This is a genomic window from Desertivibrio insolitus, from assembly GCF_017355965.1.
Taxonomy (GTDB): domain Bacteria; phylum Actinomycetota; class Actinomycetes; order Actinomycetales; family Microbacteriaceae; genus JAFIQW01.
Genome location: NZ_JAFIQW010000001.1, coordinates 113,891 through 169,550 on the forward strand (window position 1 = coordinate 113,891; position 55,660 = coordinate 169,550).

A 55,660-nucleotide genomic window follows, 5' to 3' on the forward strand; every position below is an offset into this window, starting at 1 on the left:
GCAGGGCTCCTACATCACGGCATCCGGCAACATGCTCGCCGACTTCACGGCCAACGCGAACGCCGAGATGCAGGGCCGACTGCAGGCCGCCCGGCTCTACCACATGACCGACGACCACGGCGTGCGGGACCTCCTGGGCTTCCTCATCGCCCGAGACACGATGCACCAGAACCAGTGGATCGCCGCCGCCGCCGAGTTGCAGCAGGAGAAGCTCGAGGAGATCCCGGTGCCCAGCAACTTCCCGCAGCGCAAGGAGGACCAGGACGTGAACCACGTCTACATCAACTTCTCCGACGGCAAGAACGCGGCGGACGGCAGCTGGGCGAGCGGTCCCACCCCCGACGGCAAGGGTCAGTTCTCCTACCAGGAGGCGGAGCAGGGCACCTACGTTCCCATGCCCCCGCCCACGCACCCCGACTCGCGCTTCTACGGCACGACCGAGCTCCCCAACACGATGGAGAAGATCGCCGGCACCGTGCAGGACAAGCTCAAGAAGGAGTAGCCGAGCGGACGCCGCGGGCGGGCCGCACTCGAGCCGCCCGCTCGCACTCGTCGACCGACGGATGCCGCGGGGCTCGCGCCTCGCGGCATCCGCACGTCCGCCGATTGCGCGGTAACTGCTGACTCGCATCACGGCGGTCAGCAGTCACTCCGCACTCGGCGGCGCGAGTCCGGCCCTCCTCGAGAGACGTCCGGCAGACACGCCGCACTCCCGGCGGCTTCGCAGCCTGCGGCGCGATCATCCGGAGAAGAGGACTCACGTGCCCGCGGAGTCCGGGCCCCAGGGCGAGCCGTCGTCGTCCGAGCGCCGCCGGCGGAGCATTCGCGTGGGAGCTGTCCGCGGGCACGTGCACCCCTCGCAGAGCCCGTGAACCCCTAGCGGGCGTCAGTCCTCGTCGTCGCGCTTGCGCCAGCGGATGCCGGCGTTGATGAAGCCGTCGAGGTCGCCGTCGAACACGGCGCCCGGGTTGTTTACTTCGTGCTCGCTCCGCAGGTCCTTGACCATCTGGTACGGCGCGAGGACGTAGGAGCGGATCTGGTCGCCCCAGCTCGCCGTGATGTTGCCGGCGAGCTCCTTCTTCTTCGCGTTCTCCTCCTCGCGCTTCAGCAGGAGCAGGCGCGACTGGAGCACGCGCATCGCGGCGGCGCGGTTCTGGATCTGGCTCTTCTCGTTCTGCATCGAGACGACGGTGCCGGTCGGGATGTGCGTGATGCGCACGGCCGAGTCCGTCGTGTTGACGGACTGACCGCCGGGACCGGACGAGCGGAACACGTCGACGCGGATGTCGTTCTCCGGGATGTCGATGGACTCCGTCTCCTCCATGAGCGGGATCACCTCGACGGCGGCGAAGGACGTCTGACGCTTGCCCGCGGCGCCGAACGGCGACATCCGCACGAGGCGGTGGGTGCCGGCCTCGACCGAGAGGGTGCCGAACGCGTAGGGCGCGTCGACCTCGAAGGTCGCGGACTTGATGCCCGCCTCCTCCGCGTAGCTCGTGTCCATGACGGTGACGGGGTACTTGTGCTTCTCCGCCCAGCGCAGGTACATGCGCAGCAGCATCTCGGCGAAGTCGGCGGCGTCGACGCCGCCCGCACCGGCGCGGATCGTGATGACCGCGGGCCGGTCGTCGTACTCGCCGTCGAGCAGGGTCTGCACCTCGAGCTCGCCGACGATCTTCTGGATGTCCGAGAGCTCGCGCCGCGCCTCCTCGGCGCTCTCCTCGTCCTCGGCCTCGTTGGCGAGCTGCACGAGCACCTCGAGGTCGTCGAGGCGGGCGTCGATCGTGCTGATCCGCTCGAGGTCGCTCTGGGCGTGGCTGAGGGCGCTCGTGACCTTCTGCGCCTCCTCGGGGTCGTCCCAGAGGTCGGGGGCGCCCGCCTTCTCGCTGAGGTCGGCGATCTGCGCCACGAGCCGCTCGACTCCGACGACCGCCTTGATGTCGGAGAAGGTCGAGCGGAGGGCGGAGATTTCGGCGGAGAGGTCGAGCTCGTTCATGGCGCAGCAAGCCTACTTGCCGCGCCCGTGCATGCCCGCCGGATGCCGCAGGGCGGGCCGGCCCGGTAAGGACCGGCCCGCCTCCGGCGGCTCCGCCGCGCGTCATCCGAAGCGAGCGGCCGAACTCTCCCGGCTCAGCCGCGTGTCATTCAGAGCGAGCGGCCGAACTTCGCCCGCTCAGCCGCGCGTCATCCGGAGTCGCCCCTTGTCGCGACGTCACACCGCCTGGGCGAACTCCGCCTTCTCGGCGAGGTGCGCGAGGTGCGGCGGGATCTCCCGGCCCTTCGCGACCATCGACCGCGCCCACAGCCGCCCCGCACGATAGCTCGAGCGCACGAGCGGACCGGCGAGCACGCCCAGGAAGCCGAGTTCCTCGGCCTCCTCCTTAATCTCGACGAACTCCGCCGGGTTGACCCAGCGCGCCACCGGCAGGTGCCGCGGCGAGGGCCGCAGGTACTGCGTCACCGTGATGATGTCGCAGCCCGCCTCCCGCAGCGCGACGAGCGCCTCGCTGATCTCCGCGCGCTCCTCCCCCATGCCGAGGATGAGGTTCGACTTCGTGATGAGCCCGGCACTCTGCGCCTGCGTCAGCACGTCGAGGCTCCGCTCGAACCGGAACGCGGGCCGGATGCGCTTGAAGATGCGCGGCACCGTCTCGACGTTGTGCGCGAACACCTCGGGCCGCGACGAGAACACCTCGGCGAGGAGATCCGGGATTCCCGAGAAGTCCGTGGCGAGGATCTCGACCCCGGTGCCGGGGTTCGCCGCGTGGATCGCCCGCACGGTCTCGGCGTGCAGCCACGCCCCCTCGTCGGGCAGGTCGTCGCGGGCGACGCCGGTGACGGTCGCGTAGCGCAAGCCCATCGCCGTCACCGACTCCGCGACGCGCCGCGGCTCGTCTCGGTCGTAGTCCGCGGGCTTGCCCGTGTCGATCTGGCAGAAGTCGCAGCGCCGGGTGCACTGGCTGCCGCCGATGAGGAAGGTCGCCTCGCGGTCCTCCCAGCACTCGAAGATGTTGGGGCAGCCCGCCTCCTGGCAGACGGTGTGCAGGTTCTCGGCCTTCACGAGGCCCTGCAGCGCCTGGTACTCGGGCCCCATCCGGGCCCGCGTCTTGATCCACTCGGGCTTCTTCTCGATCGGCGTCGCGGCGTTGCGCGCTTCGATGCGCAGCATCCGGCGGCCGTCGGGGTGCGCGGTCATGCCGCCACCTCCCGCCGGGCGGCGACGCGCGACCAGTGCTCGTCGAACGTCGCCGACACCAGATCGACCACGTCCTCCGGGGTCACGGTGCGGCCGAGCTCGCGGCTGATCGAGGTGACCCCCGCGTCGTCGAGCCCGCACGCCACGATGTGCCTGTAGGCCTCGAAGCCGTTCGAGCAGTTGAGCGAGAAGCCGTGCATCGTGACGCCGTCGGCGACGCGCACGCCGATCGCGGCGATCTTGTCGCGGCCGCGGAGCCACACCCCGCTGCGGCCGTCGACGCGCTCGCCCGGCACCCCGAGCGCCGCGAGAACGTCGATCAGCACCGCCTCGAGCGTGCGGACGTACGCGACCACGTCGCGCGGCTCCGGCAGCCGGAGGATCGGGTATCCGACGAGTTGACCCGGCCCGTGCCAGGTGATCTTGCCGCCGCGATCGACGTCGACGACGGGCGAACCGTCGTCGGGCCTCTCGTGGGGCTCGGTCCTCTTGCCCGCGGTGTAGACCGACGGGTGCTCGAGGAGAAGGACGGTGTCTGGCGCCCGACCGCTCGCGACATCCGCGTGCAGGGCACGCTGGATCTCCAGAGCGGTCGAATACGGCACGGAGTTGGCGCTTAGCCCCGTGACGACGTAGTCGACCACGGGGCGACTCTACGCCTCGCGGCATCCGGTCGCCTGTCCATCCGAGTGGCGCCTCTTCGGGGTCGGCGGCGTCGGACGCGAGGCGCCGGCGGTCCGAGTGGGCAACGCGTCGGTGAGTGAGCAACCCATCGACGCGCCACTCAGCGATGACCTGACCACTCGCGTCACTGGGCGCGGCGCTCGACCGGCGGCGGCGCGGCGTAACGTGGAGGACCTATGTCGAACGCCGCTTCCAACTTCGGATGGCGTCAGCTCATCCTCGCGGCGTTCGCGCCGACCGCGCTGTTCTCGATCGGCGAGGGCGCGATCATCCCGATCATCCCCGTGGTGGCCGACGACCTCGGCGCGAGCCTCGCACTCGCCGGTGCGATCGCCGGGCTCATCATGGTCGGCGAGCTCGTGGGCGACATCCCGAGCGGCTGGCTCGTGGCGAGAGTCGGCGAGCGCCAGGCGATGATCGGCGCCGCGATGCTCTCGCTCGTCGGCCTGTTCCTCGCGATGTACTCCGTCAACGAGGCGATGCTCGCGGCGGGCATCTTCCTCGTCGGCCTCGCGACCGCGGTCTTCGCGCTCGCCCGGCACGCGTTCATGACGAGCTTCGTGCCGATCCAGTACCGGGCGCGGGCCCTGTCGACGCTCGGCGGCGTGTTCCGGCTCGGCGTCTTCGTCGGGCCGCTGCTCAGCGCGGGGCTGCTCCACCTGACCGGCGACACCCGCTCGGTGTTCTGGATCATGGTCGTCGGATGCCTCGGCGCGGCGCTCCTGCTGCTGTTCCTTCCCGACCCCACCGCGACCTTCGGGCGCAAGCCGCGCGAGGGCGACGAGTTCGTGGCGCGCGAGGCGCAGGGGCTGTTCCCGACGCTCTGGCGGTACCGCGGCGTGCTCGTGAAGCTCGGCTCGGGGGCCGCGCTCATCGGCGCGATGCGCTCGAGCCGGTCGGTCATCCTGCCGCTCTGGGCCGTGAGCCTCGGGCTCGGCGAGAGCACGACCGCGCTCATCATCGGCATCGCGGGCGCGATCGACTTCGGCCTCTTCTACACGAGCGGCGCGATCATGGATCGCTTCGGCCGGTTGTGGAGCGCGCTGCCTTCGATGATCGGCCTCGGGCTCGGCCACCTCGTGCTCTCGGTCACGCACGACATCCCGGCCGCCGTCGTCTGGTTCATCACCGTCGCGATGTTCCTCTCGGTCGCGAACGGCATCGGCAGCGGCATCCTCATGACCCTCGGCGCCGACCTCGCCGACCCGGCCGACCCGGCGCCGTTCCTCGGCGCGTGGCGCTTCGTCGGCGACGCGGGCAACGCCGCCGCGCCGCTGCTCGTCTCGCTCATCACGGGGCTCGCGTCGATCTCGATCGCCGCCGGCGTCATGGGCGTGCTCGGGTTCCTCGGCGCGGGGATCATCGCCCGGTACCTGCCGCGGTACTCGTCGCGGCCCTGACCCACGTCCAGCCTCCTCGGCGGTTCGTCGGTCACACTGGCGCCGGTGAGCGGAACCTTCATCTCACGAGTGATCCCCGTGCTCCGTCCGGCCGTGAGGCCGCCCCGTCTCCTGCTCGTGGGCAAGGCTGCGGTCGCCGCCGCCATCGCCTGGGCCGTCGGCGCCCTGCTGCCCTGGGGCGCCGCCGAGTACGCGTACTACGCCCCGCTGGGCGCGGTGATCGCGATGGCACCCACCGTCGTCTCGTCCGTGCGCTCGAGCGCGCAGCTCGTCGTCGGCCTCGCGAGCGGGATCGCGATCGCGTGGTTGCTGGTGCCCCTGGCCCTGCCGGAACCGCTCAAGATCGCGCTCGCGGTGGGCGCCGGCACACTCGTCGCCGGCATCCCGGTGCTCGGTTCGGGCCGTGACTACGTGCCGGTCGCAGCCCTGTTCACCCTGCTCCTCGGCGGTAGCGAACTCGGCGACTACTCCTTCGGCTACGTCGCACAGATGGCGACGGGGCTCGTCGTCGGGGTCGCCGTGAACCTGCTCGTCGCCCCTCCTCTGCAGCTTCAGGACGCCCGAGAATCGGTTTCGCGTCTCAAGCGCCGAGCCGCCGACCACCTCGACGGCGCGGCCTCGGTTCTCACCGAACCGAAGCCCGGCGATGACGAGCTCTCGCGATCGATCGACGACTATCCGGCGCTGCTCGAGGACGCCTTCGCCGCGCTCGACACGGCGCGCGAGTCGCGGCGGATCAACCCGCGGGCGCGCCGCTGGTCCTTCGACGTCGACGGCACCCGCGACGATCTGGACGCGCTCCGGAGGGTCGGCCGGCACCTGCAGGATCTCGACGCGGCGCTGCTCGACGGCCCGCACGAAGCCGTGCCCGCCGACCTGCGCGAGGCGATGGGCGACGCGGTGCGGGCGACCGCGGAACTCCTCCGCGCCTGGGACCGCGGCGACGACCTCGCGCGGCACTGCGGCGACTCCCTCGAAGCGCACCGCGCGCTGCGGCGCCGCGCCGGTGGGTGGGATGCGCCGACGCCCGAGAGCCGCGAGCAGGTGGCCGTCACGGCGTTCAGCCTGCGGACGGTCCACGACGAGGTGGAGCACCGGGTGCGGAGTTCTGACCGACCCGCCCCGTGACCGTCACTCCGGCAGCGGCTCCGTGCCGCGCGGGTAGGCGAGCAGCAGCACCGCGGAGACGACCCACACGATCCCGACGAGGGCGATGAGCAGGCCCGCGTCGAGCCCCGCGAGCTGACCCGCGATCGCGGCGCCGGCCGCGGCCGCGCCGATGCGCAGCCCCGCGCCGACGGTGAACACCTGCGAGCGCACGGGCGGCGGGCTCTGCTGCTTGCGCAGCAGGAGCATCGCCGCGCTCGACGAGGCGGTGAAGAGCCCCGACAGCGCGACCGCGAACACCGTCCAGGGCAGGCCGAGGTCGGGCACCGCGGCGAGCGTCGCCACGCCCGTGCCGAGGAAGCCGGCGGCCATGACCCACTCCGGCGGGCGGGCGGTCCAGCGGCGCACGGTCATGAGCACCGAACCGATGAGGGCGCCGACGGCGAAGGCGGTGACGATGACCGCGGCCTGACCCTCGGAGCCCGCGCGCTCGATCGACAGCGCGACCGCCGCGATCGCGAGGCCGCCCTGACCGAGCTGAGTGAGGGTGCTCGACAGCGTCACGATCGCGAGGGGCCGGTGCGTCACGAGGTGCCGCGTGCCCTCCACGATCGCGCCCCGCACGGACTGCGGCTGCACGCTGCGGGGGCGCATCCGCATCGCGAGGCTGGCGACCCCCCCGACGAGCGCGACCGCGGCGAGCACGAGCATCGCCGTGCGGGCGGAGGCGAGCGAGACGGCGATCGCGACGATGGCGGGCCCGCCGATCGAGGAGAAGTTGTACGACATGGCATCCGTCGCGTACGCCCGGCGCTCGTCGTCGATTTCCTCGGTCACGAAGCTCGACAGCCCGCCCGTGAGGAACGGGGTCATGCAGCCGGCGGCCACGAGGGCGACCGCGATGATCGCGACCGGGAGCACCCCGAGGAACGCGGCGGCCGCGTAGGCGATCGCGGTGACGGCCGCCGCGAGCAGCACGAGCCGGCGCGGGGCGCGCGAGCGGTCGAGCGCGACGCCCGCGAGCGGTGCCGCGAGCGCGGCGGGCGCGAGGGCCGCGGCGGTGAGGGCGCCGCCGAGTGCCACGCTGCCGGTCTGCTCGATCGCGACGAGCGGGATCGCCACCATGACACCGCCGCTCGCGGTGCGGAGCGGAACGGAGCTGATGAGGTAGCCGGCGGCGCTCATCGGGGGTGGTTCTCGGGCATCGCTTCGAGACTAACTGTGTCGTCCTCGGTTTCTCCGGGAGCGCCCGTCACGGGGAAGATGAGCGGGTGAGCACCGAGCAGCACAGCACCGAACTGCAGAGCACCGAACCTCAGGGCACCGAGTCCACGAGCGCCGCCCCGCGGAGCAGCGAGCAGGAGCGCTACCAGGTGCGGTTCGAGTGGGGCCTCGAGGGCGCCGCGGCGGTCGCCTCCGACGCCGACGTCCTCGTCTGGGTCGACGGCATCCCCACGGCCGACGTCCCCGTCGACGCGCTGCCCGCGGCGCCCGCGATCGTGCGGACCGGCATGCCGGAGGCGGCTGCCGTCGCGCGTTGGCTCGTCGACCTCCAGCAGCGCCTCGGTTCGCGCACCTCGATCGCGATCGTTGCGGCCGGGGAGCAGCGCGACGGGGGCATCCGCTTCGCCGTCGAGGACCTGCTAGTCGCCGGCGCCGTGATCGACGCGCTCGCCGCCCTCGGTCTCGATGCGACCTCGCCCGAGGCCGCCGCCGCCGAGGGCGCCTACCGGCACCTGCAGCGCGCGGTGGCCCACCTGTTCACGGCGAGCACGACCGCGGTGCAGGGCGGCTCGGCCCCCGCGAAGATCGACCCCTCCCTCGGCGCCGGCGACGTCGAGGTGCTGCGGCCGCACACCCGCGACGTCAGCGCGTGACGGGCGCGGGCCGGAGCGCTCCGAGCACGAGCTCCTCGACGAGCTCGGCGTAGGAGAGCCTCGCGGCCGCGAACATCCGCGGCACCTGCGACAGCGGCGTGAACCCGGGCATCGTGTTGACCTCGTTGAGCACGAGCCCGTCCGCGGTCAGGAAGAAGTCGAACCGGCCGATGCCCCGGCAGCCGAGCGCGCGGAACAGGGCGAGGGCCGCCTGCTCGAGCGCGACGAGCCCGGCGGGATTGATCTCGGCTGGCACCGTGAACGGCGGCTGCCCGCCGTACTTGAGGTCGCTGCCGAAGACGCCGCCCGCCGGGGTCGAGATCTCGAGCGGGGGCGACACGAGCAGCGATCCGTCGGCACGCTCGAGCACCGCGATGTCGAGCTCGCGCCCGCTCTGGAACTCCTCGAGCAGCGCCCCTCCCCCGTCGGCGAGCGCGAGCTCGAGCGCGGGGCGGAGCTCCGCGGCGGTGCGCACGACCGAGACGCCGTTCGACGAGCCGCCCGTGTTCGGCTTCACGACGAGGGGCAGCGGATGCCGCGGCGCGGCGTCCGAGGCGTGCACGAGCTCCCCCGCGGCGACCCGGAGCCCGAGTTCGCGCGCGACGAGCTTCGTCGTCCACTTGTCCATGCCGATGGCCCCGGCACGCACGGGCGAGCCGACCGCGGCGAGACCGAGCAGCTGCGCGAAACCGGCGAAGGCGCCGTCCTCGCCGCCCGTGCCGTGCAGGGCGGGGAACAGGACGTCGGCGGCGAGCAGCACCGCGACGGCGTCCGCGGTCGTGAGCGGCGTGCCCGCGGCATCCGACCACGACCCGTCGCGCTCGATCGTGAGCCGCGTGACCGTGAAGCGCGCGGGATCGAGCGCGGAGGCGATGCCCGCGGCGGAGGCGAGCGAGACGTCGTGCTCGTCGCTCGTGCCCCCGCCCACAACGACGACGGACGGCGATGGGGTCATGCGGAGGCCTCCTCGAGGGACGCGACGCGGCGCAGCACGCGCTGCCCGATGCCGGTCACGATGTCATGGGCGATGGTGCCCGACCAAGCCGCCCAGTCGTGGACGGTCGGCTCGCCGCCGTCACCCGGCCCGAACAGGGTCGCGCTGTCGCCGGGCCGCACCGTCGCGTCGCCGACGTCGACGACGATCTGGTCCATCGACACGGCGCCGACGACCCGGTGCCGTCGCCCGCCGATCTGTACGAGCGCCCGCTCGGTGGCCGAGCGCGGGACGCCGTCGGCGTAGCCAACCGGCAGCAGGGCGAGCGTCGTCGCGCGGTCGGTGACGTGCGAGTGCCCGTAGCCGACGCCCGTGCCGGGCCGCACGCGGCGCACGCTGACGACGGGCGCGGTGAGCGTCATGGCGCCGCGGAGAGCGGTGCGGCCGCTCGGGTCGATGCCGTAGAGGCCGGCCCCGATCCGGCTGAGGTCGAAGTGCGTCGCGGGTGCCGTGAGCGTCGCGGCCGTCGCGGCGAGGTGCCGCACGCGAGGGGTCAGCCCCCGCCGCCACGCGGTGCGCACCGCGTTGCCGAAGACGAGCGTCTCGACGCGGTTCTCGCGGTCGCCCGGGCGGTCGGCGCTCGACAGGTGTCCCATGACGCCGACCACGTCGAGAAGTCCGCGACGCTCGGCGGTCGCGGCGATCGTGCAGAGCGGCGACCACTCGTCGCGGGAGGCGCCGTCGCGCGCGAGGCCGACGTCGATGTGCAGGTGCACCCGGGCCCGGCGCCGCTCGGCCTGGGCCGCCTGCGCGATGGCCTCGAGGTGCGCGAGCGAGGGCACCGCGAGCTGCACGTCGGCGAGGATCGCGGCGCGGTAGTCGGCGTCGACGGGGTTCAGCCAGCTGAGCAGCGGCGCGCGCACGCCCTGGGCGCGGAGCGCGAGCGCCTCGTCGATGCTCGTGACGCCGAGCGAGCTCGCGCCGTTCGCGAGCACGAGTTCGGGCCGGATGCCGTGACCGAACGCGTTCGCCTTGAGCACGGCCATGACGGCGCCGCTCGTCGCCGAGGCGAGCGTGCGCGTGTTCTGCGCGATCGCCGCCTCGTGCACCGTGAGGGTGGGGGTGGACATGATGCCGACGCTAGGTCCGCGCCCGGGCGCCCCTCATCGGCCGGACGGATGACTCGCGTCATCCGCTCGGATGGTCGCCCCGAGCGCGGCCGGCGGGCTACTCGGCCTTGAAGTCGAGCGCGAGGGAGTTCATGCAGTAGCGGTCGCCCGTCGGCGTGCCGAAGCCGTCGGGGAAGACGTGACCGAGGTGCGAGCCGCAGCGGGCGCAGCGGACCTCGGTGCGCTCGATACCGAGGCTGTGGTCGGGCAGCAGCTCGACCGCGTCGGGCCGGACGGACTCGTAGAAGCTCGGCCAGCCGCATCCGGAGTCGAACTTCGTGCCGCTGACGAAGAGCTCGTTGCCGCACGCCTTGCAGGTGTAGAGCCCCGCGCGGTCCTCGTCGAGCAGCTCGCCAGACCAGGCACGCTCGGTGGCGGACTCCCGCAGCACCGCGTACTCGTCAGCGCTGAGCTTCTCGCGCCAGTCGTCTTCGCTCTTCGAGACCTCGTAATCGCCGTTCACCCTGACATTCTCTCAGGCTGCAGCGACACGATGACGTCATGAGGCTTCCCGAGCACATCGCCCGAGGTGTCGCCGAGGGGTCGGTCACGCTCGCGTTCCACCGCTGGGACGAGGTTCCCGTGAGCCCGGGCGACGTGTTCGAGACCGAGGCGGGACCCGTGCGGATCGACTCCGTCGAGCCCGCGCACTCGATCGCGGACGCCGACGCGCAGTCCGCCGGCTATGACTCCCCGCCCGCCCTCGCGCTCGCGCTCACGGGCGAGGGCGCGCTGTACCGGGTGGAGCTGTCGCCCGCGTCGTCCGACGAACGCGAACCCGCCGAGACCCACTGACCGGCGGCACTGACCGGCGTCCGGCTCGGCTCAGCGCAGCGGCGTCCGCTCGTCGCGGCCGGTCAGCGCGAGCAGCCGCGTCTGCAGCGGCGCGTCGTCGGGCACGGGGACGGGGCTCGCGAACAGGCCGCTGGCCTGCAGCGTCTCCTTCTGCGGCTCGAAGATCGACCACGCCGCCTCGACGAGGGCGGGGTCGAGCTGCTCGTCGCGCCCGTTGGCGCGCGCGAGGTCCCAGGTGTGGATCGTGACGTCGCTGACCTGCTCGCGCAGGTAGTCCGCGACGGTCACGGTGTCGTAGGAGAGGTGCACCTCCTGGTGGAGGGGCGTCGAGTGCCAGGCCTCGGTCGCCGAGCGGGAGTAGCGGTGCCACTCCGCCTCGAGGTCGAGCCCGAGGGGCACGAGCCGTCCGCGGGCGGCGACGACGGTCATCCCGCTCAGCAGGTGCGGCACCCAGCGCTGCTCGTCGACGACGTGCGACACGAGGTCGCGCACCGACCACTCGTCGTCGGGGGTCGGAGCCTCCCAGTCGCTGATCGCCGCGATCCGTGCCGCGAACTCCTCGTGTGCGCGCTTCTGCAGCGCGAGCCAGTCGAACTCCACGCGCTAACGCTAGCGCCGACGGATGATCGGGGGCCGCGCGGTCACGCGGTGCGACGGAACAGCCCGGCCCGCGCCAGGAGCAGGTAGATCTGGCAGCCGAGGCAGTAGCCGAACACGGCGTTGAGGAACGCCGCGACGAACGCGAGCCCCGCGAAGACGGCGGCGAGGGTCGTCGCCCCGAGGAGCGCGGCGACGAGGCCGACGCCGGTCACGACGAGCCCGACCCCCTGCGCGAACGTGGGCGGAGCGGCGTCCTCGAGCTCGGCGGGAGGAGCGAGCAGCGGCCGCACGAACCGGCGGAACACCCAGCCGAGCGGGTGCCGCCGCACGCCGGCGACAGCGCCCCACGCGAACGACGCGACGAGCACCGCGAGCAGCACGACGCCCGCCGCGGTGGGCCCGGCGAGGAGCAGGTAGATCGCGACGAGGAGCACCACGGCGGTGACGCCGGCCGTCAGTCGCGGGGCACGGGGGTCGATGCGGGAGTCGCTCATGATGCTCCTTCGGTGAGGGTGGCGAGGCGTGCCTCGAGGTCGCGGCGGCGAGGCACCCCGGCGATCCGGGCGGCGACGCGCCCGCCGGGGTCGAGCACCAGGGTCGTCGGCGTCTGCAGGATGCGGTACTCGCTCGCGAGCTCGGGGCGGTCGGTCAGGTCGATCTCGCGATGCGCGACGCCGGGGTGCGCTCCGGCCACCTCCAGCAGCATCCGCCGGACGCCGGGGCACCGCGAGCAGTACTGCGTGGAGAACTGCACCAGCGTCACCGACGCGTCCGCCGCGGGCTCGAGCGTCGTGTCCCCGGATGCCGTGCGCAGCCGCCCGTCGCGCGCCCGTAGCACCACGCCCGCGAGCGTCGCGGCGGCGACGACGCCGAGCACGACGGTGAGAGCGATGAGCGGATCCACGGGGCGAGCGTAGGCAGGCGCCCCAGTCATCCGCCCTGTTGTTACGGGAGCGGACGATTTGTTACGCCGGAGCTCGGGTTGTTGCCGCGGGCTCGGGTCAGGATGCCGAGCGGATGCTGCTGCGCCGGCGCTCGGGCAGCCGCGCGCGCACCCAGGGGCGCACCGGCCGCGAGCCGATCACGGCGAACGCGACACCGAAGACCACGGGCCCGAGGAAGGGCATCGCGGCGAGGAGGTTGCCCGAGACGAGCAGCGCGAGCGCGAGCATGACGACGGCGACCGAGATCTCGAGGCGCAGCGCGCTGAGGATCGCGCGCGCTCCCCCGCCGTGCGCGCGCTTGGGGGTGATCTTGAAGACTGCGCGACCGCCGCCCGAGACGCGGACCATCGCGGCGAGCGTGACGACCAGCGTCGAGGCGTAGAGCGCGACCGCGGCCGCGAGGAACGACGCCGCGACGACAGGGCCGCGGTGGCGCAGCCGGCGCACGGTCTCGGGAAGCAGTGCGGCGACACCGAAGAGACCGGTCGCGACGACGGCCCAGATCGGCTGCCGCACCGAGGAGTCGACCGCGGCGAAGATCAGCCCGCTGCCGAAGAGCATGAGGCTCGACGCGCCGACGGCGGGCACCGCCATCTGCTCGACCAGGAGGTCGAGCTTCTCGGCCGCGCCCATCTTCGAGCCAAGGATGCGCCGCCACGCGCCGCGGAGGAACTCCATCGTTCCCTCGGCGGTCTTCGCGTGCTGCGTGCGGAACGCCTGGTAGTCGACCGGGTAGTCCTCGACGCTCACGAGGTCGTCGTCGTAGTGCACGAGGTAGCCGGCCCGGCGCACCTCGAGACTGTAGGCCACGTCCTCCGTCACGACCTCCGGGAACGGCCCGGTCGCACGCAGGCAGCGGGCGCTGATCATCCCGCCCCGCCCCATGAACGCCGAGAAGCCCATCCGGCTGCGGGCGCGTTGCACGACCGACACGTGCGACTCGAGCAGCCCGGCGAAGGCCTCCGTGAACAGGGTGCCGTCGGGCTCCGCGCGGTGACGACCCTGCACGACGCCGATCCGGGGGTCGCCCGCGAAGTCGGCGAGAGCGCGCGTGACGAAGTGCGGCGGGATCACCTCGTCGCTGTCGAGCACGACGAAGTAGTCGAAGCGGTCGATCAACTGGGCGATCGCGTGGTTGAGGTTGCCGGCCTTGAACCCGGTGCGGTGCCGCCGGCGGATGACCTGTAGCCCCTCCTCCTCGGCGAGCCGGTCGACGGCGGCGCGCGCGAGGGCGGTCGAGGAGTCGTCGAGGATGATGCCGGTCACGTCGCGGTCCTGCTGCAGGCTGCGCAGCAGGGCTTCCGGGTTGAGGTCGTCGGCGGTGCAGTAGAGCAGGGCGACGCGGGCGCTCGACGACACGATCGCGCGCGGCATCCGCTGCGGCCGCGCCGCTCGGGCCACGAGCCACATCGCGAGGTGACGGATGCCGATGAGCCAGATCACTGCGGACCCGATGCCGAAACCGAGCATGCCCGCGAGCTCGACGGGCTCGACGCCCGCCTGCTGCGACTCGAGCACGACCGCGGTCACGTAGAGACCGAGCAGCAGCGCCCAGCCTCCAAGGATTCCGCCCCAATAGACGAGCTGCACGATTCTGCTCGCCCTCGGGATCTGCATGAGCATCATTCGAGCAGTCCTCCCTTGACGTCCGGTGCGAATACAACGCGCGTACAGCCGACACCGAGCAGTTCCCCCTCGTTCGGGGGTGTTACGCATTTGTTGGTGTGCGGGCCGGTGCTCACAGGAGAAGTCCCCTAATGTCGAGACCATGGACCGGGGAGAACGTTCACCGGGTGGGGTGCTCTCGGCGGTCGCCGGCCTGCTCGGTTTCAGCGCGATCGGTGGCGTGCTCGTCGCCGCACTCGTGGCACCGATGATCGCGGTGACGGGCGTCAGCACGTCGAGCGCCGTACAGCTAATCGACGACCTGCCCGAGGCGCTCGAGATCGGTCAGCTGCCGGGCCGCAACACGATCTACGGCAAGTCGAACGGGCAGGACGTGCCCGTCGCGACGGTCTTCAGCGAGAACCGCGAGGCGCTCCCCTGGGACCAGATCAGCGACAACCTCAAGAACGCCGCGATCGCGGGCGAGGACCGCCGGTTCTACGAGCACGGCGGCGTCGACATCCAGTCCGTCATCCGCACGGCGATCGGCAACCTCGGCTCCGGGGACATCGAGGGCGGCGCGTCGACCATCACGATGCAGACGGTGCGCAACCTCAAGATCGTCGCGGCGGGCAACGACGAGGAGGCGTACCGCGAGGCCACCAAGCAGACGCTCGGCCGCAAGGTCGAGGAGATGAAGCTCGCCATCGGGCTCGAGAAGACGTACTCGAAGGACGACATCCTCCTCGCCTACCTCAACGTGGCGAACTTCGGCTCCGCCACCTACGGGGTGCAGGCCGCGGCGCAGAAGTACTTCTCCGTCAACGCGTCCGATGTCACCCCCGCGCAGGCCGCGAGCCTCATCGCGATGGTTCAGGAGCCCTCCGCCCTGAACCTCACGAGCGAGGAGAACTACGAGGCCAACAAGCAGCGTCGCGACGTCATCCTCGGCTTCATGAAGGTCGAGGGGTACCTCGACCAGGCGCAGTACGACGAGGCGATCGCCACCCCGATCGCGCCGGTGCTCTCCCGGCCGCAGAACAGCTGCATGGGCGCGCAGTTCGACGCCGGCTTCTTCTGCGACTACGTGACGAAGGCCGTCAAGGACATGCCGATGTTCGGCGAGACGCCCGAGGAGCGCGTCGCGAACTTCAACGCCGGCGGCTACGACATCTACACGAGCCTCGACGCCGACATGAACGTCGTCGCGCAGCAGGCCGTCGACGCCAACGTTCCCAACGACGAGACCCGCCTCCAGCTCGGCGGCGCGACCGTGTCGATCGAGGTCGGCACCGGCCGCGTGCTGACGATGGTGCAGAACAAGGACTACGACAACACCGCGAACGCCCCGTTCACCGGGACGAGCGTCAACTACAGCGCGGACTTCGCCTACGGCAACTCCGGCGGCTTCCAGACGGGCTCCACCTACAAGGTCTTCACGCTCCTCAACTGGCTGCAGACCGGTCACGGCCTCAACGAGACGATCGACGCCCGCAACAAGAAGTGGGACTCCGCCGACTTCACCGACTCGTGCATGGGTCCCTGGTACGGCCCGTGGGAGCCGAAGAACTCCGGTGAGGACGGCGGCTCGCGCTACAGCAACGTCTCGGTCATGCAGGCCACGACGCAGTCGATCAACACCGCGTACGCGTCGATGACGTACGAGCTCGACCTCTGCGGCATCCGCAAGGCCGCCGAGTCGCTCGGGGTGCACCGCGCCGATGGCGGGCAGCTCGAGTCGAACCCGGCGGCGACGCTCGGTACGAACAACATCTCGCCGATGACGATGGCGAACGCGTTCGCCACGCTCGCCAACCAGGGCACCTACTGCGACCCGATCGTGGTCGACCGCGTCGTCGACTCGACCGGTCAGGAGCTCGGCGGACAGCAGCCGACGTGCCGTCAGACCGTCGACCCCGCCGTCGCCAACACCGTCGTGTACGCCCTCGAGCGCGTGATGTCGGGCGGCACGGGTGTCGCGTCGAACCCCTCCGGCTCGACCCCGATCATGGGCAAGACCGGAACCGCCGACAGCTACGCGCAGACCTGGATCGTCACCTCGACCACCCGCGTCGCGACCGCCGTCTGGGTCGGCAACATCGTCGGCGACACCTCGCTCAAGCGGGTCTCGGCGCAGAACGATCGGCACCGCATCATGCGCGCGGTGATGACCGAGTTCATCAACCGGTACGGTGGCGACGCGTTCGCCGACCCCTCCGACGCCGTGATCGACGGCGACGGCGTGGCGGTCCCGAACATCGCGGGCCTCACCGCCCGTGAGGCGCGCAGCCGGCTGTCGGGCGACAACCTGCGCTTCGTCGACGGCGGCACGGTGCCGAGCGAGCAGCCCGAGGGCGCCGTGCACTCCACCGACCCCGCCCCCGGCACACTCGTCGACGAGCGCTCGCAGGTGACCGTGTACTTCAGCGACGGCAGCGGCCGCATCGAGGTCCCGGATGTCGAGGGCGCGACCCTCAGCGAGGCGAGGACCGCGATCTCGGGTGCGGGCTTCACCGCGGCTCCGGAGATCGAGTGGGTCGAAGGCGAAGCGGACATCGCGTGCGTCGTCGACACTGTCGACCCCGACGAGGGTGACGACGCCGGACGCAGCGAGCCCCTGCGGCTCGAGGTCTACGGCACGGCGGAAGGCACCGACCCCGGCACCTGCGGTTAGCGGGGTGCGGGCCCTCGTCCTGCTGGACGTCGACGGTGTGCTGAATCCCCGCCTCGCGGCTGGGCGCCTGCACGTCTCCCCCGAGCGTGCCGCCCTCGTGCGCGAGCTCGCGGAGCTCGGCCGCCTGGTCTGGGCGACGACCTACCCGTCCGTGCTCGCGCACGATCTCGGCGAGGGCATCGGGCTCGCCGAGCGCGCGGACGCCATCGCGTTCCCCGCCGAGCTCGACGCCGACCCGGATCGCCCCGCCCCGACGCCGAAGCTGCACTGGGTGCGGCGGTGGCTCGGCCGGCAGCACTACGACCGCGCCGTGTGGATCGACGACCGGCTCGGCGCGGATGCCGCGGAGTGGGCGCGCGCGGAAGCATCCGTGCACCTCGTCTCCCCCGATCCGCGGGAGGGACTGCTCCCCTCGCACGTGGCGGAGGCTCGGGCGTTCCTCGCCGGCGAACGGGCGTAGACGACCCGGCGCCTACGCGCCGGTCACCATCCAGGCGGTGCCCCGCGCCCGGAGGCCGAGCGTCACCGCGCGGGCGCCGAGGTAGCCGAACGAGAACGCCGCCTGCAGCAGCACGAGGGCGAGCACCCCGGAGAGTCCGCTCGCCCCGACGAGCAGCAGCAGCGGCACGTAGACCGCAAGATTGAGGAGCCCGGTGAGGGCGAGGTAGCGCGCGTCGCCGGCGCCGATCAGCACGCCGTCGAGCACGAAGACGTAGCCGCCGAGCGGGATCCCCGCGGCGAGCACCGCGAGGGTCGGGGCGAGGGCGGCGTGGATTCGCGGGTCGCTCGAGAACAGCGGCCCCAGGAGCGGGGCGGCCGCGCCGATCAGCACCCCGAGCACCACCCCGCCGCCGACGGCGAGCCGGATGAGGCGCGCGGTCACGGCGCGGACGCGCTCGACGTCGGCGGCCCCGAGGCCGTGCCCGATGAGAGCCTGTCCCGCGATCGCGAAGGCGTCGAGCACGAACGCGATCGTGAAGAACACGGTCAGCGCGATCTGCAGGGTGCCGAGCTCGGTCGTGCCGAGCGACGTGCCGACGGCGACCGTGCCGAGCAGCGCGACGCGCAGGCTCGCCGTGCGCAGCAGCAGCCAGCCGCCGGATGCCGCCGCGCCCGTGACCCCCGCGACGCCCGGCCGCAGCGTCGCGCCCGTCCTACGCGCGGCTCGCACCGCCATCACGAGGTAGACCGCGGCCATGCCCCACTGGGCCACGACGGTGCCGAGGGCCGACCCGGCGATGCCGAGCCCCAGCCCGTAGATGAAGAGCGCGTTGAGGGCGGCGTTGACGGCGAACCCGGCGACTGCGACGACGAGGGGCGTGCGGGTGTCCTGCAGCCCGCGCAGCAGGCCGGTCGCCGCGATCACGATGAGCATGCCGGGCAGCCCCCACAGCGAGACGGTGAGATAGACCGTCGCCTGCTGCGTGACGTCCTCGCTCGCCCCGAACGCGCCGACGACCGGTGCCGCGAGCGGGAACCCGGCCGCGGCGAGCGCGATCCCCAGGGCGATGGCGAGCCAGATGCCGTCGATGCCCGCGCGGATGGCGCCCTGCTCGTCGCCCGCGCCGAGCCGGCGCGCGACCGTCGGGGTGGTGGCGTAGGCCAGGAAGATCAGCAGCCCGACGACCGTCTGCAGCACCGTGCTCGCGATGCCCAGCCCGGCCAGCGGCGCAGCGCCGAGGTGCCCGACGAGAGCGGTGTCGGTGAGCAGGAACAGCGGTTCGGCGACGAGCGCGCCCAGGGCGGGCACGGCGAGGCGCAGGATGTCGCGGTCGAGCGGGGCGAGTCGGGGGCTGATGCAGTCGAGCCTAGTTCGGGGTCGAGGACCGGCCCGGGATGCTCTGCGCCCCACTCCCGGGTCGCGTGGATTCGGCGTCGGGACTACTCGGTGCCGAACACGCTCCTCGCGGTCGCCGTCACCTCGAGCCGCAGGCCGTCGGGCACGAAGACCGTCAGCACCGGCGGCGCCCAGGCCGACGACAGCGTCACGGTCGCGCTGAGGCCGTCGGCGGTGCCGCCGCTCTCGAGGCGGACTCCGTCGAGCGCGGTGGGCGCCGAGCCGAGGTACTCCCCCGCCGCCTCGGTGACGGAGGCGTCGGTGAGGGTGGGCCGCGGTCCATGGGCCGTGACGGCGACCTCGCCGAGCGTGAACGCCTCGGCCGCGGCGAGCGCGGCGCCGTCGGCGAGGGTGAACAGCCGCTTGCGCTCGAGGTACAGCGACGTCGCCGCCGTGACGAGCAGCACGAGTGCGAGGCACAGGAAGGCGTAGAACGACGTCAGGATGAGGGTCGACCCCTCGTCGTCCGCGCCCTTGGGAGACCAGCCCAGACTCCGTCGCGTCCCTTCATCACCCATCACGCGGCATTCCTCCCGTCGGATCCCGCCGCAGCTTCAGCCACTGTCCACCCTCACTCGCCGCTCCAGAACCGCGAGACCTGCTGCGTGGCCTGCGCCTCCAGCGGGACCCCGAGCGGCGTCTCGACGTCGAGCACCGGAGGCACCAGCGGAAGGGGCACCGTCGTCGACACGGTGACCGTCACGGTGGCGGCGCGGCGGAGGCATCCGTCGCCCCGCGCCTCGCACGCGATGCCCAGCCGAGCCGCCGACGCGTCGAGTCCGTGATCGTCGAGGGCGAAGGCGAGGGCGCGCTGCGCGGCGACCGAGCCCTCCGCCGGTGACGACGACTGCACGTAGACGCGCACCGCCTGTCGGGCCGCGCCCTCGACCGCGAGCGCGCCCGCCTGCACCTGCGCGAGCACCAGCACCAGGTAGACCACGGGGACGAGCAGGAGCACGCCGACCGAGACGAACTCGAGGGACGCGGTGCCGGAGTCATCCGACCACCTCCACCGCCGCATGCCCGCTCACCTCCAAGGCGTCGTCGACGCCGAGCAGCCCGAGCAGCGGCAGCGGCGCCCGCACCGTCACGACCGTCGCGGGGTGTCCGAGGTGATCGGTGTAATCGGCGGACACGTCCGTCGCATAGCCGGGCCCGAGCGCGGTGGCGAGCAGGTCGCGCGTGCGCTCGGCTCCGTCCTCGAGCGAGGCACCGGCGAGCGCGGCGTAGCGGGCTCCCTCCGCCGCGGCATCGACGGCGGTGTTGCGAATGTGGAGGGCGAGGCCGAGTTGCATGACCGAGAGCGCGACGACCGTGAGCAGCGCGGCGACCAGCACGAACTCGGGCACCGCCGCCCCGCGCTCGCCGCATAGCGCCCGCAGCACGGCTAGAAACCGGTGACGCGATCGATCGCCTGCTGGAACACGCCGCTCAGCGCCGGACCGGCGAGAGCCCAGATCACGACGACGAGCCCGGCCGTCATCAGGGTGATCAGCACCCAGCCCGGCACGTCGCCGCGGTCGTCGCCCAGCAGGAGGCGTGCCCTGGCCGCCCATCCGCGCAGTGTGGTCATGTCGACTCCCTTCCGCGGGTCATCCTGCGCCGGGCGCGGGAGAAGCATCGGAGGTTGTCCACAGGCTCACGAACGGGCGGCGATCTCGGCAACCGATCCGGTTACGGAGCTGAGGTGTTCTTCACGGCGTTCGCCGGTGGCCACTTCTAGCGCTGCCGCTCCCACGCCTGCCCGAGTAAGCTCCGCCCATGGCGAAGAAGCCGCGACTTCCCCTGGCGAAGGATGCTGAGCTCTTCGCGCCTCCCGCGCTCGTCACCCGCTACTCGGAACTCGGTACACCCGGTGAGCGCCGCCCGTGGTGGTCACCGGTCGGATGGCTGCTGGTCGCGGTATCGACGATCGTCCTGTACGCCGTCTTCCTCGTCCTGTCTCCGGTGATCCTCGCCCACATCGCGCTCCGGCGGCTCTGGGCCCGACGCCTTCGCTATCGCCGCGACCCCGAGCGCCTCCGCATCGCCATCGTCGGAGCGGGCTGGAGCGGGCTCCAATGCCTGCAGCGGCTCAAGCGGATCGGGGTGACGGATGTCGACGTGTTCGAGCGCTACGGCGAGATCGGCGGCACCTGGTCGCCGAGTCTGCGCTACCACGGTTTGCAGATTCACGGCAGCATGACCGTCACGTCGTTCGACGGCTTCCCGTACAGCGACGACCCCGATGTCCAGGGCGGCAAGGTGATGGCCGAGGAAGTGGAGCGCTACATCGCGCGCTTCGCCAAGGCGCACGACCTGCTCGGTCACTGCCGGCTGAACTCGAACGTCGACACCGTGGACTACCGCTCGGCCGACCGCACGGGCGTTCTGGGGATCACCGACACTCGCACGGGCGAGCGACGCACCACGGGGCCCTACGACCTGGTGCTCTGGGCCTCGATGTCCGCGTTCGGCGAAGTGCCCCATCTGCCGGGAGCCGACGTGTTCCGCGGCATCGAGTTGCACACGACGCAGTTGTCGGGCGAAGCCTTCGACGACCTCGTCTCGAGCGGACGGCGTGTGATCGTGGTCGGAGGCGGAAAGGCCGCATGCGACGTCGTGTTGGGACTGCGCCGCGCCGGCTACGAGAACTTCGCCTGGGTCATGCGCAAGCCCTACCTGTTCTACAAGTTCGAGTCGCTGTTGCATGCCGCGTCACCGACGGACAGGCTGCGGGGCCTCACCTACCTCGCGACCGTGCTCTGGCTGGGGCTGTCGAAGCGGCTCGGCGCGGTGCTGCATTGGTCCTCGGGCTACCTGCACACATTCGGCGACCCACATCTCGATCTCACCCACTTCCACGGCGGGGTGCTGTGCGCTACGCAGCGCAGGGCGCTCGAGAACATTCCCTACGAGGTCGGCGACCCCGTCGCCTTCGATGCTCATGGGCTGCTGCTCGCCGACGGACGACGTGTCGACGGGGATGCCGTCATCTGGGCCACGGGCAACCGCAGCGGGATTGACACGCTCGCGCTCACCAAGGACGGGGCACCGTTCACCCTCGACCCAAGGGCGAAGCTCTACAACCACTTTATCGTGCCCGGTCTGCCGGTGCTGGCGTCGTCGACGGCGCTGTGGACCACCTTCGGCCCCATGCGCGCCACCAACGCCGCCGACCTCGCCGTCTACCATCTCTGCGTGCGCGGGGAGCGCAGCGAGCGCGAGATGCAGCGGGCGGCCGACCGGCAACTGAGTAGCAACAGCATCGTGCACTCGTTCATCTGGGCACGCGGGGCGTGCTGGCTGCAGCAGTGGGTGTACTTCCACATCGATCTCATGCTGCAGGGCATCACGCCGATCGACGCGTTCCTCAAGCACGCCGTCGAAGTCTTCGTGCTCGCGAGGGAGACGCCGCTCGCCTTCAATCTGCTGCCGCCCACCCGCTTCCTCGCCGGCGACGCAAGAAGAACGACGACCGGCGCGGGCGCGGGCAGGAGGACCTCAGCCCCACGACGGCGGGTAGAACGCGGAAAGGGGCGGTCACCCGCCCCTCCCCCCTGATCACCGCAGGCAGTTACTTCTCGGTGAGCCCTGTGCCGGCGGCATCCGGGGTACGCCTCCTGCCGAGCCGTGGTCGCCGCACGCGCGGTCGCGGCTCGAGCGGTGCGTCCCGTTCGACCTCGAGTCCGTAGAACTCGCCGATGTGGTCGCGGAACTGGGCGCGCTGCGCCCTCTCGTAGGCGCGGCGCTCGCGGCGGAACGCGATCGCGGTCGCCACGCAGATGAGCACCATGACGACGCTGAACGGGAGCGCCGACAGGATCGCCGCCGTCTGCAGCGTCGCGAGCCCGCCGACGAGCAGCAGCGCGATGGCGAGCAGCGCGCAGAGCCCCGCGAAGAAGACGCGGAGCAGGCGCCGCGGGTCGGTGTCGCCGCCGCTCGCGATCATCGCCATGACGAGCGCACCGGAGTCGGAGCTCGTCACGAAGAAGACGGCGATCAGCAGGATCGCGCCGAACACGAGCACCGCGCCGGCGGGCAGCCCGGCCAGCAGGTCGAACAGCGACGCCTCGGTGTCGACGGAGCCGTCGGCGCCGACCAGCCCGCCCTCGCCGTACAGCTCGCGGTACAGCGCGGTGCCGCCGACGATCGAGAACCACAGCATCGTCAGCAGGGTCGGCACGAGCAGCACGCCCATCACGAACTCACGCACCGTGCGGCCCTTCGAGACGCGCGCGATGAAGACGCCGACGAACGGCGCCCACGACATCCACCAGCCCCAGTAGTACGTGGTCCAGGCGGCCTGGAACGCCTCACCCTCGGCTCCGGCGTAGGCGCTGACGTTGAAGCTCAGGCCGATGAAGCTGCTGAGGTAGTTGCCGATGGACTGCACGAAGTCGCGCAGCAGGAACTGCGTCGGCCCCACGACGAGGAGGAACACCAGCAGCGCGGCGGCGAGCAGCAGATTGAAGTTGGACAGCCACTTCATGCCCCGGTCGAGGCCCGAGACCAGCGACGCGATCGTGAGCGCCGTGACGATCAGGATGACGACGATCTGCACGGCGAGCGAGGACTCCACGATCCCCGCGTGCTCGAGTCCCGCCGCGATCTGCAGCACCCCGAGCCCGAGCGACGTGGCGACGCCGAACACCGTGCCGACGAGCGCGACGACGTCGATCGCGTTGCCCCAGCCCCCGCGCACGCGGCGGCCGAGCAGCGGCTCGAGCGCCCAGCGGATGCTGACCGGACGACCGCGGCGGTGCACGGCGTACGCGAGCGCGAGCCCGACGACCACGTAGATCGCCCAGGCGTGCACGCCCCAGTGCAGGAAGGTCTGCGACATCGCGGACTGCGCGAGCTGCGCCTCCGTGCCCGTGACGCCGGGCCGCGGGTTGGCGAAGTGGTTGAGCGGCTCGGCCGCTCCCCAGAAGACGAGCCCGATGCCCATGCCCGCGGCGAAGAGTAGCGAGAACCACGAGACGAGTGAGAACTCGGGGTCGTCGTCGTCCTTGCCCAGCCGGATGTCGCCGAAGCGGCTGAAGCCCATGAACAGCACGAACGCGACGAACAGCGCCGCGATGAGCACGTAGTACCAGCTGAACGTGCTGATGACGCTCGACTGGATCGCGGCGACCGCCGCCGCCGTGGCATCCGGCGCCACCATCGCCACGAGCACGACGGCGAGGATCACCGCGGCGGCGGGCCAGAACACCCAGCGAGCGAGCCCGAGGCGGGCGGACCCGGTCGAGGGAGCGGCGGCGGATGACGCGGTGCCGGCGGTCGGCGCCGCGTCGGCGGCGTCGTGGTCGTGCTGTGTCAGGTCGCTCATGCATCTCCAAGGTTCGGCGCAAAAAACGCCCTCCACCGTACTCGAGTCCAGAAATCGTCGCGATTCGGCGCTCCTGGGCTTGACACCCGCGGCGGCGTTCCGGTCGGCGTCCGCGCGCTCTAGATTCAGAGGATGAGCGCGATCGTCGAGCGCCGCCCCTCCCTCGGCAGGCTGCGCGCGGCGCGCGTCGTCGCCGGGCTCCTGTGCCTCGTCGCGGCCGTGCCCTACTTCGGCCTCATCGATCTCGCGACGCTGGTCGGCTGGGTCAATCCCGCCTTCGTCTGGCCGGTACCGCTCGAGGTGAGTTGGGGTGTGCTCTTCACGTTCTTCCTCGCCGCGGGCTACGGCTGGGTCGCCGTCGTGCCGACCCGGCCGACACCCGGCGTCGCCGCGCTCGCGATCGGCGGCGGATGCCTCGTGCTCGGCGCGGCGCTCGGTGCGGACGGACGTCCCCTCCCCGTCGCGGTCGCCGTGCTCGCCACGACCGTGCTGCTCGCGGTGCTGACCGACGCCCGCACCGGGGTCGGCGCGTGGCGGGTGCACTGGCCCTATCTCGTGCTCGTGGCGCCCGGCGTCGCGCTGTGGCTGCCGTACGTGCTCTCCGCCCTCGCCGCGTCGCGGCTCCGCTTCGGGAGCGACATCACCAATGGCGTCGACCACTGGCCGGTGCAGGCCTCCGCCGGGCTGGCGGTGCTCGCCGGCAGCATCGCGCTCGCCGTGTGGCATCCGGGCCGCCCGCTCCTCCGCGTCGCCGTCGTCATGTCGGCCGGACTGATCGGCGTCGCCGCCCTCGCCTACCCCGACCGCGACGGCGCCACGGAGGGGCAGCTCTGGGCGATCGCCGTCGTGCTCTGGGCGCTCGTGCTCGCGCTGCTCCCCGTGACGGCGCCGGGTGGAGGGCGCCGCTCCGGGTCGGACCGCACCGGGTCGGACGGGGAGTAGCCCTCTACGAGCGGTGCCGCGGCTTCCGGGCGGACGGCTCCCGGCTGGACCCGGAGCCGCCCGTCACGAGCGTGCCGCGACTTCCGGGCGGACCCGAAGCAGCCCGGTACGAGCGGTGCCGCGGCTTCCGCGCGAACCCGGGCAGCCGATTACGAGCGGTGCCGCGGCTTGCGGGCAGGCCGCTCGCTCGCGCTGCTGCGCGGGCCGCGATCCGGCTTGAGCTCGATGAGGCGTCCGCTGATGCGGGTGCCGCTCAATCGGTCGAGCACGTCGGAGGAGAGGTCGGCCGGAAGCTCGACGAGCGAGAAGTCCTGGCGGATGTCGATGCCCCCGAAGTCGCCCCGATTGAGGCCGCCCTCGTTGGCGAGGGCGCCCACGATCTGACGCGGCTCCACCTTGTGCCGGCGGCCGACCTCGATGCGATACGTCGAGAGCGACGCGCTCGAGGGACGACCGCGGCGCTCCGGCCGCTCGCCGTCCTCGCGGCGACCCTTCGCGGGGCGCTCCCGGTCGTCACGGTCGAAGCGCTGCGGCTTCTCGTCCTCGGGCGAGAGGAGCAGCGGCGTCTCCCCCTGCGCGACGATCGCGAGCGCCGCGGCGACGTCGGCCTCGGGCACGTCGTGGTGCTGCACGTAGTGGCCGATGATGTCGCGGAACCGGGCGATCCGGTCCGACTGCTCGAGAGCCGCCGTGATCTGGTCGTCGAAGCGGGTGAGCCGGGTGGCGTTGACGTCCTCGGCGCTCGGCAGCGGCATCTGCGTGAGCGGCTGACGCGTCGCCTTCTCGATCGCCGTCAGCATCCGGCGCTCGCGCGGAGTGACGAAGCTGATGGCGTCGCCCGTGCGTCCGGCGCGGCCCGTGCGGCCGATGCGGTGCACGTAGCTCTCGGTGTCGATCGGCAGGTCGTAGTTGACGACGTGGCTGATGCGGTCGACGTCGAGCCCGCGGGCCGCGACGTCGGTCGCGACGAGGATGTCGAGCTTGCCCGACTTCAGCTGGTTGACGGTGCGCTCGCGCTGCGCCTGCGCCACGTCGCCGCTGATCGCGGCGGCGGTGTAACCGCGGGCGCGGAGCTTCTCGGCGAGCGTCTCAGTCTCGTTCTTCGTGCGGACGAAGACGATCATCGCCTCGAAGTTCTCGACCTCGAGGATGCGGGTGAGGGCGTCGACCTTCTGCGGGTACGACACGACGAGGTAGCGCTGGGTGATGTTGGCCGACGTCGTCGTCTTGTTTTTGACCGTGATCTCGGCGGGGTCGTGGAGGTACTTCGCCGAGATGCGACGGATCTGCGCGGGCATCGTCGCCGAGAACAGCGCGACCTGCTTGTCCTCCGGGGTGTCGGCGAGGATCGTCTCGACGTCCTCGGCGAAGCCCATCTTGAGCATCTCGTCGGCCTCGTCGAGCACGAGGTACTTGAGCTCGGAGAGGTCGAGCGTGCCCTTCTCGAGGTGGTCCATGATGCGGCCGGGGGTGCCGACGACGATGTGCACGCCGCGGCGGAGCGCGGAGAGCTGCACCCCGTAGCCCTGGCCGCCGTACACCGGCAGCACCCGCACGCCGCGCAGGTGCGAGGCGTACCGCTCGAACGCCTCGCACACTTGCAGGGCGAGCTCACGGGTGGGCGCGAGGACGAGCGCCTGCGGGGTCGTCTGCGACGTGTCGAGGCGGGAGAGGATCGGCAGCGCGAAGGCCGCCGTCTTGCCGGTGCCGGTCTGCGCGAGGCCCACGACGTCGCGGCCCTCGAGCAGCAGCGGAATGGTCTCGGCCTGAATCGCCGACGGCGTCTCGTACCCCACGTCCTTCAGCGCTTTGAGCACCTGGTCGTGAAGACCGAGCTGGGTGAAGGTCAGGTCCGAGCCGGCGGAGCCGGTCTCGTCCTGCGGGCTGCTCTCGACGGAAGACACGAGTCAACGGTAGTTCCCCCGCGGCCTCGGGTGGACCCCTCGGTTCCGCCGGGCTGTGGTCAGAGCGCCCGGCCGCGGCCGTGCAGGAGCAGCAGGATGACCGCCGGCGCCATGAGCAGGCCGCCGAGCAGGGCCCCGAAGGAGATCCAGACGACGGTCGAGATCGCGGTCGCGACGATCGCGATGGCGCTCAGCACCCCGAACGCCCGGCGGCGGGTCACCGCGTAGCCCACCACCGCGATCACGAGCAGCGCCGAGCGCAGCAGGGGCTCGATCGGGGCGACCGGGCTCGCGGACGAGACGCCCGCCACGAGGCATCCGAGAACCAGCAGAACGGCGAGCAGGGCGAGGGCGAGCGGATGCAGCTCGAAGCCCGGCTGCGAAGGCACGGGCGCCGGCGGGGCGACGCTCCGCGATCCGGTGCGCGGCACGAGCCAGCCCTGTGCGTGGATGAGCACGTCGCGGGCCTCGGTGACGCGGGTGAAGAGGGTCGCGTCGCCCGTGAGATCCGGATGCTCGCGCCGGGCGTGGGCGCGGAAGGCGCGCTCGATGTCGGCGCGCGGTGCGTCGACCGGCACTCCGAGCACCCTCGCCGCCGTCGCCGGATCCACCGGCTCAGAGTACGCGCGGCGCGGCGGCGGATGCTGGGCGCGGCTCAGCGCACCCCGTGCCGCTGCAGCCAGAGCTCGAGCACCCCGATCTGCCAGAGCAGGTTCGCCCTGCCGGGGCTGAACTCCCGGTTCGGCTCGGCGAGCAGGACGTCGACGTAGTCGCCGCGGAAGACGCCGCGCGCCGTGGCTTCCGGCGCCCGGAGCGCCTCCCGCACCATGTCGAGCACCGGGCCGTCGAGGTGCCGCAGCGCCGGCACCGGGAAGTAGCCCTTCGGCCGGTCGACGACCTCGGTCGGCAGCACCCGTCGCCCGAGCGCCTTGAGCACCCCCTTGCCGCCGTCGTGCAGCTTGAGTTCCGGCGGGCAGGTGGCGGCGAGCTCGACGAGTTCGTGGTCGAGGAACGGCACGCGGGCCTCGAGCCCCGACGCCATCGTCATGCTGTCGACGCGCTTGACCGGGTCATCCGGCATCAGCAGGTGCGTGTCCGCGTGCAGTCCGGCGTCGAGGGCGGTCTCGACGAGGGGTCCGCTCATCCACGAGCGCAGCAGCTCGCCGCTCGCGTCGTAGGGCACGAGGTGCTCCGGTTCGAGCACGCGGGTCAGGGCGGCGTGCGGCCGGTCGACGAACGCCCGGCTGAAGACCGTGTACGCCTCGTCGGGTCCGGCGTCGCCGAGACGCTGGTGGTAGCCGTAGCCGGCGAGGATCTCGTCGGCGCCCTGCCCCGACTGCACGACCTTGTCGTGCTCGGCGACCCACTCGGCCAGCAGGTAGAAGGCGGGCACGTCGTGGCTGCCCATCGGCTCCGTCATCGCGTCGACGGCGCCGAGCACGGCGGGCACGAGCTCGTCGGCGTCGACGAGCCTGCGGTGGTGCCGGGTGGCGAAGGCGTCCGCGACGGCGTCGGAGAACTCGAACTCGTCCCCCGACTCGCCCCCGGCCTCCCGGAAGCCGATGCTGAACGTGTCGACGTCGCCGCTCGCCTCTTCGGCGAGCAGCGCCACGAGCACGCTCGAGTCGAGCCCGCCCGACAGCAGCACGCCGACGGGGACGTCGGCCACTAGCCGTCGTCGCACCGCGAGGCGCAGCGCGTCGCCGATGGCGTCCTCCCAGTCGCGAGGCGACCAGTCGTCGCGCTCGGGGTCGCGGACGTACGGCGGATGCCAGTAGGTGCGCTCGCTCGAGCGGCCGTCGCGCTCGACGACGCGCACGGTCGCCGGTGGCAGCTTGTGCACGCCGCGGAGGATCGTGCGCGGCGCCGGGACGATGGAGTGCCAGCTGAGGTAGTGGTGCAGCGCGACGTCGTCGATCGACGTGTCGATGCCGCCGCCGGCGAGGAGCGCCGGCAGGGAGGAGGCGAAGCGCAGCCGACCGCGGGAGTCGGCGAGGTAGAGCGGCTTGATGCCCAGCCGGTCTCGCGCCAGAACCACCCGGTCGCGCCGTTGATCGACGAGCACGAGCGCGAACATCCCGATCAGGTGGTCGACGAAGTCGTCGCCCCACTCGGCGTACGCCTTGAGCACGACCTCGGTGTCGCTCGTCGAGACGAAGCGGTGGGCGGCCGAGAGCTCACGCCGGAGCTCGTGGTGGTTGTAGATGCACCCGTTGAAGACGACGGTGAGCCCGAGCTCGGCGTCGACCATCGGCTGGGCCCCGCGCTCCGTGAGGTCGATGACGCTCAGGCGGCGATGCCCGAGGGCGACCCAGCCGTCGCACCACGCGCCCTCGCCGTCGGGGCCGCGGTCCGCCATCGCGACGGTCATCGCCGCGACCGCGTCCCGATCCGCCCGGTCTCCGTCGAACGCGAGCTCGCCTGCTATACCGCACATGCGTGGTGGCGTCGCCTTCTGGTGCAGCGCCGTCCTCCTTCCGTTCACCCAATCTGCGGATCGCTGGGAAACGCAGGGGTTGATCGATCCTCGACTTCGGCGTAACGGCGGCCGCGCGGACCGGACTGCCGCCTCACGCCGGGCGAACGCGCGATCGTTGAGCGGCGAGGCCTCCGCCGCGCGACCGCTCGTCCTAGAAGCCGACCTGAAGCACGAAGACGCCCGGCCAGATCGCGAAGAGCACCGTGATGGGCAGGATCAGGAAGACGAGCGGGACGAGCATCGCGACCTCCTTCTTCCCGGCGGCCTCGAGCAGTGCGCGTTTGGCGTCGTCCCTGGCGTCCTGCGCCTGCGCGCGCAGTACCTCGACGAGGGGGCTGCCCCGCTCGAGCGCCCCGGTGAGCTGCTCGACCGCGCGGCCGAGGGGCGGCAGCTGCAGCGCGTCCGCCAGCGCGGTGAGCGAGCCGGCGAGCGGGAGCCCCGTCGAGACCGCGGCCACGACGCCGCCGAGTTCGCGGGCCAGCTCCCCGCGGCTGATGGTGGAGACCCGACGGAGCGCGTCGAGGATGCCCTCCCCCGCGCTGAGGCTCAGCGCGAGGAACTCGAGCACGGTCGGCAGCTCGCTCGCCATCCGCGCCAGCCGCCGGCTCGCCGCCGCTTCAGCAGGGCGTCGCTCGTCGCGACGGCACCGGCGGCGCCGGACACGACGAGCACGAGCTGCGCCGGAAACGGCAGCGGCTGCGCGAGTGCGAGCGCCACGGCGGCGGCGAGACCGAGCGCGGCACCCCCGCCCGCCCACACGAGCTGCCGTGAGCGGTACTGCTCGAGCGTCGTGGCCGCGCCCGACTGACGCAGCCGCAGGACCGTGGCGCCGGCCCCGCCCGGCAGCATCGCGAGGAGACGACGGGCGACGGAGCGCGCGGGGTCGAGCAGCAGCCCGACGACCGGCAGCGGGCTCGCGGGCCGCCGATCGAGGAACTGGCGGGCGCCGGCGGAGACGTCCTGCACGTACGGCGCGACCCGCGCCACGAGCCGGGGACGCGCCAGCACGGGCAGCGCGCTCAGCATCGTCCACAGCCCGAGCCCGAGCACGAGTCCCAGCAGCACTCCGAGTGCGATCGTCGTCACGAGAAGTACCGCTGTTCCTCGGGCAGCCTGCCGATGCCGAGCATGAGTCGGTACGCGACGACGGAGAGCACGAGGCCCACCAGGATGAGCGCGACTCCTCCGGCGCTGTTGTAGGCCGCGGCCGCCTCGGGCCGGGTGGCGAGCAGGACGAGCACGATCCACGGCGCCGCGACCCCGAGCCGGGCCGCGTTGACGACCCAGCCCTGTCGGGCCTCGACCTCGGCACGCAGCGCGCCGTCCGCGCGCAGGTACCCGGCGAGCGCGCGGAGCACGCCGGGCAGTTCGCTGCCGCCGACCTCGCGAGACATCCGGAGCGTCTCGAGCAGCCGGTCCGCGACCGGGTCGGCGAGCCGGGCCTTGAGCGCGTCGATCGCGAGGCCGAAGTCGCCCGTGATGCGCCAGTCCCGCTCGAACAGGGCGAACTCGGCGCGCATGGCCTCGGGCCCGTTCACCGCGAGCGCCGACAGGGCGTCGGGCAGCGCCTGACCGGACCGCACCCCGGCGACGAGGTGGTCGACGACGTCAGGCCACAGCAGCCGGTTGGCGCGGCGCCGCGAGCGGGCGCGCCACCGCAGGACCGTCGCGGGTGCGGCGAGGCCGAGCACGCCCGCGGCCGCCGCGACCGGGAGCACCGGCACGAGCACGAACGCGAGTGCCGCGGCCCCCAGAGCGACCGCGACGGTGACGCCCAGCAGCACCGGCAGGCCCACGTCCCCGAGCCCCGCGAGCACGAGCCGCTCACGCAGTCGCGCCCCCGCCCTGCGGGGCCGGCGGGAACCACTGACAGGGCGCGGCCAGAGGAACGGGCTCGCCGCGAGCAGCAGACCGAGCCCGAGCAGCAGCCCGAGGGCGGCGGTCATCGTCGCGTTCCCCTCACGCTCTGGCTCCGAGCAGAGGGGTCGGGTCGAAGCCCGCGGCGCGGAACTTGGCGAGCTTCTCCGGGTGTCCGCCGGTCGGCAGGAGCGACCCGTCGCGCAGGGCGAAGAGGGGGCTCGCCTCGATCACGGTGCCCGTGGTGCGGCCGCTCGGCGCGAGGATCTCGCTGACGCGCCGGCTGCCGCTGCGGGTGAGCTCGCATTGCACGACGACGTCGATGGACTGTGCGACCGTGGGCACGACGAACGAGCCGTCGATGTTCCGCCCCGCGAGCAGCGGCAGAGTGCACAGCTTGCCGAGGGCGTCGCGGGCGCTGTTCGCGTGGATCGAGCACATGCCGGGCAGCCCGCTGTTCAGGGCGATGAGCAGGTCGAGCGACTCCGCCTCACGCACCTCGCCCACGACGAGCCGGTCGGGCCGCATGCGCAACGCCTCCTTGATGAGGCGGCGCAGCGTGATCTCACCGGTGCCCTCGAGGCTCGGCTGACGGCACTGCATCCCGACCACGTCGCGCGCGGGCACGTCCAGCTCGAAGGTCTCCTCGACGGTGACGATGCGCTCGCTCGACCGGCAGGCGGCGAGGAGCGCGCCGAGCAGGGTCGTCTTGCCGGTGTGCGTCGCGCCGGAGACGAGGATGTTCTGCCCGCTCAGCACGCACATGCGCAGGAACTCGGCCGCGGTGCGGCTGAGCGAGCCGAGCGCCACGAGGCGGTTGAGGTCGCCGAGGCGCTGCGTGAACTTACGGATGTTGACCGCCCAGTGCCGCTGCGTGATGTCCGGGATCACGACGTGCAGCCGGGACCCGTCGGGCAGCGAGGCGTCGACGAACGGCGAGGAGAGGTCGACGCGGCGGCCGGATGCCTGCAGCATCCGCTCCACGAGCGTGCGCACCTCGGCGTCCGTCAGTCGCACGTCGGTCGCCTCCGAGACGCCGTTGCGGGCGACGAAGACCTTTTCCGGCGAGTTGAGCCAGATCTCCTCGACCTCGGGGTCGTCGAAGAACGGCTGCAGCGCACCGAAGCCCGTGAGCGACGCGAGCGCCTCGCTCGTCACCGCCGCCTCGTCGGGAGGCAGCGGTTGGGCGCCGCCGAGCGCGCGCTCGCTGTATCGCCGGAGCTCCTCGCGCACGTAGCGGTCGGCGCGGTCGCGGTCGAGCGGCCCGCCCTCGCGGCGCACCCGCTCGCGCACCCCCTGCACGATGAGTCGCGTCGCCTCGGTCACGACGCCGATCCTGCGCCGGATCGTCGTCGGGCGTCGGCGGTTGTCCACAGCCTGCCGGGATGTCGGCGGCACGCCCTACCCTCGGCTCATGGTGGCCTTCGCCGACAAGCCGCTGCTCGAGGTCGAGAGCGTCGAGGAGTGGGAACGGTTCCTCGAGAACGACCCGCCGGACGGCGGCGTGCGCCTGAAGCTGCTCAAGAAGACTCGCACGGGCCCCGGCATCCAGTACCCGGAGGCGCTCGACGTGGCGCTCTGCCACGGCTGGATCGACGGGCAGGTCGCCCGCTTCGACGACGACTACGTGCTGCAGGCCTTCACGCCGCGCCGGGCGCGCAGCCCCTGGTCCCAGATCAACCGGGAGCACGTCGAGCGGCTCATCGCGGAGGGCCGGATGCGGCCGGGCGGGCAGGCGGAGATCGACCGCGCGAAGGCCGACGGCCGCTGGGACGCCGCGTACCGGCAGAAGGGCATGGACGTGCCCGACGACCTGCAGGCGGCGATCGACGCCTCCCCCGCGGCCGCCGAGTTCTTCGCGACCCTGTCGAAGCAGAACCGCTTCGCGATGGTGTTCCGCCTCGGCAACCTCAAGCGCCCGGAGAACCGGGCGCGCCGCATCGCCGAGTACGTCGCGATGCTCGAGCGCGGCGAGACGCTCCTGTGACGGCGGCGCGGAGGACGCGCGACGTCAGCTGACGTAGCGTGAACGGATGCAGCGCAGTGCCGGCATCCTGCTCTTCCGCCGCTCCCCCGGGCTCGAGGTGCTGCTCGGTCACATGGGCGGGCCGTACTGGGCGGGCAAGGACGAGCACGCCTGGTCGATCCCCAAGGGCCTCTACGAGGAGCCGGAGCAGCCGCTCGACGCGGCGCTGCGCGAGTTCGCCGAGGAGCTGGGGCAGCCGGCCCCGGCTGCCGCGTACGAGCCGCTCGGCGAGTTCCGCGTCTCGAGCGGCAAGGTGCTCACCGTGTTCGCCGGCGAGGGCGACGCCGACGTGAGCTCGATCACGAGCAACACGTTCCGGCTCGAGTGGCCGCCGCGCTCCGGGCGGCTGCAGCAGTTCCCCGAGCTCGACGGCGCCGCGTGGTTCGCGCTCGACGCCGCGCGGACGAAGGCGGTCAAGGGGCAGCTGCCCGTGCTCGCGGCGCTGGAGAAGCGGCTCGCCTAGCACCCGGTGACCGGGCGCACCGACGAGTCGGCGCCGGAACGACGAAGGAGCGGACCCCGCGACGGGATCCGCTCCTCCGAGCAGACGGGTCAGTGGCCGCCGGCGCCCGCGGGCAGCTCGTTCTTCGGGCGGCGCACGAAGAACGACCCCACCACGGCGACGAGCGAGATCATCGCGCCGACGCGGAACGCCGCCTGCACACCCTCACCGGTCGCGGTGACCGCGTCGCCGCCGGCCGCGAGCCCCGCGACCGTGCCGAGCGAGAGCACCGTCACGAACAGCGCGGTGCCGGCGGCGCCGGCGAGCTGCTGCACGGTGCCGACGATCGCCGAGCCGTGCGAGTACAGCTCGCGGCGGAGCGACCCGAGGCCGCTCGTGAACAGCGGCGTGAACATGAACGCGAGCCCGGTCGAGAGCAGCATGTGCAGGGCGATCACCCCCCAGATCGGCGTCGACGGGGTGAGCACCATCGTCATCGTCCACAGCGTGATGCTGAGCACGATCGTGCCGACCGGCACGAGCGGTCGCGGTCCGACGCGGTCGAAGAGGCGACCAACGATCGGCGACAGGATCGCCATGAGCACGCCGCCCGGCAGCAGCAGGAGCCCGGTCTCGAGCGCGCCGAGCTGCAGCACCGACTGCAGGTAGATCGGCAGCACGATGAGGGTGCCGAACAGGGCGATCATGCTGATCACGAGCAGCGCCGCGGAGAGCGAGAAGCTGAACGACGTGAAGGTGCGCAGGTCGAGCAGCGCGGCGTCACGGCGCTGCAGCACGAGCTGACGCCAGATGAACGCGCCGAGCGCGACGACACCGAACGCGAGGGGCAGCGCCGGGGGCAGCAGCGAGTGTCCCTCGACCGACTCGCCGATGCTCGACAGCCCGAAGATCAGCCCGCCGAACGCGAAGGCCGAGAGCACGATCGACAGCACGTCGACGGCGACCGCCCGCGGCGTCGTGACGTTCTGCAGGTACCGGATGCCGCCGACGAGCGCCGCGACGGCGATCGGCAGCACGATCACGAACATGAAGCGCCAGCTGAGCGACTGCAGGATGATGCCCGACACGGTCGGCCCGATCGCCGGCGCGACGGAGATCACGATCGAGATCGTGCCCATCACGCGACCGCGGTGGCTCGGGTGCACGAGGTTGAGCACCGTCGTCATGAGCAGCGGCATCATGATCGCGGTGCCGCTCGCCTGCACGATGCGGCCGAGCAGCAGGATGCCGAAGCCGGGCGCGATCGCCGCGATGAGCGTGCCGAGGCTGAACAGCCCCATCGCCGCGATGAACACCGGCCGCAGATTGAAGCGCTGCAGCAGGAAGCCCGTGGCGGGGATGACGACGGCCATCGTGAGCATGAAACCGGTGGTGAGCCACGTCGCCGTACTCGCGGTGACGTTCAGGTCCTCCATGAGGCGCGGCAGGGCGACGCCCATGATCGTCTCGTTGAGGATCACGACGAACGCCGAAACGAGCAGCAGCCCGATAACGAGCTTGTTGACGGGGCTCAGCCGCTCCGGGACATCCGTCTCGGCTCTCGTTCCCGTGCCGATGCTCTCGTCCACACTCATCCGGTGCTCCTATCTGTCGTCGTCCTCGGGAAGGCAACGGCAGCAGGGCCGCACTCATTCCGCGAGGAGGGAATATTTCCTCGCGGCGCTGCGAGCGGTGGTCATCCTGTCAGGGACGGCGGACATGCCGCCGCCGGCGGTCAGGAGCCCTGGAGGAGGCTCCCGTCGAGGTTCGCGAGGTAGCAGAGCACCTCGCGGTCGCCCTGCTCCCAGCCGTCGGCGAGGGGCGCGTAGTAGTAGACCTGCAGGTTCGCCGCGGGGTCGTATGCCTGCCCCGTGTACTGCGTGAACACGTCGCCCGCGCACTCGTCGAAGGCGAGCTGCGCGAAGACGTCCTCCGTCGGGTACTCGCCGTCCGGTGCCTGCACCGCGTGGAACGCCTCGGACTGGTGGGGCTGCGCGCAGTCGATCAGCTCGACCTCGAAGATCTCGCCCTCGGTCGCCCCCGACCAGCAGTCGCCGACCGTGAGCTCGTTGACGTTCACCGTCGTCGTGCCGCCGTCGTCCGGGGCCGCGCTCTCGCTCGGCGACGCCGACGGCGTCGCGCTCTCGCCCGCCGCCTCCTCGTCGACCTGAGGAAGCTGCGCGCATCCCGTCAGGAGCGCGGCGACCGCGCCGATCATGAACAGCGGCGTCAGTGCCTTGGTGGCTCCCCGGGGATTCATGTGATTCACACTAACGGCGACGCCCTCCGGCGGAAACGGTCGGGAGCGCCCTCGTTACACTGGGGCCGCACCCGCGGGAGTGGTGAAATTGGCAGACACGCAGGATTTAGGTTCCTGTGCCGCAAGGCGTAGGGGTTCAAGTCCCCTCTTCCGCACTGAGCGAGTACCACCGCAGCCGGCGTTCTTGTCCCCCTTGAGGATGACGCGCCGCCGAGAGACACTCCGGTAACCTTTCGGCGACCCCGAGCCGCCACCGCGACAGGAGCCCGCCTTGATCACGCAGTCCGCCGGATTGTTCGACGTCGAAGGCATCATCACGGGCTCCGGGCCCTGGGCGCTCGCCGTGGTCTGCGCGATCATCTTCATCGAGACCGGCCTGCTCGTCGGGTTCCTGCTGCCGGGCGACACCCTCCTCGTGATCACGGGCGTGCTCACCTACCAGGGCTTCATCGACTACCCCATCTGGCTCGTCTGCCTGCTGATCGGCATCGCCGCGTTCGCGGGCGACCAGGTCGGCTACGTCATCGGCAGACGCGGCGGACCGGCGGTCTTCGAACGGAAGAACTCCGGGTTCTTCTCGACCTCGAGCGTCGAACGCACGAACAGGTTCTTCGCCAAGTACGGCGGCGCCGCGGTCACGATCGCCCGCTTCATCGGCGTCGTGCGCACCTTCGCCCCCGTCGCCGCCGGCGTCGGGAAGATGGAGTACCGCAAGTTCGTCTTCTACAACCTGCTCGGCGCGCTGCTCTGGGGCGTCGGACTCACTCTGCTTGGCTGGGGCGTCGCGCACATCCCCGGCGTCGCGGACCTCGTGACCCACTACATCGAGTGGGTGCTGCTCGGCGTCATCGCGTTCACGATCGTCGCCATGGTCGTGCACTATCTGCGGATGCGGGCCGAGGCCAGGCGCGACGCCCGCAACCCGCGCCCGGTCGAGATCGTCTCGCCGGAAGACTAAGGAACAGGTAATCCCCCTTTTGTTCGACTTCCTCGACGCGGAGTTCCTCATCCGCTTCTTCGGACCGTTCGTGCTGCTCGGCGTCGCCGCCATCGTCTTCGTGGAGACCGGCTTCATCGTGCTGTCGTTCCTGCCCGGTGACTCCCTGCTCTTCACGGTGGGCCTGCTGACCGCGACCGGCTTCGTGCCGGTGCCGATCTGGCTCACCTGCCTCGTGATCTTCATCGCCGCGTTCGCCGGCGACCAGCTCGCCTTCGGCATCGGCCGCAAGGCGGGTCCCGCGATCTTCAAGCGCGAGCAGAGCCGCTTCTTCAACCCGAAGAACGTGGAGCGCACGACCGAGTTCTTCGACAAGCACGGCGGCAAGGCGGTCATCATCGCCCGCTTCCTGCCCGTCATCCGCGCGTTCGTGCCGGTGGCCGCGGGAGTCGGCAAGATGAAGTACTCGACCTTCATCAGCTACAACGTCGTCGGCGCGTTCCTCTGGGGCGTCTGCCTGACCCTCGTCGGCTTCTTCCTGGGGCAGATCCCCTTCGTCGAGCACTACGCCGAGTACTTCATCATCGCGATCGTGCTGCTCTCGGGCATCCCGATCCTCATGGAGCTCTTCAAGGCCGGACGCTCGACCCTCGCGCAGCGTAAGGAGGCTGGCCGCCGGCTCGCGGAGGCGGTGCCGCACGAGCTCCGCGAGGAGTAACGCCCAGCAGACGGATGCCCCGGGCCGCGCAGTCGCGACGGCCCGGGGCATCCGTCGTTTCCGGCAGACCCGGGGCCCGGGCGACGGGCGTGGGCATCTCTTCGGACCGGCGCGGCGGCCGACGTGCGTCGGCGTCAGCGCATGTGTCGGCGCGACTCAGGCGCCGACGACGAGCAGCACCACCAGCGTCACGTTGAGCGCGATGAGCAGCAGGGCCGCGAGCGTCGCGAGCAGCGTCGTGCGGCGCCGGTTGACGTGCGCGCCCATGAGCGTGCGGTCGGCGGTGAGCCGCACCAGGGGCACGAGCGCGAACGGGATGCCGAACGACAGCACCACCTGGCTCAGCACGAGCGCGAGGGTCGGCTCGACCCCGACCGCGAGGATGACGAGCGCCGGCAGCAGCGTCACGAGCCGGCGCACGAGCAGCGGGATGCGAACGCGGAGCAGGCCGCTCATGATCTCGGCTCCCGCGTAGGCGCCGACCGACGTCGACGCGAGCCCCGAGGCGAGCAGCCCGAGCGCGAACAGCGTCGCGATCACGGGGCCGAGCGCGGTGCCGAGCGCGGCGTGCGCGCCCTCGAGGGAGTCGGTGCCGTCGACGCCCTGCAGGGTGCTCGCGGCGAGCAGGAGGATGACGACGTTGACCGTGCCGGCGATCGCGAGGGCGATCGTGACGTCCACGCGCGTGCCCGTGAGCAGGCGCCGGATGCCGGGCGCCTCGACATCCTCGGCGAACCGGTCGCGCGCGAGCGCGGAGTGCGCGTAGATCGCGTGCGGCATGATCGTCGCCCCGAGGATCGAGGCGGCGAGCAGCACCGAGCCGGTGCCGTCGAACCGGGGAACGAGGCCGGTCGCCGCGGCGACCGGGTCGGGCGGAGCGATCACGACGCCCGCGCCGAAGCCGACGGCGATGACGACGATGAACAGGCCGATGATGCGCTCGAACGGCTTCGCCCCGCGCTTGCCCTGCACCACGAGCAGCAGCATCGAGACGGCGCCGGCGAGCACGCCACCGGCGACGAGCGGCCAGCCGAAGAGCAGGTTGAGCGCGACAGCGCCGCCGATCACCTCGGCCACGTCGGTCGCCATCGCGACGAGCTCCGCCTGCAGCCAGTATGCGACACGCGCGCGGCGTGACCGGATGCGCTCCCCCAACACCTCCGGCAGGCTCTGCCGCGCGACGATGCCGAGCTTCGCCGAGAGGTACTGGATGAGCCAGGCGGTGAGGTTGCCCAGCACGACGACCCAGACGAGCAGGTACCCGTACTGGGCGCCGGCCGTCATGTTGCTCGCGACGTTGCCGGGATCGAGGTACGCGACGCCCGCGACAAGGGCGGGCCCGATCAGCAGGAAGACCCGGATGCCCCGGTACTGCCGCACGAAGGTCGCTTCGGCCACGTCGCCCCCTCGAGGTTTCGGTTGCCCGAAACGTTACTGCCGATCGGTATGCGGAGGCTACTCCCCGTCGTCCCGCACGAGCCAGATCGCCGCGCGCTCCTCGTCGGAGAGCTCGGCCACCGTCACCACGGAGTCGAGTGCGACGCCGCGCTCCTCGAGCGCGCGGAGCACCTCGGGGTCGCGGTCGCTGATCCGCACGACCGTGCCTGTCGCGGCGCGGCTCTCGGCGGCGAGCACGGCGTCGGGCAGCCGCACGGTGAGGTCGCGCGCCGGGATGGGGTCGCCGTGCGGGTCGCGCACGGGTCGGCCCAGCCGGTCGTCGATGGCATCGAGCAGGCGGTCGCTCACCGTGTGCTCGAGCACCTCCGCCTCGTCGTGCACCTCGTCCCAGCCGTAACCGAACTCGCGCACGAGCCAGGTCTCGAGAAGGCGGTGCCGCCGCGTCATCCGCAGGGCGACCTCGCGCCCCGCGTCGGTGAGCGTGATCGCGCCGTACGGCCGGTGGTCGACCAGCCCCTGCGCGACGAGCCGCTTGATCATCTCGGTGACCGACGAGTTGGCGAGCCCCAGCCGCGCGGCGAGCTGCCCGCTCGTGATGGCGTCCGGCTGCCACTCCGTGTGCGCCAGGATGACCTTGAGGTAGTCCTCGACGACGCTCGAGCCGGCAGGCATCCGGGACCTACTTCAGCAGCTGACCGACGATCGGGGCGATCGCGGTGAAGGCCCGGGCGCGGTGCGAGACCGCGTTCTTCTCCTCGGGGGTGAGCTCGGCCGCCGAGACGTCGTAGCCCGTCGGCCGGAAGATCGGGTCGTACCCGAAGCCGTTCGTGCCGGCGGGTTCGGTGAGGATCTCCCCCGTCCAGATGCCGGCCTCGACGTGCTCGACGTCGCCGACCACGAGGGCGGCGGCGCACTCGAAGTGACCGGCGCGGTTGGTCTCCCCCTCGAGGTTCTTCAGCAGCAGGCGCAGGTTGTCGCCGTCGTCGCGGGTGCCGGCGTAGCGGGCGGAGTGGATGCCGGGGGCGCCGCCCAGCGCGTCGACGCAGACACCCGAGTCGTCCGCGATCGCCGGAAGGCCGGTGTGCTCGGCCGCGGCACGCGCCTTGATGAGCGCGTTCGCGGCGAAGCTGTCGCCGTCCTCCACGGGTTCGGGGCCGTCGTAGCCCACGACCTCGATGTCGGGGAGCACGGCGCCGAGGATGCGACGCAGCTCCTCGACCTTGTGGGCGTTGTGGGTGGCGAGCACGAGCTTCATCGGCTCCTACTCTGCCACGCGCCGGGCAGCCCCCGGAACGGGGGCTAGGCCACTCCGAGGGCGGCGCGCTGCGCCTCGGCGAGCGAGGTCGTGCCGACGAGCGCGAGGTCGAGCAGCGAGTTCAGCTCGGTGCGGTCGAACGGCGCGCGCTCGGCCGTGCCCTGCACCTCGACGAACAGTCCGCGTCCGGTGACGACGACGTTCATATCGGTCTCGGCGCGCACGTCCTCGACGTAGGCGAGGTCGAGCATCGGCTCGCCGTCGATGATGCCGACCGAGACCGCCGAGACGGTGTCGATGAGCGGGGTGGCCTTCTGCCCGATGAACTTCTTGCCACGCGCCCACTCGATCGCGTCGGCGAGCGCGACGTACGCGCCCGTGATCGCGGCCGTGCGGGTGCCGCCGTCAGCCTGGAGCACGTCGCAGTCGATCACGATCGTGTTCTCGCCGAGCGCCTTCGTGTCGATGATCGCGCGCAGGCTGCGGCCGATGAGCCGCGAGATCTCGTGCGTGCGCCCGCCGACCTTGCCCTTGATCGACTCGCGGTCCATGCGCTCGTTCGTCGAGCGCGGCAGCATCGCGTACTCCGCCGTCACCCAGCCGGTGCCCTTGCCCGAGAGCCAGCGCGGCACGCCGTTGGTGAACGACGCGGTGCAGAGCACCTTGGTGTTGCCGAACGAGATGAGGGCGCTGCCCTCGGCCTGGGCGCTCCAGCCGCGCTCGATCGTGACCGGGCGCACCTGGTCGTTCTGCCGTCCGTCGGCGCGAGTCATGCTCGTCCTCCCCGTGCCGCCACCTGCGGCACGATCTGCGACACGTCGATCGTGCCGGTCTCGTGGTTCTCGACGCGGGTGACCTCGGGTCCGAGGAAGCGCGCCGCGAGTCTCTTGAAGTTCGCCTCGTCGTCGCCCGTCGCCTGGAACTCGTGCACGGGCGCCGAGGCATCCGTGCGGAGCAGGCCGTGCGCGACGAGGGTGCGGTAGACGTCGAACGCCGTCTCCTCCGCGCTCGAGACGAGGGTCACGTCCTCGCCGACGACGTACTGGATGGCCGCCGACAGCAGCGGGTAGTGCGTGCAGCCCAGCACGAGGGTGTCGATGTCGGCGTCGCGCAGCGGGGCGAGGTACTCCTCGGCGACCTCGAACAGCTCGGGGCCGCTCGTCACCCCGGCCTCGACGAACTCGACGAAGCGCGGGCACGCCTGGGTGAGCAGGGTGAGGTCGGATGCCGCGGCGAACGCGTCCTCGTACGCCCGCGACTGCACCGTGCCGACCGTGCCGATCACGCCGACGCGTCGGTTGCGGGTCTGCCGCACGGCCGCCCGGACGGCGGGCTGGATCACCTCCAGCACGGGGATGCCGTAGCCCTGGGTGAAGCGCTCGCGGGCGTCGCGGAGCATCGCCGCCGACGCGGTGTTGCACGCGATGACGAGCAGCTTCACGCCGGCCGCGACGAGGTCGTCCATGACCGCGAGCGCGTACTCGCGCACCTCGGCGATGGGCTTCGGGCCGTACGGGGAGTGGGCGGTGTCGCCGACGTAGAGGATCTGCTCGCGCGGCAGCTGGTCGATGATCGCCCGCGCCACCGTGAGCCCGCCGACGCCTGAGTCGAAAACTCCGATCGGCGCGCTTGTCACGGGAATCGAGTTTACTGACAAGCATGACGAGCACCCTCGCGAGCACCGCCGTGACGAGCCTCCTGACCGATCAGTACGAGCTGACGATGGTCGAGGCGGCGCGTGGCAGCGGGGCCGCTGACCGCGAGAGCGTCTTCGAGGTGTTCGCCCGCACGCTGCCGGGCGGACGCCGCTACGGGGTCGTCGCCGGCACGGGCCGGTTCCTCGAGCAGCTCTCCCGGTTCACCTTCGGCGACGCCGAGCTGACCTGGCTGCGCGACCGCGGCATCGTCGGCGAGGAGATGCTCGACTGGCTCGCCGACTACCGCTTCTCCGGCACCATCCACGGCTACCGCGAGGGCGAGCTCTACTTCCCCGGCTCCCCCATCCTCGTCGTCGAGGGGACGTTCGCGGATGCCGTGCTGCTCGAGACCCTCGCCCTCAGCGTGTTCAACCACGACAGCGCGATCGCGGGAGCCGCCGCGCGCATGGCATCCGTCGCCCACGGCCGGCCGCTCGCCGAGATGGGGTCGCGCCGCGCCGCGGAGACGTCGGCGGTCGCCGCCGCGCGCGCCGCCTACATCGCGGGCTTCAGCGCGACGAGCAACCTCGAGGCGGGCCGCCGCTACGGCGTGCCGACGATGGGCACGGCCGCGCACGCGTTCACTCTGCTGCACGACACCGAGGAGGACGCGTTCCGCGCCCAGGTCGCCGCGCTCGGGCCGGGCACGACGCTGCTCGTCGACACGTACGACATCCCGACCGCCGTCGAGCGCGCGGTCGCGATCGCGGGGCCGGAGCTCGGGGCCGTGCGCATCGACTCAGGCGACCTGCCGGAGCTCGTCGCGCAGGTGCGCAACCAGCTCGACGATCTCGGGGCCCCCCGCACCCGCATCACCGTGACGAGCGACCTCGACGAGTACGCGATCGCCGGCCTCTCCGGCTCCCCCGTCGACGGCTACGGCGTCGGGACGTCCGTCGTCACGGGCTCGGGTTCACCGACGGCGGGCATGGTCTACAAGCTCGTCGCACGGAAGAACGACGACGGCGAGTGGGTCTCGGTCGCCAAGAAGAGCTCGGCCAAGGCATCCGTCGGCGGCAAGAAGTACCCCGAGCGGATGCTGCGCGAGGGCACCGCCTACGAGGAGCGGATCACCATCGGGCACCCGGGGCACGAGGAGTCGGCGCGATCGCTGCTCGTGCCGCTCGTGGTCGACGGCGAGATCGACGAGCAGTTCACGGGACCGACCGGCACCGCGATCGCGCGCGAGCACCACGCCGCCGCCGTCGCGGAACTGCCGATGGAGGCGTTCGCGCTCAGCCGCGGCGAGCCGGTGCTTCCGACGGTCTACGCGTAGGGGTCGACGGGAGCGCTACTCGGCGAGGCTCTCGTAGATCTCCTTGCACGTGGGGCAGACGGGGAACTTGTTCGGGTCGCGGCCCGGGGTCCACTTCTTGCCGCAGAGCGCGCGCACGGGCTTGCCGGTCACCGCCGACTCGAGGATCTTCTCCTTGCGCACGTAGTGGGCGAACCGCTCGTGGTCGCCCTCCTCGACCTGCTCCTCGTTGAGGAGCTTCTCGAGTTCGCGGTCGAGGACGTCGGTGCCGCCGCCCTGCTCAGGAGTACTCATACGACCAGGGTAGTTCTCGCCGGGGCCCGCCGCGTCAGTTGCGCAGCGCGAAGGCCATCAGCTCTGGCATCCGACGGTCGTAGATCCGCGCGCCGCCCCACACGCCGACGAAGAGCATGACCGCGCCGAGCACGAGGCCGAGCACGAGCGACGACCAGACCGCCTCGGTGTCGCCGAGCACGGCGAGCACGGCGAACCAGATCGACGGGCCGACGACGATCAGGGTCAGCAGGAACGAGACCGACTGGATGAGTCCGGAGGCCGTGCCGCTCGCCTGGGGCTGCGTGAAGGGGTTGTCGCCCGGTCGCACGGCGGGATACGGCAGCAGCGCCGAGGTGAGGCTCGAGACGCCGAGGCCCGCGAGCAGGATGCCGCCGCTGACGCCGAGGAGGGCGGGCAGCAGGTCGGGCACTCCCCCGAGCCTGACGCAGACGATGGAGCCGGCGACGACCACGACGAGGCCGACGAGCAGCGGCGGCACGAGGCGTCCGATGCGGTCGTCGAGGCCGCGGGTGCCAGCGGCGACGTGCTGCCAGAACGCGGTGTGGTCGTAGGCGACGTCGTTGTGGATCGACCAGGTCAGGAAGAGCGCCATGAGCGGCACGGGCAGCAGCGCGATGCGGTCCCAGCCGATGCCGACGACCGCGAGCGGCACCGCGACGAGCAGCGGGATGATCGGGATGACGATCCAGTTCACGCGGTAGCGCGCGTCGCGCGCCCAGTAGAGCAGGCTGCGCCCGGCGATGACGCCGGCGGGCGTGCCGGGCACCCGCGCGAACACGCCGAGTCCCTCGCGCACGCGCACCTGCTGCTCCCGCTCGCGGGCGACGAGCATCCACGGCACGAGCGCCCGCCAGACGAGCCACAGGATGCCGACGGTGAGCAGCGCGATGACTAGCTGCCCGATCGCGGCCCCCGTGTCACCCACGGCGGCGCTGCCGGGCGTCGCCCAGGCCGCGCCGAGCGGCGTCCACATGAGCACGGATGCCACGGTGTCGAGGATCGCGACCCCGCGCCGGCCCCACTCGACGCTCGAAAGGAGCGGCACCGCGAGCGCCGCGCCGAGCACGACGACGACCGCGACGACGCTCGTGGCGTCGCGGGCGCGGCGGGTGGCGAGCAGGAACGCCGAGACCGCAGTCGTGACGCGGGCCCCGAGCACGGCCGTGACGACGATGAGCGCGGCGGCGACGAAAGCGAGGAACAGGGGCAGCGGGCCGCGCGTCCACGTCGTGACCTGCGCTCCCGCGAGCACCAGCACGACGAGCGAGGGCACGCTCACGAGCGCGGCCACCGCGAGGGCGAGCGTCAGGCGCTTGGTGCGGAGCGGGAACAGGGCGAAGCGGCGGGGATCGAGCGCGTCATCCGTGCCCCCGATCAGCGGGGCGAGCAGGAACCCGAGCACGACGAGCGAGCCGAAGACCGTCACGGTCGCCCGGGCGAGCTCCGGTTCCGCGACGCGGAGCGCGGCGAGCCCGACGGCGCTGAGCACGGCGAAGCCGAGCCCGTAGACGACGGCGACGGCGAGACCGATCGCCTGCCAGAGATTCCGGCGGAAAGAGTTGACGAGCAGCCGCAGTCTCAGTCCGAGAATGTGTGCAACCACTCCATGCCCTCCGCGCTGATGCGGCCACCGGCGAGTTCGACGAAGCGCTCCTCGAGCGTCTGCTCGCCGCGCACCTCGTCCATCGTGCCCTTGTCGAGCACGCGCCCGCCGCCGAGGATCGCGACCGAGTCGCAGATGCGCTGCACGAGGTCCATCGAGTGGCTCGACAGCACGACCGTGCCGCCGGCCGCGGCGTACCGCTGCAGGATCTCGATGATGTTCGCGGCCGAGACGGGGTCGACGCTCTCGAACGGCTCGTCGAGGATCAGCAGCCGCGGCGAGTGCAGCATCGCGGCGGCGAGGGCGATCTTCTTCGTCATGCCCGCCGAGTAGTCGACGACGAGGCGGCCGAGGGCGTCCTCGAGACCGAAGGAGCGGGCGAGGTCGGCCGTGCGGTGCCGCACGGTCGCGGCGTCGAGGCCGCGGAGCACGCCGGCGTAGTGCAGCAGCTGCGCGCCGGTCAGCCGGTCGAAGAGACGCAGCCGGTCGGGCAGCACGCCCATCTGGCGCTTCGCGGTCAGCGGGTCCTTCCACACGTTCGCACCGTGCACGGTGACGACGCCCTGACTCGGGCGCAGCAGCCCGGCGATCATCGACAGGGTCGTCGTCTTGCCGGCGCCGTTCGGCCCGACGAGGCCGAAGAACGACCCGGCCTGCACGTCGAGGTCGAGGTCGTCGACGGCGAGGGTCTGGTCGAAGCGCTTCGTGAGTCCGCGGATGGAGAGGACGGGCTCGTCGCCGCGCGGCTCCGCGCTCGGGCCGCGGTCGACCAGGGCCGTGGCGGATGTCTCCGTCGCGACGCCCGGCGAGGGCTTCGGCTTGCGGGCGGGCAGCTTGAAGCGGGGCGCGGCCGGCGCCCTGGGGGCGGGCGCGGGGGTCGTGGTGGTGCCCGGGTCCGCCACCGGGGTCGCCGTCGTCGTGGCAGGGGCTGCCGCGGAGGCGGGGGTCGCCGGTGCTTCCGGGGCGGCCGTGGTTCCCGCGGCGGCCTCGGGCTCGGCTGCCGCGTCCTCGGGGCGCTGGCCCTCGGCGTCGCGGGTCGGCGGAGTGAACGAGCGCTTGAGGCGCGAGAGCAGGGAGCCCTCCGCACCGGGGCGGGTCGCGGCGGCGGCGTCGGAAGCGGCAGGCGCGTCTGCGTCGGTGACGGCGCGAGCGGCAGGCGTGGCTGCGTCGGTGGCGGCCGGCGCCGGTGGACCTGACTGCTCGGTCTCGGTCGCGGTGGCGTCGCTGGAGGCGGCGGGCGCCTGCTTCGTGCTCGTGGAGGGACGCTTGGCGCGCGGCGCGGCGGGCGGCGCCGGGGTCTCGGCGGGCGCGTCGTCGGCGGGCGCGGGCGCCGCTGCGGCAGGCGCGCTGTCCGCGGGCGCGGGCGACGCTGCGGCAGGCGCTTCGGCCGCCGGCGCCGGCGGCGTCAGCGTGAACTCGACCGGCGGGGCCACGACGGCGGTCGACCCCGTGACCGGCGGCGGCGGGGGCGGCGACGCGGGCGTGCGCTTCTTCGCGCCGGCGGGCGGCGGAACGGGCACGCGCTGCGGGCGCTTGCGGGGCGCCGACTTCGCCGCGGGCACGGCAGGCGGAGGCGGCGGCGGCGCGGTCGCGCCCTGATCGGCGGGCGGAACCGCGGGGGCCGCTTCCTCTGCGGGCGCCGGAGCATCGGCGGGCGCCTTGGGCGCGCGAGGGCTCTTCGTGGTGCTCGTGCGGGCGGCGGCGGCGCGCGCGGCGGGAGCGCGGCCCGTCGTGGCATCCGCTCCGCTCTCTTCGGTCTTCCGGGTGCGCGTGGTCGTGCTCTTCGAGCCGGCTGCCTTGGCCGAGGAGGTGCGCTTGGTGCCGCCGGACTTCGCCGATGTTGCGCCCTTCGCGGTCGTTCCCGCGGTCTTGCGCGGGGCGCGCTTCGGGGCTGCTGCCTCCGGCTCAGTCACGGCGTCACCGGAGGATGCTGCGGACGTGTCAGCGGAGGCCTGCGACGAGGCCGCGGGTCTCCGCGGGGTTCGCGCCGGGCGAGGGGCCGGCGCCGTGGCATCCGTCCCCCGCTCGTCGGCGGCAGGGGCGCTGTCGGGAAGGTCGCCTGGCTGCTCCGAACTCACCGCATCACCGTACCAATGGACCACTGACCGCCCGGGACCCCTCCTGGGTCACGATCCGGACACGCATCACACTCCCAGGTCGCGCTTGCATGGCCCCGGGGTACTCTGGATTGATCACAACGAAGTGTCCATTTCAACCCGCGCGGGTGAACTGACAGTTAATTCCTCAGATCGGACCTCGCGCCCCGACCGCCGAGGAGTGCAATGACCACGCAGATCGTGATCCTGGCCGCCGGCATGGGCAGCCGTCTGGGACGCTCGCTTCCGAAGCCCCTCACCGAGCTCAGTGACGGCCGCACCATCATGCAGCAGCAGTTCGACAACATCCACGCCGCGTTCGGCAACGACGCGCACGTGTCGATCGTCGTCGGCTACAAGCTCGAGCACATCATCGACGCGTTCCCGCACGCGTCGTTCGTCTACAACGAGCAGTACGACCAGACCAACACGTCGAAGAGCCTGCTCCGCGCGCTGCGCGCGAGCGACAGGGGCGGCGTGCTCTGGATGAACGGCGACGTCGTGTTCGACCCGACCGCACTCAAGCGCGGCGCCGAGCTCGTCGCCCGCGACCAGTCGTTCGTCACCGTCAACACGGCGAAGGTCTCCGACGAGGAGGTCAAGTACACGGTCGACGCGGAGGGCTTCATCAAGGAGCTGTCGAAGACCGTGAAGAACGGCCTCGGCGAGGCGGTCGGCATTAACTACGTGTCGAAGGCCGACAAGCCGAAGCTCGTGCGCCAGCTCAACCGCGTCGGCGACCAGGACTACTTCGAGCGCGGTATCGAGCTCGGCATCGAGCAGGACGGTCTACGCTTTGAGCCCGTAGACATCTCCGACCTCTACGCCGTTGAGATCGACTTCGCGGAAGACCTCGAGCGGGCGAACTTCTACGTGTGACGCGCGGAGGTGGCTCACCCGAGCGTAAGGACCTCCGCCCAGTGACATCCGCGACCGTGCAGCGCCTCATCCCGAGGCGCTCCGCCGGTGCGCGCTACCGCCACTCGCTGTGGCTGCTGACGAGCCGCGACCTGCGGGTGCGGTACTCGACGAGCGCGCTCGGCTACCTGTGGTCGATCCTCGATCCGCTCGCGATGAGCGCGATCTACTGGTTCGTGTTCACGCAGGTGTTCGGTCGCGGCGTCGGGCACGAGCCCTACATCGTGTTCCTGCTGACCGCGCTGCTGCCGTGGACGTGGTTCAACGGCGCGGTGTCGGACTCGACGCGCGCGTTCCTCAAGGACGCGAAGCTCGTGCGCTCGACGGCGATCCCCCGCAGCATCTGGGTCGGCCGCATCGTGCTGTCGAAGGGCATCGAGTTCCTGCTGAGCCTGCCAGTGCTCGCGCTCTTCGCGATCGCCGCCGGCGCCGAGGTGTCGTGGCAGCTCGTCTACTTCGTGCCCGCGATCCTGCTGCAGGCCGGGCTCACGATGGGGCTCGGGCTCATCATCGCGCCGCTCGTCGTCTTCTTCCGCGACCTCGAGCGGGCGGTCAAGCTCGTGCTGCGCTTCGCCTTCTACGCCTCCCCCGTCATCTACGGGCTCGGCGACCTGCCCGGCGACTTCCGGACGCTCGGGGCGTTCAATCCGCTCGCGGGCATCTTCTCCCTCTACCGCGCCGGGTTCTTCCCGCAGGAGCTCGACTGGACCGCCGTCGGCATCAGCACCGCGCTCACGGTCGTGATCCTCGCCCTCGGCGCCGTCGTCTTCCGCCGCTGCGAGCGCGCCGTGCTGAAGGAGATCTGATGTCGGCCGTGACGAGCGAGCGCACCGAGACGGCCGAGTCCGTGATCGCGGTCAGCGGCGTCGGCATCCGGTTCCGCCGCAACAAGCGCGGGCGCCGCACCTTCAAGGACCTCTTCGCCGGGTCGAAGCGCCGCAGCCGCCCGAACGAGTTCTGGGCGCTGCGCGACGTCAGCTTCGAGGTGCGCCGCGGCGAGGCGATCGGCGTCGTCGGCCGCAACGGCCAGGGCAAGTCCACGTTGCTGAAGCTCGTCGCCGGCGTCGTGCTGCCCGACGAGGGCCGCGTCGCCGTCACCGAGGGCGTGGCTCCGCTCATCGAGATCACCGGCGGCTTCGTCGACGACCTCACGGTGCGCGACAACGTCTACCTCACCGCCGGACTGCACGGCATGACGCGGGCCGAGATCGCGGCGCGCTTCGACGACATGATCGACTTCGCCGAGATCGGCGACTTCGTCGACACCCCGTACAAGCACCTCTCGAGCGGGATGAAGGTGCGCATCGCCTTCAGCGTCGTGTCGAGCCTCGAGGAGCCGATCCTGCTCGTCGACGAGGTGCTCGCGGTCGGCGACAAGGCGTTCAAGGAGAAGTGCTACGCCCGCATCGAGCAGCTGCTCGCCGCGGGTCGCACCCTGTTCTTCGTCTCGCACAACGAGCGGGACCTCAAGCGCTTCTGCGAGCGCGGGCTCTACCTCGACCGCGGGCAGCTCGTGCTCGACGGTCCGATCACGGAGGTACTCGACAGGTACAACCGGGATCATGGGACCAAAGCCTGAAGCAGGCTCAGTTCCCACGTCGGCTGTGAAGCCAGAGAGAGGCGACGGATGCCCCGCGAGACCGCGATCCCGACCGACCCGAACGACCTCGACCCGCGCCTGACGAGCGGCCTGCAGGGGCTGCTCAACGTGCAGCGCCCCGTCGTCATCTCCTACCTCCGCAACGTGCGCCGCGCGAACCCCGACGCGAGCCCGGCGGAGCTCATCGAGATCCTGCAGAAGCGCTACCTGACCGCGGTGACGATCGGCGGCGCGGGCACGGGCGCAATCGCCGCCGTCCCCGGCATCGGCACCGTCGCGTCGCTCGGCGTCAGCGCGCTCGAGACCGCGGGCTTCCTCGAGGCCAGCGCGCTCTACGCGCAGGCCGTCACCGAGCTGCACGGCATCCGCGTCGAGGACCCGGAGCGCGCGAACACCCTCGTCATGACGCTCATGCTCGGCACCGCCGGCGCCGACCTCGTGAAGCAGCTCGCCGGGCAGGCGAGCGGCGGCCCCGGCCGCTCCTCGTTCTGGGGCGACCTCGTCACCGAGCGGCTGCCGAAGGCGGTGCTCACGCAGATCAAGACCAAGATCCAGCGCACATTCCTCAAGCGTTTCCTCGTGCGCCGCAGCGCCGGGCTCTTCGGGCGCCTCGTGCCGTTCGGCATCGGCGCCGTCATCGGCGGCACCGGCAACCACGTGCTCGCGAAGCGCGTGATCGAGGCGGCGCAGGATGCCTTCGGGCCGGCTCCCCACTCGTTCACCGGCGAGCTCTCGACGATCACGCTCAAGCCCTCCAAGGAGGAGCGGTCCGCCGAGAAGGAGGCGCGACAGGCGCAGAAGCGCCAGTCCAAGCAGGCCCGCGCGGAGCTCGAGGCCGCCGAGAAGGACGCCCGCAAACGGGCGGACGAGCTCAAGGGCTAGCGGCTCAAGCTGATTCGACGAGCCCGGCCGACCCGAGCAGCGCGTCGGGCTCGATCACGAGCACGACGCGCTCCGGGTTCGGCCGCGGCGTGCGGTAGCGCTCCGCATACAGCTGCTCGGCGAGACGCACCTCGTCGGGCTCGTCGCGCATCGCGATCGCTCCCGAGAGACTCAGCCACCGGGCGCCGTCGACCTGGCCGACCGCTCCCCTGCCGTCGCGCACCGCGTTCAACACCTTCTGCGAGCCGCGCGACGTGATGATGCGCACGAGCCCGTCGTGCCAGGTGAAGCCGACCGCGACGACGTGCAGGCTGCCGTCCGTGCGCACCGTCGACAGCGTCGCGAGGTGCCGCTCGCGCACGAACTCGAGGCCCTCGGCGGAGAGCCGCCGCTGCGCCCCCATCAGGCCGGGTCGCCGACGTGCTGCGCGGCGTGCTCGTCCCACCGGGCGAGCAGGAGGTCGATCGCGGCGTGGAAGCGCTCGGTCGCGGCCCCCGGGGTCGTGTCGCCGAAGTAGTGGCTCACCCACTTCTCGAGCCGGGCGCGGGCCTCGGTCGACGTGAGCAGGGTGTCGAGGCGGGCGGGCAGCTGCGCGGCATCCGCCGCCTCGAGCCATTCGGCGTCGCCGAGGTAGCCGCTCTCGTCGACGTCGGCCGCCGGCGAGACGGGCCGGGTCACGAGCAGCGGCTTGCCCGTCGCGAGGCGGTCGTAGACCATCGCGGAGATGTCGGTGATCGCGACGTCGGCGGCGGCGAGCTGCCAGCCGAGCTCGGCACCGGTGTCGTGCACGTGGTGCGCGTTCGGGTCGGCGCGGTTCGCGGCCGCGAGCGCGTCGATGATCTGCCGGTTCGCCTGCGCATACGCGGTGTCGAGCACCCCGCTCCGCGGGTGCGGCCGGTAGACCACGCGGTACCGCGGCGACGCGAGCAACGCTCGCACGAGCGCGACGCCGTGGCTCGCGATCGATCCGTAGGCGGCCTGCGGGCGGTCGCCCTCCCACGTCGGCGCGTAGAGCACGACGGTGCGGTCGCCAGCCGGGTAGGGAACCTGCCCGGCGAAGTGATCGGCCTGCGGACGGCCGATCGGGATGGCGCGCTTGTCGAGGTCGTAGTCCCACAGCGCCCGCGTGAGGCGGGCGCGGGCCGCGTCCCCCGCGATCAAGGCGTAGTCGTACGCCTTGAACTGGTTCGTGGTCATGTACATCTTGTCGCTCTCGCCGTGGTTGATGAACACGTGCCACATGCGGCCGTAGCGCATCATCTGGAAGTTCTTGGCGTTCTGGTTGACGTACAGCACGATGCGCACCTCGTGCTCGGCGACGAAGCGCTCGAGGTCGGCGACCTGGCGAACGTGCTCGACGGGCAGCGGGGACTCCTCGACCATCGCGATGGCGCTGCCGGCGCTGCGGGCGAGCACGGCGACGGGCACGCGCTCGGCGAGGGTCTTCAGCGGCGCGTACCACTGCCGCATCTGGTAGAGGTTCACGGGCCCGTCGGCGAAGTACACGACGACCTTGACGTCGGCGGGGGCGCCGAGCCGGTCCTGCACGCGGCGGATGTCGTGCTCGGCCTGGCGGGCGCGGATGGCACGGGCGGCGAATTTGCGGGCCCTGGTCAATGTGGTGAGGAGGGGCATCGGCATCCATTGTTCCAGGGGCCTTCGCTGCGGGGCCGGGTGCGGGCCGCATCCGTTACGGGATCGTTCGGGGCGTCGGCGGGATGCTCTACCCTCATAAATCCCAGCCGCGATTCGGAGAGCACTTGCCGCGTTTCACCTTCGCCCGGGGCAATGCGATCAAGGTGCTCGCCCTCCCCCTCTACGGGATCGGCGCCGTCGCCACCCGCTTAGTGCGGCGCGACGCGCGCCGCTGGGCGGTCGGCTGCGGCACCGGCGTCGGCGAGGGCGCGCTGCAGCTCGTGCTCGCGGCACGGCGGGCCGATCCGGCGCTCGACATCGTCTGGCTCGCGCGGCACGAGCGGGATCAGACGGATGCCGCCGCGCACGGCATCCGCTCGGTGCGCAAGGCCACGCTGCGCGGCTGGCTCGCGACCGCCCGCGCGGGCGTGCTCGTCGTCACGCACGGCTTCGGCGACGTGAACCGCTTCGCGACGGCCGGGGCTTTCCTCGTGCAGCTCTGGCACGGCGTGCCGCTCAAGCGCGTGCACCTCGACTCGACCGCGACGACCGCGAGTGGCCTGCGGTCGCGGCTTCTCGCGCGGGCGCTCACGACGGCGTACCGCCTCTCCGCGCGCTCCATCGACCTGCTTCCCGCCGCGTCCGAGACCGCCGCCGCGCGACTGCGCACGGCGTTCGGTCTGCCGGCCGACCGCGTCCCCGTGACGGGCGACCCGCGGGACGACGTGCTCGCCGGGCATCCGGACGCCCTCCGGCAGACCGCGCGGGAGCTGCTGCACGCCCGCCTCGGTCGGCCGCTGCCCACCCGCGTCGTGCTGTGGGCGCCGACCTGGCGCGACGGGCGGGTCGATCCCGCGCTGCCGACCGACGAGGAGTGGCGCGCCCTCGACTCGCTGCTCGCCCGGCACGACGCCCTGCTCGTCGTGCGGCCGCATCCGCTCGCGGTCGGCGACTTCGACGCGGGGCCGCGCCTCTCCGACCGCGTCGCCGTGCTCGACCACCGGCGCCAGGGCGACCTCATGCCCGTGCTCGCCGCGGCCGAGCTGCTCGTGACCGACTACTCCTCCACCGCGCTCGACTTCGCGCTCACGCCCGGCACGGTGCTGTTCCTCGCGCCCGACCTCGAGGACTACGCCCGCACCCGAGGGCTTTACGAGCACTACTCGCACCTGACCGGCGGGCACGAGCAGCGCAGCTGGCAGGGCCTCATCGCGCTCGTCGACCGCCTCTTCTCCGACCCCGAGGCGGCCGTCGCGCACCGCGCGCACACGGCGTCGCTCGCGGAGCGCTACTTCGCCTTCCGCGACGGCCGCAACGCGGAGCGCGTGCACCGAGAGATCGAGCGCCGCGCGTGACCGACCGGGCGCGCGTGACCGACCTGCCCTCGATCGAGCTCGAGGGCGCCGGGCCCGCGCCCGCCCTCGTGCTCGCCGGGGCGCGCGTGACCCAGGCCGCGCACGTCGAGCAGCACGACGACGGCTGGGCGGCCTCGATCCCGCTGCTCTCCTCGTCGTGGGGCTCCGGGCCGCTCCCGCTGCCGAGCGGGCGGTACGCGATCGACACCGACGCGACCCTGCCCGAGACGCTCGTACCCGGCGTCGCCCGGGTGCGGATCGAACCGGGCGCGGTGATCCTCTCGCCGCCGCTCGCCGACGACGAGCTCGGCCGCGACCACCAGCGTCGGCTCGAGGGCTCGTACCGCCGCACCCGGCTGACCCTGCCCGACGCGGTGTTCTTCGAGAGCTTCTACGGCCGCACCGCGAGCGACAACCCGCGGGCGATCGACGCCGCGATCGCGCGCCTGCGCCCCGAGGTGACGCGGTACTGGGGCGTGACGGATGCCTCGGTGCCCGTGCCGCCCGGCGCGGTGCCGGTCGTCGAGGGCAGCCGCGCCTGGTGGCGTGCCCGCGCGGGCGCGCGCCTGCTCGTCGTCAACGACTGGCTGCGCGGGCGCTACCGCCGGCGCCGCGGCCAGACGGTGCTGCAGACGTGGCACGGCACGCCGCTCAAGCGGCTCGCGCTCGACCGCAAGCCCGGGCTGCGCACGCGGCTCGCGGTGCTGAGGGAGAGCCGGCGCTGGGACGTGCTGCTCGCGCAGAACCCCGAGGCGGCCCGCTGGCTGGGCTCCGCCTACGGCTTCCGCGGCGAGGTGTGGGAGGACGGCTACCCCCGCAACGACCTGCTCGCCACCGGCGACGCGGCCGAGGCGCGCGCCTCGCTCGGGCTCGACCCCCGCGCGCTCGTCGCGCTCTACGCGCCGACCTGGCGCGACGACCGCCCGGAGCAGGTCGAGTACCTCGACCCGGCCGCGCTCGCCCGCAACTCCGGCGCGACCGTGCTCGTACGCGGGCACTCCCGGTCGCTCGAGGGCGGCCAGGCGGCGCGCGGCCACCGCGTGCTCGACGTCACGACGCATCCGGATCTCGCGACGCTCATGCTCGCCGCCGACGTGCTCATCACCGACTACTCGTCGGTCATGTTCGACTTCCCCGTCACGGGCAAGCCGATGCTGTTCTTCGTGCCCGACCTCGAGCACTACCGCGACGACCTGCGCGGCTTCTACTTCGACTACACGACGGATGCCCCGGGGCCGCTGCTGCGCACGCCGGCCGAGGTCGTCGACGCGATCCGCGGGCTCCGCCAGGTGCGCGCCGAACACGCCGAGCGCTACGCGGCGTGGCGGGCGCGCTTCGCCCCGCACGACGACGGCGGCGCGGCCGAGCGCGTCGTGCGGCGGCTCACCGACCGCGGCATCCTGTAGCCCGACGCCGGGCCGAGGTCAGTCGAGCCGCGACGTGTCGAGCGCGTCCTGCGCGCCCCGCACGAGCCCGAGGAGAAAGCCCGCGCCCCACGCGAGGTGCATCGTCGGCAGCACGACGAGGAACCGCAGCCGGTCGCCCCACGTCGTGCCCCCGTCGGGCGTGAACATCAGCAGCACGAGCAGGAACGCGTACGCGATCGGTCCGAGGTAGACGACGGATGCCACCAGCGCGCCGAGCCCGCTCAGCACGCCCGTCAGCTGCAGCACCGCGACGACGAGGCTGACGACGATCGAGAGCAGCAGAGCGGGCGGGATGAAGAACCGGATCGGGTTGCGGCCGCCGTGCCGGCGCACGAGCTCGCCCCGCCAGATGCCCGTCGCGAGGAACTGGCGCACGAGCTTCGAGAGGCTCTCACGCGGCCAGTAGGTGACGACGAGCGTCGGGTCGAACCACACCTTGTGGCCGGCGCGGCGGATGCGGAGGTTGAGCTCCCAGTCCTCGCCGCGACGGAGACTCTCGTCGTAGCCGCCGACCTCGTCGAGCACGCTGCGGCGGAAGACGCCG

At 72.1% G+C, this 55,660-nt stretch carries 57 protein-coding genes and 1 tRNA gene (2 of these 58 cut by a window edge); 21 read left to right on the forward strand and 37 right to left on the reverse strand.

What is annotated here, in order from left to right:
* A protein-coding gene (locus JUB10_RS00555) for a manganese catalase family protein (RefSeq protein ID WP_207453285.1) crosses the window boundary here: on the forward strand, positions 1-502 show its 3' portion. 383 nt of this gene lie to the left of the window's left edge; only the last 502 of its 885 coding nucleotides appear in the window; its start codon lies beyond the left edge, outside the window; it ends in the stop codon at positions 500-502.
* A 384-nt stretch (positions 503-886) separates the two neighbouring features.
* On the opposite strand, the gene prfB is transcribed toward JUB10_RS00555, so the two are convergent.
* From prfB to lipB, 3 genes are all read right to left on the reverse strand, one after another.
* Positions 887-1,996 (reverse strand): peptide chain release factor 2, encoded by a 1,110-nt coding sequence (prfB, locus tag JUB10_RS00560; protein ID WP_207453287.1) that lies wholly within the window; start codon positions 1,994-1,996, stop codon positions 887-889.
* A gap of 216 nt (positions 1,997-2,212) precedes the next feature.
* Positions 2,213-3,196, reverse strand: a complete 984-nt coding sequence (lipA, locus tag JUB10_RS00565) for a lipoyl synthase (protein ID WP_207453289.1) — start codon at positions 3,194-3,196, stop codon at positions 2,213-2,215.
* On the reverse strand, positions 3,193-3,840 hold the full coding sequence (lipB, locus tag JUB10_RS00570; RefSeq protein ID WP_207453291.1) for a lipoyl(octanoyl) transferase LipB: 648 nt from the start codon (positions 3,838-3,840) through the stop codon (positions 3,193-3,195). The genes lipA and lipB overlap by 4 nt, the downstream gene beginning before the upstream one ends.
* Before the next feature lie 216 nt (positions 3,841-4,056).
* On the opposite strand from lipB, the gene JUB10_RS00575 reads away from it, so the two are divergent.
* Together JUB10_RS00575 and JUB10_RS00580 are read left to right on the forward strand one after the other, a co-directional pair.
* Positions 4,057-5,280 (forward strand): MFS transporter, encoded by a 1,224-nt coding sequence (locus JUB10_RS00575; RefSeq protein WP_207453293.1) that lies wholly within the window; start codon positions 4,057-4,059, stop codon positions 5,278-5,280.
* A gap of 45 nt (positions 5,281-5,325) precedes the next feature.
* Positions 5,326-6,408: an FUSC family protein gene (locus tag JUB10_RS00580; RefSeq protein WP_207453295.1), complete on the forward strand. Its 1,083-nt coding sequence runs from the start codon at positions 5,326-5,328 to the stop codon at positions 6,406-6,408.
* A 3-nt stretch (positions 6,409-6,411) separates the two neighbouring features.
* Here the strand turns inward: JUB10_RS00580 and JUB10_RS00585 are convergent, their stop codons facing one another.
* Positions 6,412-7,572: an MFS transporter gene (locus tag JUB10_RS00585; RefSeq protein WP_207453296.1), complete on the reverse strand. Its 1,161-nt coding sequence runs from the start codon at positions 7,570-7,572 to the stop codon at positions 6,412-6,414.
* Positions 7,573-7,658: 86 nt separating this feature from the next.
* On the opposite strand from JUB10_RS00585, the gene JUB10_RS00590 reads away from it, so the two are divergent.
* On the forward strand, positions 7,659-8,264 hold the full coding sequence (locus JUB10_RS00590) for a hypothetical protein (RefSeq protein ID WP_307859026.1): 606 nt from the start codon (positions 7,659-7,661) through the stop codon (positions 8,262-8,264).
* Here the strand turns inward: JUB10_RS00590 and JUB10_RS00595 are convergent.
* From JUB10_RS00595 to msrB, 3 genes are all read right to left on the reverse strand, one after another.
* On the reverse strand, positions 8,254-9,219 hold the full coding sequence (locus JUB10_RS00595) for a D-alanine--D-alanine ligase family protein (protein WP_207453298.1): 966 nt from the start codon (positions 9,217-9,219) through the stop codon (positions 8,254-8,256). The genes JUB10_RS00590 and JUB10_RS00595 overlap by 11 nt on opposite strands.
* Entirely contained in the window at positions 9,216-10,328 is a 1,113-nt protein-coding gene (alr, locus tag JUB10_RS00600) for an alanine racemase (RefSeq protein WP_207453300.1), read from the reverse strand. The genes JUB10_RS00595 and alr overlap by 4 nt, the downstream gene beginning before the upstream one ends.
* A gap of 97 nt (positions 10,329-10,425) precedes the next feature.
* Positions 10,426-10,830 carry a peptide-methionine (R)-S-oxide reductase MsrB gene (gene msrB, locus JUB10_RS00605; RefSeq protein WP_207453301.1) on the reverse strand — a complete coding sequence of 135 codons (405 nt, stop codon included), beginning with the start codon at positions 10,828-10,830 and terminating at the stop codon, positions 10,426-10,428.
* Positions 10,831-10,868: 38 nt separating this feature from the next.
* Here msrB and JUB10_RS00610 point away from each other — a divergent pair, with 38 nt between their 5' ends.
* Complete coding sequence (locus JUB10_RS00610; RefSeq protein WP_207453302.1) at positions 10,869-11,162, forward strand: hypothetical protein; 294 nt, start codon at positions 10,869-10,871, stop codon at positions 11,160-11,162.
* Between the two features lie 30 nt (positions 11,163-11,192).
* On the opposite strand, the gene JUB10_RS00615 is transcribed toward JUB10_RS00610, so the two are convergent.
* The 4 genes from JUB10_RS00615 to JUB10_RS00630 form a co-directional block, all read right to left on the reverse strand.
* A complete protein-coding gene (locus tag JUB10_RS00615) occupies positions 11,193-11,762 on the reverse strand; it encodes a TIGR03086 family metal-binding protein (protein WP_207453303.1) in 570 nt (189 codons plus the stop codon).
* Between the two features lie 41 nt (positions 11,763-11,803).
* Entirely contained in the window at positions 11,804-12,256 is a 453-nt protein-coding gene (locus JUB10_RS00620; RefSeq protein WP_207453304.1) for a DUF4395 domain-containing protein, read from the reverse strand.
* Entirely contained in the window at positions 12,253-12,666 is a 414-nt protein-coding gene (locus tag JUB10_RS00625; RefSeq protein WP_307859027.1) for a TlpA family protein disulfide reductase, read from the reverse strand. The genes JUB10_RS00620 and JUB10_RS00625 overlap by 4 nt, the downstream gene beginning before the upstream one ends.
* 97 nt (positions 12,667-12,763) lie before the next feature.
* Positions 12,764-14,323 (reverse strand): glycosyltransferase, encoded by a 1,560-nt coding sequence (locus JUB10_RS00630; protein WP_207453306.1) that lies wholly within the window; start codon positions 14,321-14,323, stop codon positions 12,764-12,766.
* 151 nt (positions 14,324-14,474) lie between these two features.
* Between JUB10_RS00630 and JUB10_RS00635 the strand changes: the two genes are divergently transcribed.
* Complete coding sequence (locus JUB10_RS00635) at positions 14,475-16,985, forward strand: transglycosylase domain-containing protein (RefSeq protein WP_207453308.1); 2,511 nt, start codon at positions 14,475-14,477, stop codon at positions 16,983-16,985.
* Between the two features lie 4 nt (positions 16,986-16,989).
* Entirely contained in the window at positions 16,990-17,445 is a 456-nt protein-coding gene (locus JUB10_RS00640) for an HAD domain-containing protein (RefSeq protein ID WP_207453309.1), read from the forward strand.
* Positions 17,446-17,457: 12 nt separating this feature from the next.
* Here JUB10_RS00640 and JUB10_RS00645 read toward each other — a convergent pair whose 3' ends face one another.
* The 5 genes from JUB10_RS00645 to JUB10_RS00665 form a co-directional block, all read right to left on the reverse strand.
* Positions 17,458-18,735, reverse strand: coding sequence for an MATE family efflux transporter (locus JUB10_RS00645; RefSeq protein WP_207453311.1), 1,278 nt, complete (start codon positions 18,733-18,735; stop codon positions 17,458-17,460).
* 131 nt (positions 18,736-18,866) lie between these two features.
* Positions 18,867-19,340, reverse strand: coding sequence for a pilus assembly protein TadG-related protein (locus tag JUB10_RS00650; RefSeq protein WP_207453312.1), 474 nt, complete (start codon positions 19,338-19,340; stop codon positions 18,867-18,869).
* 53 nt (positions 19,341-19,393) lie between these two features.
* Entirely contained in the window at positions 19,394-19,843 is a 450-nt protein-coding gene (locus JUB10_RS00655; RefSeq protein ID WP_207453314.1) for a hypothetical protein, read from the reverse strand.
* A complete protein-coding gene (locus tag JUB10_RS00660) occupies positions 19,818-20,171 on the reverse strand; it encodes a TadE/TadG family type IV pilus assembly protein (protein ID WP_307859028.1) in 354 nt (117 codons plus the stop codon). Before JUB10_RS00660 ends, JUB10_RS00655 begins: the two co-directional genes overlap by 26 nt.
* Positions 20,172-20,209: 38 nt before the next feature.
* Positions 20,210-20,395, reverse strand: coding sequence for a hypothetical protein (locus JUB10_RS00665; RefSeq protein ID WP_207453316.1), 186 nt, complete (start codon positions 20,393-20,395; stop codon positions 20,210-20,212).
* A gap of 188 nt (positions 20,396-20,583) precedes the next feature.
* On the opposite strand from JUB10_RS00665, the gene JUB10_RS00670 reads away from it, so the two are divergent.
* The gene (locus JUB10_RS00670) at positions 20,584-22,365 is read left to right on the forward strand and encodes a SidA/IucD/PvdA family monooxygenase (RefSeq protein WP_207453317.1); all 1,782 of its coding nucleotides are present in this window, start codon (positions 20,584-20,586) and stop codon (positions 22,363-22,365) included.
* 13 nt (positions 22,366-22,378) lie between these two features.
* On the opposite strand, the gene JUB10_RS00675 is transcribed toward JUB10_RS00670, so the two are convergent.
* Positions 22,379-24,133: a BCCT family transporter gene (locus tag JUB10_RS00675; protein ID WP_207453318.1), complete on the reverse strand. Its 1,755-nt coding sequence runs from the start codon at positions 24,131-24,133 to the stop codon at positions 22,379-22,381.
* 132 nt (positions 24,134-24,265) lie between these two features.
* Between JUB10_RS00675 and JUB10_RS00680 the strand changes: the two genes are divergently transcribed.
* The gene (locus JUB10_RS00680) at positions 24,266-25,075 is read left to right on the forward strand and encodes a hypothetical protein (RefSeq protein WP_207453319.1); all 810 of its coding nucleotides are present in this window, start codon (positions 24,266-24,268) and stop codon (positions 25,073-25,075) included.
* Positions 25,076-25,224: 149 nt separating this feature from the next.
* Here JUB10_RS00680 and JUB10_RS00685 read toward each other — a convergent pair whose 3' ends face one another.
* From JUB10_RS00685 to JUB10_RS00710, 7 genes are all read right to left on the reverse strand, one after another.
* Positions 25,225-26,979: a DEAD/DEAH box helicase gene (locus tag JUB10_RS00685; protein ID WP_207453323.1), complete on the reverse strand. Its 1,755-nt coding sequence runs from the start codon at positions 26,977-26,979 to the stop codon at positions 25,225-25,227.
* A 59-nt stretch (positions 26,980-27,038) separates the two neighbouring features.
* Positions 27,039-27,590, reverse strand: a complete 552-nt coding sequence (locus JUB10_RS00690; RefSeq protein ID WP_207453324.1) for a J domain-containing protein — start codon at positions 27,588-27,590, stop codon at positions 27,039-27,041.
* 44 nt (positions 27,591-27,634) lie between these two features.
* Complete coding sequence (locus tag JUB10_RS00695; protein WP_207453327.1) at positions 27,635-29,416, reverse strand: N-acetylglutaminylglutamine amidotransferase; 1,782 nt, start codon at positions 29,414-29,416, stop codon at positions 27,635-27,637.
* Positions 29,417-29,609: 193 nt separating this feature from the next.
* Positions 29,610-30,047: a type II secretion system F family protein gene (locus JUB10_RS14450; protein ID WP_242682000.1), complete on the reverse strand. Its 438-nt coding sequence runs from the start codon at positions 30,045-30,047 to the stop codon at positions 29,610-29,612.
* Positions 30,005-30,544, reverse strand: a complete 540-nt coding sequence (locus JUB10_RS14455) for a hypothetical protein (protein WP_242682001.1) — start codon at positions 30,542-30,544, stop codon at positions 30,005-30,007. The genes JUB10_RS14450 and JUB10_RS14455 overlap by 43 nt, the downstream gene beginning before the upstream one ends.
* Complete coding sequence (locus JUB10_RS00705) at positions 30,541-31,404, reverse strand: type II secretion system F family protein (protein ID WP_207453328.1); 864 nt, start codon at positions 31,402-31,404, stop codon at positions 30,541-30,543. The genes JUB10_RS14455 and JUB10_RS00705 overlap by 4 nt, the downstream gene beginning before the upstream one ends.
* Positions 31,405-31,417: 13 nt before the next feature.
* Positions 31,418-32,641, reverse strand: a complete 1,224-nt coding sequence (locus JUB10_RS00710) for a CpaF family protein (protein WP_374191687.1) — start codon at positions 32,639-32,641, stop codon at positions 31,418-31,420.
* Between the two features lie 88 nt (positions 32,642-32,729).
* On the opposite strand from JUB10_RS00710, the gene JUB10_RS00715 reads away from it, so the two are divergent.
* On the forward strand, positions 32,730-33,302 hold the full coding sequence (locus tag JUB10_RS00715) for a YdeI/OmpD-associated family protein (protein ID WP_207453329.1): 573 nt from the start codon (positions 32,730-32,732) through the stop codon (positions 33,300-33,302).
* Between the two features lie 46 nt (positions 33,303-33,348).
* Entirely contained in the window at positions 33,349-33,804 is a 456-nt protein-coding gene (locus JUB10_RS00720) for an NUDIX domain-containing protein (RefSeq protein ID WP_207453330.1), read from the forward strand.
* A gap of 89 nt (positions 33,805-33,893) precedes the next feature.
* Here the strand turns inward: JUB10_RS00720 and JUB10_RS00725 are convergent, their stop codons facing one another.
* A complete protein-coding gene (locus JUB10_RS00725; RefSeq protein ID WP_207453332.1) occupies positions 33,894-35,378 on the reverse strand; it encodes an MDR family MFS transporter in 1,485 nt (494 codons plus the stop codon).
* A 140-nt stretch (positions 35,379-35,518) separates the two neighbouring features.
* Positions 35,519-36,043, reverse strand: coding sequence for a septum formation family protein (locus JUB10_RS00730; RefSeq protein WP_207453334.1), 525 nt, complete (start codon positions 36,041-36,043; stop codon positions 35,519-35,521).
* A 73-nt stretch (positions 36,044-36,116) separates the two neighbouring features.
* On the opposite strand from JUB10_RS00730, the gene JUB10_RS00735 reads away from it, so the two are divergent.
* The 3 genes from JUB10_RS00735 (at position 36,117) to JUB10_RS00745 (ending at position 37,698) form a co-directional block, all read left to right on the forward strand.
* Positions 36,117-36,198 (forward strand) — tRNA-Leu (locus JUB10_RS00735).
* A gap of 116 nt (positions 36,199-36,314) precedes the next feature.
* A complete protein-coding gene (locus JUB10_RS00740) occupies positions 36,315-37,001 on the forward strand; it encodes a DedA family protein (protein WP_207453336.1) in 687 nt (228 codons plus the stop codon).
* Between the two features lie 19 nt (positions 37,002-37,020).
* Positions 37,021-37,698, forward strand: coding sequence for a DedA family protein (locus JUB10_RS00745; RefSeq protein WP_207453338.1), 678 nt, complete (start codon positions 37,021-37,023; stop codon positions 37,696-37,698).
* A 156-nt stretch (positions 37,699-37,854) separates the two neighbouring features.
* Here the strand turns inward: JUB10_RS00745 and JUB10_RS00750 are convergent, their stop codons facing one another.
* From JUB10_RS00750 to murI, 5 genes are read right to left on the reverse strand one after another with little or no spacing between them, the layout of a single operon-like run.
* Positions 37,855-39,096 (reverse strand): Nramp family divalent metal transporter, encoded by a 1,242-nt coding sequence (locus JUB10_RS00750; RefSeq protein WP_307859029.1) that lies wholly within the window; start codon positions 39,094-39,096, stop codon positions 37,855-37,857.
* Between the two features lie 57 nt (positions 39,097-39,153).
* Entirely contained in the window at positions 39,154-39,768 is a 615-nt protein-coding gene (locus JUB10_RS00755; protein ID WP_207453340.1) for a metal-dependent transcriptional regulator, read from the reverse strand.
* 7 nt (positions 39,769-39,775) lie between these two features.
* On the reverse strand, positions 39,776-40,351 hold the full coding sequence (rdgB, locus tag JUB10_RS00760; RefSeq protein ID WP_207453348.1) for an RdgB/HAM1 family non-canonical purine NTP pyrophosphatase: 576 nt from the start codon (positions 40,349-40,351) through the stop codon (positions 39,776-39,778).
* A 44-nt stretch (positions 40,352-40,395) separates the two neighbouring features.
* On the reverse strand, positions 40,396-41,124 hold the full coding sequence (gene rph / locus JUB10_RS00765; protein WP_207453350.1) for a ribonuclease PH: 729 nt from the start codon (positions 41,122-41,124) through the stop codon (positions 40,396-40,398).
* On the reverse strand, positions 41,121-41,987 hold the full coding sequence (gene murI / locus JUB10_RS00770; RefSeq protein ID WP_207453352.1) for a glutamate racemase: 867 nt from the start codon (positions 41,985-41,987) through the stop codon (positions 41,121-41,123). The genes rph and murI overlap by 4 nt, the downstream gene beginning before the upstream one ends.
* Before the next feature lie 23 nt (positions 41,988-42,010).
* Between murI and JUB10_RS00775 the strand changes: the two genes are divergently transcribed.
* Entirely contained in the window at positions 42,011-43,324 is a 1,314-nt protein-coding gene (locus JUB10_RS00775) for a nicotinate phosphoribosyltransferase (RefSeq protein WP_207453354.1), read from the forward strand.
* 15 nt (positions 43,325-43,339) lie between these two features.
* Here the strand turns inward: JUB10_RS00775 and JUB10_RS00780 are convergent, their stop codons facing one another.
* Genes JUB10_RS00780 through JUB10_RS15125 form a run of 3 tightly spaced genes read right to left on the reverse strand, consistent with a single transcriptional unit; the run spans position 43,340 to position 47,116 of the window.
* The gene (locus JUB10_RS00780; protein ID WP_207453356.1) at positions 43,340-43,597 is read right to left on the reverse strand and encodes a DUF3039 domain-containing protein; all 258 of its coding nucleotides are present in this window, start codon (positions 43,595-43,597) and stop codon (positions 43,340-43,342) included.
* 34 nt (positions 43,598-43,631) lie between these two features.
* On the reverse strand, positions 43,632-45,203 hold the full coding sequence (locus JUB10_RS00785) for an ABC transporter permease (RefSeq protein WP_207453358.1): 1,572 nt from the start codon (positions 45,201-45,203) through the stop codon (positions 43,632-43,634).
* Entirely contained in the window at positions 45,179-47,116 is a 1,938-nt protein-coding gene (locus tag JUB10_RS15125) for an ABC transporter ATP-binding protein (protein WP_374191670.1), read from the reverse strand. Before JUB10_RS15125 ends, JUB10_RS00785 begins: the two co-directional genes overlap by 25 nt.
* A gap of 369 nt (positions 47,117-47,485) precedes the next feature.
* Between JUB10_RS15125 and JUB10_RS00795 the strand changes: the two genes are divergently transcribed.
* Genes JUB10_RS00795 through JUB10_RS00810 form a run of 4 tightly spaced genes read left to right on the forward strand, consistent with a single transcriptional unit; the run spans position 47,486 to position 50,699 of the window.
* Positions 47,486-48,178 carry a phosphocholine cytidylyltransferase family protein gene (locus tag JUB10_RS00795; protein ID WP_207453360.1) on the forward strand — a complete coding sequence of 231 codons (693 nt, stop codon included), beginning with the start codon at positions 47,486-47,488 and terminating at the stop codon, positions 48,176-48,178.
* Positions 48,179-48,219: 41 nt separating this feature from the next.
* Positions 48,220-49,023, forward strand: a complete 804-nt coding sequence (locus JUB10_RS00800) for an ABC transporter permease (protein ID WP_307859030.1) — start codon at positions 48,220-48,222, stop codon at positions 49,021-49,023.
* Entirely contained in the window at positions 49,023-49,796 is a 774-nt protein-coding gene (locus tag JUB10_RS00805) for an ABC transporter ATP-binding protein (RefSeq protein WP_207453362.1), read from the forward strand. The genes JUB10_RS00800 and JUB10_RS00805 overlap by 1 nt, the downstream gene beginning before the upstream one ends.
* A gap of 48 nt (positions 49,797-49,844) precedes the next feature.
* Positions 49,845-50,699 (forward strand): hypothetical protein, encoded by an 855-nt coding sequence (locus tag JUB10_RS00810; RefSeq protein ID WP_207453364.1) that lies wholly within the window; start codon positions 49,845-49,847, stop codon positions 50,697-50,699.
* 4 nt (positions 50,700-50,703) lie between these two features.
* Here JUB10_RS00810 and JUB10_RS00815 read toward each other — a convergent pair whose 3' ends face one another.
* Positions 50,704-51,102, reverse strand: a complete 399-nt coding sequence (locus JUB10_RS00815; protein ID WP_207453366.1) for a TIGR03618 family F420-dependent PPOX class oxidoreductase — start codon at positions 51,100-51,102, stop codon at positions 50,704-50,706.
* Entirely contained in the window at positions 51,102-52,334 is a 1,233-nt protein-coding gene (locus tag JUB10_RS00820) for a CDP-glycerol glycerophosphotransferase family protein (RefSeq protein WP_207453368.1), read from the reverse strand. Before JUB10_RS00820 ends, JUB10_RS00815 begins: the two co-directional genes overlap by 1 nt.
* A 125-nt stretch (positions 52,335-52,459) precedes the next feature.
* On the opposite strand from JUB10_RS00820, the gene JUB10_RS00825 reads away from it, so the two are divergent.
* Together JUB10_RS00825 and JUB10_RS00830 are read left to right on the forward strand one after the other, a co-directional pair.
* Positions 52,460-53,689 (forward strand): CDP-glycerol glycerophosphotransferase family protein, encoded by a 1,230-nt coding sequence (locus JUB10_RS00825; protein ID WP_207453370.1) that lies wholly within the window; start codon positions 52,460-52,462, stop codon positions 53,687-53,689.
* Positions 53,686-55,095 (forward strand): CDP-glycerol glycerophosphotransferase family protein, encoded by a 1,410-nt coding sequence (locus JUB10_RS00830; protein WP_207453372.1) that lies wholly within the window; start codon positions 53,686-53,688, stop codon positions 55,093-55,095. The genes JUB10_RS00825 and JUB10_RS00830 overlap by 4 nt, the downstream gene beginning before the upstream one ends.
* 18 nt (positions 55,096-55,113) lie before the next feature.
* Here the strand turns inward: JUB10_RS00830 and JUB10_RS00835 are convergent, their stop codons facing one another.
* A protein-coding gene (locus tag JUB10_RS00835) for a glycosyltransferase family 2 protein (protein WP_207453373.1) crosses the window boundary here: on the reverse strand, positions 55,114-55,660 show its 3' portion. The gene runs 491 nt beyond the window's last position; 547 of the gene's 1,038 nt are visible here — the last part of the coding sequence; the start codon falls outside the window, past its right edge; its stop codon occupies positions 55,114-55,116.

Excerpts from the sequence above, each read along its gene's own strand:
- prfB (WP_207453287.1), bottom strand. The coding sequence starts at position 1,996 with ATGAACGAGCTCGACCTCTCCGCCGAAATCTCCGCCCTCCGCTCGACC.
- lipA (WP_207453289.1), bottom strand. The coding sequence starts at position 3,196 with ATGACCGCGCACCCCGACGGCCGCCGGATGCTGCGCATCGAAGCGCGC.
- JUB10_RS00575 (WP_207453293.1), top strand. The coding sequence starts at position 4,057 with ATGTCGAACGCCGCTTCCAACTTCGGATGGCGTCAGCTCATCCTCGCG.
- JUB10_RS00585 (WP_207453296.1), bottom strand. The coding sequence starts at position 7,572 with ATGAGCGCCGCCGGCTACCTCATCAGCTCCGTTCCGCTCCGCACCGCG.
- JUB10_RS00595 (WP_207453298.1), bottom strand. The coding sequence starts at position 9,219 with ATGACCCCATCGCCGTCCGTCGTCGTTGTGGGCGGGGGCACGAGCGAC.
- alr (WP_207453300.1), bottom strand. The coding sequence starts at position 10,328 with ATGTCCACCCCCACCCTCACGGTGCACGAGGCGGCGATCGCGCAGAAC.
- JUB10_RS00610 (WP_207453302.1), top strand. The coding sequence starts at position 10,869 with ATGAGGCTTCCCGAGCACATCGCCCGAGGTGTCGCCGAGGGGTCGGTC.
- JUB10_RS00620 (WP_207453304.1), bottom strand. The coding sequence starts at position 12,256 with ATGAGCGACTCCCGCATCGACCCCCGTGCCCCGCGACTGACGGCCGGC.
- JUB10_RS00630 (WP_207453306.1), bottom strand. The coding sequence starts at position 14,323 with ATGCAGATCCCGAGGGCGAGCAGAATCGTGCAGCTCGTCTATTGGGGC.
- JUB10_RS00635 (WP_207453308.1), top strand. The coding sequence starts at position 14,475 with ATGGACCGGGGAGAACGTTCACCGGGTGGGGTGCTCTCGGCGGTCGCC.
- JUB10_RS00650 (WP_207453312.1), bottom strand. The coding sequence starts at position 19,340 with ATGGGTGATGAAGGGACGCGACGGAGTCTGGGCTGGTCTCCCAAGGGC.
- JUB10_RS00655 (WP_207453314.1), bottom strand. The coding sequence starts at position 19,843 with ATGCGGCGGTGGAGGTGGTCGGATGACTCCGGCACCGCGTCCCTCGAG.
- JUB10_RS00665 (WP_207453316.1), bottom strand. The coding sequence starts at position 20,395 with ATGACCACACTGCGCGGATGGGCGGCCAGGGCACGCCTCCTGCTGGGC.
- JUB10_RS00670 (WP_207453317.1), top strand. The coding sequence starts at position 20,584 with ATGGCGAAGAAGCCGCGACTTCCCCTGGCGAAGGATGCTGAGCTCTTC.
- JUB10_RS00675 (WP_207453318.1), bottom strand. The coding sequence starts at position 24,133 with ATGAGCGACCTGACACAGCACGACCACGACGCCGCCGACGCGGCGCCG.
- JUB10_RS00680 (WP_207453319.1), top strand. The coding sequence starts at position 24,266 with ATGAGCGCGATCGTCGAGCGCCGCCCCTCCCTCGGCAGGCTGCGCGCG.
- JUB10_RS00695 (WP_207453327.1), bottom strand. The coding sequence starts at position 29,416 with ATGTGCGGTATAGCAGGCGAGCTCGCGTTCGACGGAGACCGGGCGGAT.
- JUB10_RS14450 (WP_242682000.1), bottom strand. The coding sequence starts at position 30,047 with ATGGCGAGCGAGCTGCCGACCGTGCTCGAGTTCCTCGCGCTGAGCCTC.
- JUB10_RS00705 (WP_207453328.1), bottom strand. The coding sequence starts at position 31,404 with ATGACCGCCGCCCTCGGGCTGCTGCTCGGGCTCGGTCTGCTGCTCGCG.
- JUB10_RS00715 (WP_207453329.1), top strand. The coding sequence starts at position 32,730 with ATGGTGGCCTTCGCCGACAAGCCGCTGCTCGAGGTCGAGAGCGTCGAG.
- JUB10_RS00720 (WP_207453330.1), top strand. The coding sequence starts at position 33,349 with ATGCAGCGCAGTGCCGGCATCCTGCTCTTCCGCCGCTCCCCCGGGCTC.
- JUB10_RS00725 (WP_207453332.1), bottom strand. The coding sequence starts at position 35,378 with ATGAGTGTGGACGAGAGCATCGGCACGGGAACGAGAGCCGAGACGGAT.
- JUB10_RS00730 (WP_207453334.1), bottom strand. The coding sequence starts at position 36,043 with ATGAATCCCCGGGGAGCCACCAAGGCACTGACGCCGCTGTTCATGATC.
- JUB10_RS00755 (WP_207453340.1), bottom strand. The coding sequence starts at position 39,768 with ATGCCTGCCGGCTCGAGCGTCGTCGAGGACTACCTCAAGGTCATCCTG.
- rdgB (WP_207453348.1), bottom strand. The coding sequence starts at position 40,351 with ATGAAGCTCGTGCTCGCCACCCACAACGCCCACAAGGTCGAGGAGCTG.
- rph (WP_207453350.1), bottom strand. The coding sequence starts at position 41,124 with ATGACTCGCGCCGACGGACGGCAGAACGACCAGGTGCGCCCGGTCACG.
- JUB10_RS00775 (WP_207453354.1), top strand. The coding sequence starts at position 42,011 with ATGACGAGCACCCTCGCGAGCACCGCCGTGACGAGCCTCCTGACCGAT.
- JUB10_RS00780 (WP_207453356.1), bottom strand. The coding sequence starts at position 43,597 with ATGAGTACTCCTGAGCAGGGCGGCGGCACCGACGTCCTCGACCGCGAA.
- JUB10_RS00795 (WP_207453360.1), top strand. The coding sequence starts at position 47,486 with ATGACCACGCAGATCGTGATCCTGGCCGCCGGCATGGGCAGCCGTCTG.
- JUB10_RS00805 (WP_207453362.1), top strand. The coding sequence starts at position 49,023 with ATGTCGGCCGTGACGAGCGAGCGCACCGAGACGGCCGAGTCCGTGATC.
- JUB10_RS00810 (WP_207453364.1), top strand. The coding sequence starts at position 49,845 with ATGCCCCGCGAGACCGCGATCCCGACCGACCCGAACGACCTCGACCCG.
- JUB10_RS00815 (WP_207453366.1), bottom strand. The coding sequence starts at position 51,102 with ATGGGGGCGCAGCGGCGGCTCTCCGCCGAGGGCCTCGAGTTCGTGCGC.
- JUB10_RS00820 (WP_207453368.1), bottom strand. The coding sequence starts at position 52,334 with ATGCCCCTCCTCACCACATTGACCAGGGCCCGCAAATTCGCCGCCCGT.